General features: G+C 47.2%; 53 protein-coding genes and 1 pseudogene (2 of these 54 cut by a window edge). 34 read left to right on the forward strand and 20 right to left on the reverse strand.

Annotated elements, in window-relative coordinates:
* From ACED36_RS12720 to ACED36_RS12735, 4 genes are all read right to left on the reverse strand, one after another.
* Nucleotides 1-1,299 carry the 5' portion of a CBASS cGAMP synthase gene (locus ACED36_RS12720; RefSeq protein ID WP_371733367.1) on the reverse strand. Its footprint begins 15 nt before the window's first position, so only the first 1,299 of its 1,314 coding nucleotides appear in the window; its start codon is at nucleotides 1,297-1,299; its stop codon lies beyond the left edge, outside the window.
* Complete coding sequence (locus tag ACED36_RS12725; RefSeq protein WP_371733368.1) at nucleotides 1,283-2,362, reverse strand: CBASS cGAMP-activated phospholipase; 1,080 nt, start codon at nucleotides 2,360-2,362, stop codon at nucleotides 1,283-1,285. Before ACED36_RS12725 ends, ACED36_RS12720 begins: the two co-directional genes overlap by 17 nt.
* Before the next feature lie 385 nt (nucleotides 2,363-2,747).
* Complete coding sequence (gene ptsP, locus ACED36_RS12730; protein WP_371733369.1) at nucleotides 2,748-5,228, reverse strand: phosphoenolpyruvate--protein phosphotransferase; 2,481 nt, start codon at nucleotides 5,226-5,228, stop codon at nucleotides 2,748-2,750.
* Between the two features lie 5 nt (nucleotides 5,229-5,233).
* Complete coding sequence (locus ACED36_RS12735; protein ID WP_017003200.1) at nucleotides 5,234-5,530, reverse strand: PTS fructose transporter subunit IIB; 297 nt, start codon at nucleotides 5,528-5,530, stop codon at nucleotides 5,234-5,236.
* Nucleotides 5,531-6,021: 491 nt separating this feature from the next.
* Between ACED36_RS12735 and ACED36_RS12740 the strand changes: the two genes are divergently transcribed.
* From ACED36_RS12740 to ACED36_RS12805, 14 genes are all read left to right on the forward strand, one after another.
* On the forward strand, nucleotides 6,022-6,936 hold the full coding sequence (locus tag ACED36_RS12740; RefSeq protein ID WP_016962395.1) for a LysR family transcriptional regulator: 915 nt from the start codon (nucleotides 6,022-6,024) through the stop codon (nucleotides 6,934-6,936).
* 105 nt (nucleotides 6,937-7,041) lie between these two features.
* Nucleotides 7,042-7,869 (forward strand): putative hydro-lyase, encoded by an 828-nt coding sequence (locus ACED36_RS12745; protein ID WP_017005588.1) that lies wholly within the window; start codon nucleotides 7,042-7,044, stop codon nucleotides 7,867-7,869.
* A gap of 27 nt (nucleotides 7,870-7,896) precedes the next feature.
* Entirely contained in the window at nucleotides 7,897-8,877 is a 981-nt protein-coding gene (locus ACED36_RS12750) for a TRAP transporter substrate-binding protein (RefSeq protein ID WP_016962397.1), read from the forward strand.
* 133 nt (nucleotides 8,878-9,010) lie between these two features.
* The gene (locus ACED36_RS12755; protein WP_016962398.1) at nucleotides 9,011-9,547 is read left to right on the forward strand and encodes a TRAP transporter small permease; all 537 of its coding nucleotides are present in this window, start codon (nucleotides 9,011-9,013) and stop codon (nucleotides 9,545-9,547) included.
* On the forward strand, nucleotides 9,547-10,857 hold the full coding sequence (locus ACED36_RS12760; RefSeq protein ID WP_371733370.1) for a TRAP transporter large permease: 1,311 nt from the start codon (nucleotides 9,547-9,549) through the stop codon (nucleotides 10,855-10,857). The genes ACED36_RS12755 and ACED36_RS12760 overlap by 1 nt, the downstream gene beginning before the upstream one ends.
* Nucleotides 10,858-10,935: 78 nt before the next feature.
* Complete coding sequence (locus ACED36_RS12765) at nucleotides 10,936-11,676, forward strand: 5-oxoprolinase subunit PxpA (protein WP_017004532.1); 741 nt, start codon at nucleotides 10,936-10,938, stop codon at nucleotides 11,674-11,676.
* On the forward strand, nucleotides 11,663-12,358 hold the full coding sequence (gene pxpB / locus ACED36_RS12770) for a 5-oxoprolinase subunit PxpB (RefSeq protein WP_017004531.1): 696 nt from the start codon (nucleotides 11,663-11,665) through the stop codon (nucleotides 12,356-12,358). The genes ACED36_RS12765 and pxpB overlap by 14 nt, the downstream gene beginning before the upstream one ends.
* Entirely contained in the window at nucleotides 12,348-13,268 is a 921-nt protein-coding gene (locus ACED36_RS12775) for a biotin-dependent carboxyltransferase family protein (RefSeq protein ID WP_016962402.1), read from the forward strand. Before pxpB ends, ACED36_RS12775 begins: the two co-directional genes overlap by 11 nt.
* Nucleotides 13,269-13,342: 74 nt before the next feature.
* Complete coding sequence (locus tag ACED36_RS12780; protein ID WP_017004530.1) at nucleotides 13,343-13,843, forward strand: GNAT family N-acetyltransferase; 501 nt, start codon at nucleotides 13,343-13,345, stop codon at nucleotides 13,841-13,843.
* A 512-nt stretch (nucleotides 13,844-14,355) separates the two neighbouring features.
* On the forward strand, nucleotides 14,356-14,541 hold the full coding sequence (locus ACED36_RS12785; protein ID WP_371733371.1) for a Flp family type IVb pilin: 186 nt from the start codon (nucleotides 14,356-14,358) through the stop codon (nucleotides 14,539-14,541).
* Between the two features lie 204 nt (nucleotides 14,542-14,745).
* The gene (locus tag ACED36_RS12790) at nucleotides 14,746-16,125 is read left to right on the forward strand and encodes a PqiA/YebS family transporter subunit (RefSeq protein ID WP_371733372.1); all 1,380 of its coding nucleotides are present in this window, start codon (nucleotides 14,746-14,748) and stop codon (nucleotides 16,123-16,125) included.
* Nucleotides 16,118-17,788 (forward strand): intermembrane transport protein PqiB, encoded by a 1,671-nt coding sequence (gene pqiB / locus ACED36_RS12795; protein WP_371733373.1) that lies wholly within the window; start codon nucleotides 16,118-16,120, stop codon nucleotides 17,786-17,788. Before ACED36_RS12790 ends, pqiB begins: the two co-directional genes overlap by 8 nt.
* Complete coding sequence (locus tag ACED36_RS12800; RefSeq protein WP_017006862.1) at nucleotides 17,785-18,363, forward strand: membrane integrity-associated transporter subunit PqiC; 579 nt, start codon at nucleotides 17,785-17,787, stop codon at nucleotides 18,361-18,363. Before pqiB ends, ACED36_RS12800 begins: the two co-directional genes overlap by 4 nt.
* Before the next feature lie 9 nt (nucleotides 18,364-18,372).
* Nucleotides 18,373-18,756 (forward strand): DUF2541 family protein, encoded by a 384-nt coding sequence (locus tag ACED36_RS12805; protein ID WP_016962408.1) that lies wholly within the window; start codon nucleotides 18,373-18,375, stop codon nucleotides 18,754-18,756.
* 89 nt (nucleotides 18,757-18,845) lie between these two features.
* On the opposite strand, the gene ACED36_RS12810 is transcribed toward ACED36_RS12805, so the two are convergent.
* Nucleotides 18,846-20,903 carry a prolyl oligopeptidase family protein gene (locus tag ACED36_RS12810; protein ID WP_016962409.1) on the reverse strand — a complete coding sequence of 686 codons (2,058 nt, stop codon included), beginning with the start codon at nucleotides 20,901-20,903 and terminating at the stop codon, nucleotides 18,846-18,848.
* Nucleotides 20,904-21,331: 428 nt separating this feature from the next.
* Here ACED36_RS12810 and rsgA point away from each other — a divergent pair, with 428 nt between their 5' ends.
* Both rsgA and ACED36_RS12820 read left to right on the forward strand, forming a co-directional pair.
* Nucleotides 21,332-22,405 (forward strand): ribosome small subunit-dependent GTPase A, encoded by a 1,074-nt coding sequence (gene rsgA, locus ACED36_RS12815; RefSeq protein WP_016962410.1) that lies wholly within the window; start codon nucleotides 21,332-21,334, stop codon nucleotides 22,403-22,405.
* A 324-nt stretch (nucleotides 22,406-22,729) separates the two neighbouring features.
* Nucleotides 22,730-23,596 (forward strand): aldo/keto reductase, encoded by an 867-nt coding sequence (locus tag ACED36_RS12820; protein WP_371733374.1) that lies wholly within the window; start codon nucleotides 22,730-22,732, stop codon nucleotides 23,594-23,596.
* A gap of 160 nt (nucleotides 23,597-23,756) precedes the next feature.
* On the opposite strand, the gene ACED36_RS12825 is transcribed toward ACED36_RS12820, so the two are convergent.
* Nucleotides 23,757-25,205, reverse strand: a complete 1,449-nt coding sequence (locus ACED36_RS12825) for a glyceraldehyde-3-phosphate dehydrogenase (protein ID WP_017006865.1) — start codon at nucleotides 25,203-25,205, stop codon at nucleotides 23,757-23,759.
* Nucleotides 25,206-25,714: 509 nt separating this feature from the next.
* Here ACED36_RS12825 and ectA point away from each other — a divergent pair.
* The 4 genes from ectA to ACED36_RS12845 all read left to right on the forward strand — a co-directional run bounded on the left by ectA (nucleotide 25,715) and on the right by ACED36_RS12845 (nucleotide 29,423).
* Nucleotides 25,715-26,263, forward strand: a complete 549-nt coding sequence (gene ectA / locus ACED36_RS12830) for a diaminobutyrate acetyltransferase (RefSeq protein WP_371733375.1) — start codon at nucleotides 25,715-25,717, stop codon at nucleotides 26,261-26,263.
* A gap of 13 nt (nucleotides 26,264-26,276) precedes the next feature.
* Complete coding sequence (ectB, locus tag ACED36_RS12835) at nucleotides 26,277-27,542, forward strand: diaminobutyrate--2-oxoglutarate transaminase (protein ID WP_016962414.1); 1,266 nt, start codon at nucleotides 26,277-26,279, stop codon at nucleotides 27,540-27,542.
* A gap of 10 nt (nucleotides 27,543-27,552) precedes the next feature.
* Nucleotides 27,553-27,939, forward strand: a complete 387-nt coding sequence (locus ACED36_RS12840) for an ectoine synthase (RefSeq protein ID WP_016962415.1) — start codon at nucleotides 27,553-27,555, stop codon at nucleotides 27,937-27,939.
* Between the two features lie 71 nt (nucleotides 27,940-28,010).
* The gene (locus ACED36_RS12845) at nucleotides 28,011-29,423 is read left to right on the forward strand and encodes an aspartate kinase (RefSeq protein WP_016962416.1); all 1,413 of its coding nucleotides are present in this window, start codon (nucleotides 28,011-28,013) and stop codon (nucleotides 29,421-29,423) included.
* Between the two features lie 138 nt (nucleotides 29,424-29,561).
* On the opposite strand, the gene ACED36_RS12850 is transcribed toward ACED36_RS12845, so the two are convergent.
* Nucleotides 29,562-30,428: an NAD(P)-dependent oxidoreductase gene (locus ACED36_RS12850; RefSeq protein WP_371733376.1), complete on the reverse strand. Its 867-nt coding sequence runs from the start codon at nucleotides 30,426-30,428 to the stop codon at nucleotides 29,562-29,564.
* A gap of 185 nt (nucleotides 30,429-30,613) precedes the next feature.
* Between ACED36_RS12850 and ACED36_RS12855 the strand changes: the two genes are divergently transcribed.
* Nucleotides 30,614-30,967: a DUF2750 domain-containing protein gene (locus ACED36_RS12855; RefSeq protein WP_016962418.1), complete on the forward strand. Its 354-nt coding sequence runs from the start codon at nucleotides 30,614-30,616 to the stop codon at nucleotides 30,965-30,967.
* Nucleotides 30,968-31,135: 168 nt separating this feature from the next.
* Here ACED36_RS12855 and grxB read toward each other — a convergent pair whose 3' ends face one another.
* Together grxB and ACED36_RS12865 are read right to left on the reverse strand one after the other, a co-directional pair.
* A complete protein-coding gene (gene grxB, locus ACED36_RS12860; RefSeq protein WP_016962419.1) occupies nucleotides 31,136-31,786 on the reverse strand; it encodes a glutaredoxin 2 in 651 nt (216 codons plus the stop codon).
* A 163-nt stretch (nucleotides 31,787-31,949) separates the two neighbouring features.
* Entirely contained in the window at nucleotides 31,950-33,119 is a 1,170-nt protein-coding gene (locus tag ACED36_RS12865) for an MFS transporter (protein WP_017003192.1), read from the reverse strand.
* A 275-nt stretch (nucleotides 33,120-33,394) separates the two neighbouring features.
* Here ACED36_RS12865 and ACED36_RS12870 point away from each other — a divergent pair, with 275 nt between their 5' ends.
* The 5 genes from ACED36_RS12870 to ACED36_RS12890 all read left to right on the forward strand — a co-directional run bounded on the left by ACED36_RS12870 (nucleotide 33,395) and on the right by ACED36_RS12890 (nucleotide 38,563).
* Nucleotides 33,395-34,144 carry a calcium-binding protein gene (locus ACED36_RS12870; RefSeq protein ID WP_371733377.1) on the forward strand — a complete coding sequence of 250 codons (750 nt, stop codon included), beginning with the start codon at nucleotides 33,395-33,397 and terminating at the stop codon, nucleotides 34,142-34,144.
* Between the two features lie 399 nt (nucleotides 34,145-34,543).
* Nucleotides 34,544-35,539: an ROK family transcriptional regulator gene (locus ACED36_RS12875; RefSeq protein ID WP_241819110.1), complete on the forward strand. Its 996-nt coding sequence runs from the start codon at nucleotides 34,544-34,546 to the stop codon at nucleotides 35,537-35,539.
* 199 nt (nucleotides 35,540-35,738) lie between these two features.
* Nucleotides 35,739-37,358 (forward strand): beta-N-acetylhexosaminidase, encoded by a 1,620-nt coding sequence (locus ACED36_RS12880; protein WP_016962426.1) that lies wholly within the window; start codon nucleotides 35,739-35,741, stop codon nucleotides 37,356-37,358.
* Nucleotides 37,355-38,161 (forward strand): AAC(3) family N-acetyltransferase, encoded by an 807-nt coding sequence (locus ACED36_RS12885; RefSeq protein ID WP_016962427.1) that lies wholly within the window; start codon nucleotides 37,355-37,357, stop codon nucleotides 38,159-38,161. Before ACED36_RS12880 ends, ACED36_RS12885 begins: the two co-directional genes overlap by 4 nt.
* Before the next feature lie 159 nt (nucleotides 38,162-38,320).
* Nucleotides 38,321-38,563 carry a hypothetical protein gene (locus tag ACED36_RS12890; RefSeq protein WP_371733378.1) on the forward strand — a complete coding sequence of 81 codons (243 nt, stop codon included), beginning with the start codon at nucleotides 38,321-38,323 and terminating at the stop codon, nucleotides 38,561-38,563.
* A 74-nt stretch (nucleotides 38,564-38,637) separates the two neighbouring features.
* On the opposite strand, the gene ACED36_RS12895 is transcribed toward ACED36_RS12890, so the two are convergent.
* The 9 genes from ACED36_RS12895 to ACED36_RS12935 form a co-directional block, all read right to left on the reverse strand.
* Entirely contained in the window at nucleotides 38,638-39,036 is a 399-nt protein-coding gene (locus tag ACED36_RS12895; RefSeq protein ID WP_371733379.1) for a GFA family protein, read from the reverse strand.
* Nucleotides 39,037-39,227: 191 nt separating this feature from the next.
* Complete coding sequence (locus ACED36_RS12900) at nucleotides 39,228-39,776, reverse strand: hypothetical protein (protein ID WP_016962430.1); 549 nt, start codon at nucleotides 39,774-39,776, stop codon at nucleotides 39,228-39,230.
* A gap of 201 nt (nucleotides 39,777-39,977) precedes the next feature.
* Nucleotides 39,978-41,192 carry a tetratricopeptide repeat protein gene (locus ACED36_RS12905; protein ID WP_371733380.1) on the reverse strand — a complete coding sequence of 405 codons (1,215 nt, stop codon included), beginning with the start codon at nucleotides 41,190-41,192 and terminating at the stop codon, nucleotides 39,978-39,980.
* Nucleotides 41,189-41,869, reverse strand: a complete 681-nt coding sequence (locus ACED36_RS12910) for an energy transducer TonB (RefSeq protein ID WP_371733381.1) — start codon at nucleotides 41,867-41,869, stop codon at nucleotides 41,189-41,191. Before ACED36_RS12910 ends, ACED36_RS12905 begins: the two co-directional genes overlap by 4 nt.
* Complete coding sequence (locus ACED36_RS12915; RefSeq protein WP_371733382.1) at nucleotides 41,869-42,273, reverse strand: ExbD/TolR family protein; 405 nt, start codon at nucleotides 42,271-42,273, stop codon at nucleotides 41,869-41,871. The genes ACED36_RS12910 and ACED36_RS12915 overlap by 1 nt, the downstream gene beginning before the upstream one ends.
* Complete coding sequence (locus ACED36_RS12920; RefSeq protein WP_016962434.1) at nucleotides 42,270-42,821, reverse strand: MotA/TolQ/ExbB proton channel family protein; 552 nt, start codon at nucleotides 42,819-42,821, stop codon at nucleotides 42,270-42,272. The genes ACED36_RS12915 and ACED36_RS12920 overlap by 4 nt, the downstream gene beginning before the upstream one ends.
* Complete coding sequence (locus ACED36_RS12925) at nucleotides 42,818-44,182, reverse strand: MotA/TolQ/ExbB proton channel family protein (protein WP_017003181.1); 1,365 nt, start codon at nucleotides 44,180-44,182, stop codon at nucleotides 42,818-42,820. The genes ACED36_RS12920 and ACED36_RS12925 overlap by 4 nt, the downstream gene beginning before the upstream one ends.
* Nucleotides 44,179-44,967: a DUF3450 domain-containing protein gene (locus tag ACED36_RS12930; RefSeq protein ID WP_017003180.1), complete on the reverse strand. Its 789-nt coding sequence runs from the start codon at nucleotides 44,965-44,967 to the stop codon at nucleotides 44,179-44,181. Before ACED36_RS12930 ends, ACED36_RS12925 begins: the two co-directional genes overlap by 4 nt.
* 172 nt (nucleotides 44,968-45,139) lie before the next feature.
* The gene (locus ACED36_RS12935; protein WP_016962437.1) at nucleotides 45,140-45,499 is read right to left on the reverse strand and encodes a response regulator transcription factor; all 360 of its coding nucleotides are present in this window, start codon (nucleotides 45,497-45,499) and stop codon (nucleotides 45,140-45,142) included.
* A 268-nt stretch (nucleotides 45,500-45,767) separates the two neighbouring features.
* Between ACED36_RS12935 and ACED36_RS12940 the strand changes: the two genes are divergently transcribed.
* The 7 genes and pseudogenes from ACED36_RS12940 (at nucleotide 45,768) to ACED36_RS12970 (ending at nucleotide 53,707) form a co-directional block, all read left to right on the forward strand.
* Nucleotides 45,768-46,097, forward strand: coding sequence for a hypothetical protein (locus ACED36_RS12940; protein ID WP_241819106.1), 330 nt, complete (start codon nucleotides 45,768-45,770; stop codon nucleotides 46,095-46,097).
* Nucleotides 46,098-46,224: 127 nt separating this feature from the next.
* Nucleotides 46,225-46,434, forward strand: a pseudogene (locus ACED36_RS12945) (VF530 family DNA-binding protein); the annotation flags it as partial.
* Between the two features lie 194 nt (nucleotides 46,435-46,628).
* Complete coding sequence (locus ACED36_RS12950; protein ID WP_017003179.1) at nucleotides 46,629-47,507, forward strand: sterol desaturase family protein; 879 nt, start codon at nucleotides 46,629-46,631, stop codon at nucleotides 47,505-47,507.
* Nucleotides 47,508-47,761: 254 nt separating this feature from the next.
* Nucleotides 47,762-49,096: a molybdopterin-dependent oxidoreductase gene (locus ACED36_RS12955; RefSeq protein WP_017003178.1), complete on the forward strand. Its 1,335-nt coding sequence runs from the start codon at nucleotides 47,762-47,764 to the stop codon at nucleotides 49,094-49,096.
* A gap of 14 nt (nucleotides 49,097-49,110) precedes the next feature.
* Complete coding sequence (locus tag ACED36_RS12960) at nucleotides 49,111-49,767, forward strand: cytochrome c family protein (RefSeq protein ID WP_029486774.1); 657 nt, start codon at nucleotides 49,111-49,113, stop codon at nucleotides 49,765-49,767.
* Between the two features lie 307 nt (nucleotides 49,768-50,074).
* Nucleotides 50,075-52,825, forward strand: coding sequence for an alkaline phosphatase family protein (locus ACED36_RS12965; protein ID WP_016962443.1), 2,751 nt, complete (start codon nucleotides 50,075-50,077; stop codon nucleotides 52,823-52,825).
* 411 nt (nucleotides 52,826-53,236) lie between these two features.
* On the forward strand, nucleotides 53,237-53,707 hold the full coding sequence (locus ACED36_RS12970) for a DUF302 domain-containing protein (protein WP_016962444.1): 471 nt from the start codon (nucleotides 53,237-53,239) through the stop codon (nucleotides 53,705-53,707).
* 93 nt (nucleotides 53,708-53,800) lie between these two features.
* On the opposite strand, the gene fusA is transcribed toward ACED36_RS12970, so the two are convergent.
* A complete protein-coding gene (gene fusA / locus ACED36_RS12975; RefSeq protein WP_016962445.1) occupies nucleotides 53,801-55,885 on the reverse strand; it encodes an elongation factor G in 2,085 nt (694 codons plus the stop codon).
* Between the two features lie 399 nt (nucleotides 55,886-56,284).
* Here fusA and ACED36_RS12980 point away from each other — a divergent pair, with 399 nt between their 5' ends.
* Entirely contained in the window at nucleotides 56,285-57,352 is a 1,068-nt protein-coding gene (locus tag ACED36_RS12980) for an acyltransferase (RefSeq protein ID WP_016962446.1), read from the forward strand.
* 64 nt (nucleotides 57,353-57,416) lie between these two features.
* On the opposite strand, the gene ACED36_RS12985 is transcribed toward ACED36_RS12980, so the two are convergent.
* Nucleotides 57,417-57,671: the 3' portion of a DUF3081 family protein gene (locus ACED36_RS12985; protein WP_016962447.1), read on the reverse strand. Its footprint extends 21 nt past the window's final position; the window shows 255 of its 276 coding nt (coding positions 22-276); its start codon lies off the right edge, out of view — the gene reads right to left on this strand; it ends in the stop codon at nucleotides 57,417-57,419.

The following is a 57,671-nucleotide window of genomic DNA, read 5'->3' on the forward strand; positions in this document are numbered from 1 at the left end:
TGTTTTTTCGATTTCGGCAGGTATACTTTTGTCTGCTGGCGTTGCATAGACAGGAGCAGCAAAAGTAGAATTTAGCAGCGTAGTACTAATCCCGCGCTCTCCGAAGACGTGGCTCAAGTATCTAGACGCATCTTCTCGAGTTTGGGCTGTCATCGCGGCATGAAGAAACAATTCCAACTTTAATGCTGCTTCTACCATGTTGCGCTGTTTCTCGTTGTGTTGGCTACTATCTGGGAACAAAGGCCGCTCATCAGATGGATCAGGGCTTTCGACACCAGCGTTGAACTGTTTAGCAAGGTTACTTGCCACTGCATTGATCGCCAACCCAAGGTCTTTGCCGTCAAGAGGCGATTGACCAAGGGTATCTACGGCACACTTCATCAAAGCAATTGAAGATGGACCACCACCATTTTCCCACGTAACGTCGCGCCATCCTTTTAAAAACCGGCAAGACAAACGTAGGTGCTCACCAACGTCATTTACAGACTCCGTAAACCATTTTTGAACTACTTGTGGGTCTGACTTCTGCCACTTTTCACTATCTCGACGAGCTAAGTGAACAGAGTTAGGATCTAACCGAGTTTCATCTGATAACCAGAATTCGTTACTATCCGCAAATGATTCATTACTCCCCCGTGCATCCAAACTCTCTTTCATCAGGACGAACTTCTCTTCGGGAATAGCGTACATAGGTACATCTAAATGAACGTTTTGATCTGCAATATGAATTCGCGCACAAGTTGGTTTAGTATTGTCGAATACCCAACCGTCATTCTCAGCCGCCAGCGACTGCAGGGCGGTGTCAACAAGTGCAATCATTAGTTTATGCGCTAACGCTGGTGCATCTTCGAACATTTGCATAGGAAAATAGACGCCATCGTCGATATCCATTTCTTGCGGTGGCTTACGATACGGCACATTAAGTGTTTTGTATTGAAAGCTCCCTTGAGTCCAAAATTTCGGACGAATCTTTAAAAACGCACGACGCTGTTCGTCATCAAGATTAGAAGCCAGTTTTACCAGCGCTGCCAACATATCATCACTAACATGGTCAAAGCTTCGTTTTGCTTTAATTTGCTGGCGTAAATAGATTTGAGTGTGCTCATCAGGCGATAATTTCTTAGCATCGCGGAATATATCTTGCGCCTCCGAAAAAACATTGCGGATTTGAGTTCTAGCTTGCTTACGTAAACCCTTCAAGAATGAAATCTGACTATTTGACAGCTCTAACTTCGACAACAGTCCTTCGTGACCGTCACTTAGGTAACGGTGAATGCTCCATTTATGCTGGATTGGCATGATTTTTATCCTCCGGATGAACGAATTTGGGCGCTTTATTACTAAAGAATTTTTCTTGTAGATTCAAACTAACGTCGGCTATAGCTTCGGTCGCTTTTTGCTTACCGCGAGCGGCAAGGACATCTAAGGCTTCTGGTCGAGAATTATCTAGGGTAATGATACTGGCTTGCTGGTCTGGTACCACATCATCCAGCATTACATGGTTGTCTTTCGACAACGCTCTAGCGGTCATAAAGTGGTGCATCCACTGATTGCCATTCATAACGGTCTCTACGAGAGTGCTACCCAGCCCCCAAAGGCGAAAATATCCCGGTATCCAGCTTTTTATTAATTCTGGGTTTATGCAGAACTCACTGGCCATCGTTCCAACGTTAAGCACGTAAATTTGATCTTCCGATTGGATATTAAACTCTTCCTTAAGATCAGTAACTGCCTCATGGTAAGCAACATAGCTTGGGTTGTTGGCCACTAGTCCTCCGTCAACGAAATAGGCATTAAGCTCTTGTATATAATGGGGTTTAAAATAGGTTGGCGCGGCAGAAGTAGCACGCGCGACATCAACTAGATGAAGTCGATCATCTCGAGTAAATCTTGGGTTATGGCAGGTTTTCACAAAAAGAGGCTTACCAGTCGTAACATTGACCGTTGGGACCAAGATTCGGCGCTGCAAGTGGCGAATTTTACGATTTTCACCAACAATATCCGCTACGGCTTTACTGATATTTTCACCGTTATAACGATGCCCAAATACTGCTCGACAACCTTTCCATGCTTTCCATAGAAACTTCGGCAGATTTTCACGAGCTGGGAAAATCGTTGAAGCGTGTTCTCGCATCTTCGATTCAAGTTCACGAGCAGTCTTACCGTCGGCTAGACCTAACGCCAGCAAACCACCAATAGAAGTTCCCGCAATCAAGTCGAAGTGCTCAGCTATAGAGTAACTTTCGTCACCTTTAGCCAAAATACGCTCGAACTCAGCCAGAACAGAAATCGTATATAGGCCACGAACGCCTCCACCATTTAGTGACAGGATGCGTAACTTCAATTGTTGATCTTTTTTCATCTTTTCTCTTTATTTTAAGTTATTTACCGCTGTATATATTGGGGCAAATAACTGAAAAAAAAGAGGATTAAAAGAAATTATTTGTATTTAAAATTTGGCGACTATTTTTGCGATTTATCCACGAAAAACTATGGTTGCTGGTCTAATCTTGCCACTTTCACATGTTTTTTTTACTTAGCGCACATATAGCATTTTCAATATCTGAACTTATCCGAAAACTTACTATTAGAGCGAAAGATCTAACGCATTTCTGTCCAAAAACGTTTTATGGCGGTCATTCTAAACCTGTGATCACCAAGCGATTCTGCATCAAACGCATTCTCACAAAAAAGCCGCTCGTAGGAGCGGCAATAGACGTGAGTGACGCTTTTCTTATGGTGATGTCTTAAAGTGCTAATTCAGATTTTAGGAAGGTGATCATCTCGTCTTCTGTTGTCATTGTTTTGAGGGTGTCTCTGAATGTGGCATGAATCAGTTTGCGTGCTAGGCCAGAGAAAATACGCATGTGCTGGTCGCCTTGGTTTTTATTGAGCGTCAGCATGATGACAAATTCGACCGCGCCATCTTCGTCATCGCTCCAAATCACAGGCTTGTTCAAGCGAGCGATAGAGATAGACGAATGCGCAATGTTGTCTGATTTGGTGTGTGGAATCGCAAAACCATTGCCAAGGCCCGTGGTGAACACGGATTCACGTGCCCAGATATCGGCTTCTAGCTCGTTGACCAAGTGAGTACGACCACGTACACCTAGGTTGCCCACCAGCGTTTGAATCGCTTCTTCTTTGCTGTTGAAATCGCAATCTAGCAGCACACATTCCACATCAAGCAGTGGCTTGCCTTCTTGCGATTGGGCGAACGCTTCAAGCAGAGCTTCAACGTCTGCAATCGTCGCGCAATTACAGGCTTGCACGAACAGTTCGCGGCAAAGCTTGCTGTCTAGTTGACGAAGTTGTGCCTTCGTTGACGCAATGCTTGGTGCAGCCATGCTCAGTTCGTCCAACCCAGCACCGACCAGCAGTGGCAATACTTTTTTGTTTGCGCCCAATTCACCGCACAAGCCAACCCATTTACCGTGCTCATGTGCGCCTTTAACGACGGCCTCTAGCAAGCGTAAGAATGACGGTGCAAGGCTGTTATATAACTTGGCGACATTGTCGTTATCACGGTCAACCGCCAACAGGTATTGGGTCATGTCGTTTGAGCCAATGCTGAAGAAATCCACTTCTTTGCAGAACTGATCCATGATGAATGCCACGGATGGGATTTCGACCATGATGCCCAGCTCAAATTCGCCGTACACCACGTTTTCGGCATCAAGCTGCGCTTTCACAATGGCAATTTGTTCTTTCACCCAACGGATTTCTTCGATGCTTTGAATCATCGGGATCATTACTTTGGCGTGACCGTATTTCGCGGCATGCAAAATGGCGCGAATTTGGGTGTGGAACAACGCTAGGAATTGCGGATAAATACGCACCGCGCGGTAACCCAAGAATGGGTTGTGCTCGTGCGGCAGGTTCAAGTAATCCAGCGGCTTGTCACCACCGATATCCATGGTGCGGATAATCACCGCTTTGTCGCCAGCCGCTTCCAGCACTTGCTTATAGGCATCGAATTGTTCTTGCTCATCAGGGGCAGTGCTGCGGTCCATGAACAGCATTTCTGTGCGGAACAGACCAATACCTTCCGCGCCTTTCGCAAACGCCGATTCCGCTTCTACGGTACAGGCGATGTTTGCCGCGATTTCAATCTTGTGGCCGTCTTTGGTTTGCGCTTGCAGGTTTAGGTATTCGCTTTCAGACGCTTTGACTTGCTCAGCAATCCACATTGCACGCTCGAAGTAAGTTGAAACTGCTTCAGATGGGGTAAGTGCCACGATGCCTAGCCCGCCATCCACGAACAGCGTTTCGCCTTCGTGTTTCGTACACGCGTCGATTTCAACGCCAGATACTGCAGGAATGTTGAACGCACGCGCCAGAATGACGGTGTGTGAGGTAGAACCCGCTTGGGTGAGGATCAGCCCTTGCAAATAGTCACGATCTAGGCCGAGAAATTGGCTCGGGGTTAGATCGTTGGCGATCACGATTGACAGTTCAGTCAGCGTGAAATCGGTAGAGACTTGAACATGTGGATGTGCGGTCATCAGCAATTGCAACGCGATGTCTTTGATGTCTAGCACACGCTCTTTTAGGTATGCAGAAGACGATTGCATCAAGGTTTCAGTAATCGCAGCTACGGTCAGAAGAACTGCTTTCGCCAGCGACTCCCCGCTCGCCACAAAACCCGACACTTTTTCATTCAGGGTGTCATCGTTCAAGATCCCCAAATGCGCTTTGATGATTTCCTTTTCTTGGCCGCTCGCCAATTCGGCTTTATTAATCAGAGTTTCAGTGACTTGCTGCTTCGCTTGTTCAAAGTTGAGCGATGCGGTTTCTTGCTCGAACACGGACAGTTCGATGTCGTTGTAACGGATCAGTTTACCCTTTGCGATACCTGCAGACAGGCGCTTCGCGCGGATAAGGGTTGGGTTATGATTCATCAGCGATTGTGGCAGTGTCACGTCGCCCTCATCCATCACTACCAACTCTTCATCGCAATGTGGGAATTCGTTGTGAAGGTAAGCCGTCAGTGTGTCATGCGCTTGTTCAGCATCATCACCTTCGATGATAAGCAAACACGCATCATTAAGTAGCGTATCAGTACCAACCAACGACAATACGCTCTTCGCTGACGCTTGATTGTCATTGCGAAGATTGTGAAGTGTAATTTGACTGCTAAACGCGCGACAGGCCGCTTCGAGGTGGTTTGCAGGGCGGGCATGAATGCCATTTGGGAGTTCACAGGTAAACGCGAGTTCTAATTTCATTGGGTTCACTTAAATTTTTTCAATAAGGCAATGGAGTGATTGATAGCGTCTTGAACCGAGACCTGACAAACGGGTTTTCCGTGGTATCGGTCGCTTTCAGCAGGGCTAATTTCGGTCGCTAACACGATGTGATCCGCAGCATCAAACTCGCGTTTAGATATTTTGTTTTCGATACCCATCGCGCCCTGCGTTTCGACTTTTATTTGAATGTTCAGGATGCGCGCAGCGTCAACAAGACGGTCAGCCGCCATGTAACAGTGGGCAATGCCGGTGTGGCAGGCAGTAATCGCAACTACTTTCATGAGCACTACTTATCGTTTAATCCAGACAGCTTGATGCTATGCCTTAGCGTGCTGGACAAATAGATGAAATATCTATCATTTACTGGACAAAACGCGCATGAAAATCAATGTGTGAAATGGGTCACCGTCGTGATTAGAAAGGGGTGCAAGTCAGCGGCTAAAAATATGCACATCTCGAAAACGAGACGCTCTATTAAATCTCGTTCATCGCTAACTGCGTGAGCACAAAGTGAGCAAATATTTTCACGGGAAATTGGACGATAACCGACCAAAAAAGAAAATATTGCTTTCGATAGGATGAAAACCGGAATGACCATTTTGGAGGCGAAGTGTATCGCGAGACCCAGTTCACAGATTCAGGGCATTTAAGGACGCCAAAACCGCCTTAACAAGATTTCTCTGTGATGTATGCCATACGGTGTTACTTGTGATCAATGGGTTGGCAAATCAAAGTCTATCTTTTCAATAACTCACAGTAACCAGCAGTCACTATGAACCTGAAACGAATAGAAACCTTTGTTATTGTCGCCACTCTCCGTAGTTTCCGAAAAGCTGCCGACCAGCAGTTCACCACGCAACCTGCTATTTCTTCTCGTATCGCCAGTTTAGAAAAAGAGTTGGGCGTTACGCTGTTCGACCGTGATGCATCGCCCATTTCCCTCACGACAAAAGGACGCGAATTGTTGCCTTTTGCAGAGAAAATGCTGATGTCTGCAGAGCAATTCCAAAAGCGCGCCGAGAATACCTCACTGTTTACGGGAACGTTACGACTTGGCATTTCAGAAACCGTGGTTCACACCTGGCTTACGGAATTCTTGCGCAGCTTTAACGATCGATTTCCTCGATTGGATATTGATATCACGGTCGATGTCACCGCCAATCTTCGACACGATTTACTGGACAGAACTCTCGATCTGGCATTTTTAATGGGGCCACTTTCAGAGCCTTCTGTGACTAACTTGCCGCTGTGTCGTTACCCTCTGGTGTGGGTGGGTAGTCCGTCTCTCAATCTACCCGAACGAAAATTGACCATAGAAGAGCTAGCCCCTTGGCCCGTGATCACTTACGCCCGCAACACCCAACCATTTAGTGAGATCAAACAGCAATTCAACCAAGCTGATGCCGTCAATATGCGCTTTTTCACGTCGAGTTCTTTGTCAGCTTGTTTACGGATGACGGTAGATGGGCTAGGTATCGCCACCCTTCCAGCAAAGATTGCCGAACCAGAAATTGAAAATGGACGATTACGCACGGTGAACTGCGATTGGACACCTTCCCCGCTTGGCTTTACAGCGTCTTATCTTCGCGCCCCCTTCAATGGGGCAGCAGAAGAGGCGGCTAAATTGGCGATGGAAGTGGCGGCGGTTCATACACACTCACACGCTTATCCCATGGCCAGCGATTAATTTTATTTATCAGAAAAGGTAAAAAACTATAATTGGACGAAATGACATCAACCTGCAACATTTAGTTAACACGATTAACATGTAGGTATAAGGATGACAGCCTCAATGATCGCCGGACAGAATACGTCTATCGTGACTAATCATCACGAAGCAGCACTCACTCAAGCACGCGAATTACGCCAACTTGCAAGAGTCGGAAAGTTTAAAGGCCCCACCAGCGGGTTCGCACCCGGCCTAGCACAAGGCAATGTGGTAATACTGCCTAAGAGTTGGGCGGATGACTTTCTGCTGTTCTGTCAACAAAACCCTATTGCATGCCCCCTTCTTGCTGTCTCCGCACCCGGCAAACCTATTCTTGATGCCTTAGGCGAAGACATTGATATTCGCACTGACGTGCCTGAATACCGCGTGTTCCGTCACGGTGAATTGTCCGAAGAGACATCCGATATTACTGATTTGTGGCGCACTGACTTGGTGACTTTCGTATTGGGCTGTTCATTTTCATTTGAAGACTCGCTCATGCGTGCGGGACTGTCGCTACGCAACATAGATTGCAATGCCAATGTCTCTATGTACCGCACCAACATAGCCACCAACCCAAGCCAATACTTTAGTGGTGACATGGTGGTTTCCATGCGCCCGTTTAAGCCAGCAGATGCCATCCGCGCCGTGCAAATTACCACGCGCTATCCGAAATCCCATGGCGCACCCATTCACCTTGGTTATCCAGAGATGATTGGCATTAAAGACCTGTCCAAGCCAGATTTTGGCGATCCCGTGCCGATTAATGATGACGAGATCCCCGTATTTTGGGCGTGTGGTGTCACACCGCAATTGGCCATTGCCAACGCCTGTCCACCCATTGCTATCACACATTCACCAGGGAAGATGTTAGTGACCGATGTGAGCAATGATCAGCTTTCCATTCTTTAACGAACACAAGTGAAAAGGAGACTTCCAATGAAGTTATTGAAAACCCTGCTACCCGCTGCGGTGGTATCTTTCTCGGCATTAATGATGCCTTCAACATTTGCGGCTCAATGGCACATGCCAACTCCGTATGGCGACGCCAACTTGCCAACAAAAATTGCTTATGGCTTCGCCGAACAAATCAACGAAGCAACGGGCGGTGATCTGGACATCAAAGTTCACTCCGGCGCATCGTTAATGAAGCACCCTGAAATCCCTCGCGCAGTGCGTACGGGTCAGGTTCAGCTTGGCGAAGTGTTCATTGGCATCATGGGTAATACTCACCCCATTTTTAAACATGACAACATTCCTTTCCTCGCCACCGATTACGAACAAGCACAAGCCCTTTGGGAAGCGTCAAAGCCTGAGATTGAAAAACAGCTCAATAAAGAAGGCATGATGTTGCTATACACCGTCCCATGGCCTGCGCAAAGCTTGTATTCCAAGAAGCCGGTGAACTCGCTAGCAGATATTCAAGGCACCAAGATGCGCGCCTACAGCCCGTCGACATCTCGTTTGGCTGATCTGATGAACACCACCCCAACTACAGTGCAAGTGCCTGATATCCCTCAAGCATTCAGCACTGGCATCATTGATGCGATGATCACGTCGCCATCTACTGGCGCTAATGGTCAAGCTTGGGATTACCTGAGCCACTTCAATGAAATCAAGGCATGGATCCCGAAAAACGTCGTGGTCGTGAACAAACGTGCGTTCAAACGTTTGGACAAGAAAACCCAACAAGCAATGTTGGATGCTGCCGCAGCAGCTGAAGCACGTGGTTGGAGCGAAGTGACCGCTCAAGAAGCCAAAGACACCAAAACATTGGCTGACAACGGCATTGAGGTTTCACAACCTTCTGAGCAACTTCTCAACGAACTACAAGCTATTGGCGTCACCATGACCAGTGAATGGGAAGCTGAATCGCCAGAAACACTGACTCCCGTTCTAAAAGCTTATCGTGGTCAGTAACCACTCACTCTAGATAAGTCGATAAGTCACCCTCCCCGATCGGATTGGGGAGGGCGTTCAAACCAATCATGGCGAGAACTGCGCACTTGCGACAGTTAGGCCAATCAGGACGGTTTAAAAAAAGGTTAAGACTATGCGATTTAAGCAAGCCTTGTACATGCTGTCGGGCGGCTTGTCCGGTTTCTTCATTGTGTTGATCATGATGATCATCCTTGCCCAAATCATCGGTCGTCTGCTTGGCTTTATCGTGCCATCAGCAGAAGACTTTTCCGGTTACGCACTGGCAGCCTCCACCTTCTTTGGGTTGGCCTATACCTTTCACGAAGGCGGCCATATTCGCGTCAACCTAGCGATTCAACGCTTGCCTGACGCATGGCAGCGTCCACTCGAAACGCTGGTATTAGGTTTAGCGTTTCTACTGCTGTGCTTTGCCAGTTACTACTGCACCTACATGGTGTGGGAGTCACACGATTTCGAAGAAGTGACTCACGGCTATATTCCTATTCCATTGTGGATCCCTCAGGTTCCGCTTGCTGTTGGCATGATTGCGTTTAACCTCGCTGTGCTGGACAGCCTCATCGACAACATTCGTGGCATTACGCCCCATTACAAGGTGCTGGAAGGGGAAGACGTAACCCTAGACCTTGGCGACGACAAGGAGGGCGTGTAATGACCGACATGACACTAATATCGTTTATTTTGGCACTCAGCCTACTGTTATTTTTGGCGGCAGGGCTTTGGGTTTCTCTCGCTCTGATCGGCGTAGGCGTGATTGGCCTTTACATGACAGGCAACGAACAAATCGGGCTGCTGTTTGCGTCATCAAGTTGGGGGGCAAGCACCAGTTGGTCGCTCACGGCACTGCCCATGTTTATCTGGATGGGCGAACTGCTCTTTAGAACCAAATTATCTGAAGACTTATTCAAAGGCCTTGCCCCTTGGCTAAGCGGGCTTCCTGGCAAACTATTGCACGTGAACGTACTGAGTTGCGGCATTTTCGCGGCGGTATCCGGTTCATCGGCAGCCACCGCAGCGACCATTGGGCGCATGACACTGCCTGAGCTTAAAGCACAAGGCTATAGCGAGCGCATGGCAATTGGCACATTAGCCGGCTCAGGCACGTTGGGATTGCTTATCCCGCCTTCTATCATTTTGATTGTGTATGGCGTAGCGGCAGAAGTGTCGATTGGTCGTTTGTTTATCGCAGGCGCACTGCCCGGCATCATGTTGATGCTGTTGTTTGTCGGTTACACCACCATCTGGGCCATGTTTAACAAAGATGGGGTTCCGCAACACACCAGTGAAGATATTTCTTGGTCTGTTCGCTTTAAGTCGCTAAAGAAACTGCTACCGATTGTCATTTTGATCGGCTTTGTACTTGGCTCAATATACGGCGGTTTTACCACCCCAACCGAAGCGGCAGCACTGGGTGTATTTGGCGCCATGGTGTTAGCGGCATTAACCGGCTCCCTCACCAAAAAAAGCTTTATAGATAGCTTGCTAGGCGCAGTGAAAAGCGCATGTATGATCGGGTTTATCTTAGTTGGCGCACACTTTCTGACGCTGGCAATGGGCTTTTTAGGTATTCCACGCGCATTGGCTGAATGGATTGCGGCCATGTCGTTATCCCCGTTTGAGCTGCTGCTTTATCTCACCATTTTATTTGTGGTGCTGGGCTGCTTTTTAGATGGCATTTCCGTGGTGGTATTAACGGTCGCTGTTGTCATGCCGATGGTGCAACAAGCCGGTATCGATCTGCTTTGGTTTGGTATCTTTATCGTTCTGGTGGTGGAGCTGTCGCAAATCACCCCGCCCGTTGGTTTCAATTTGTTTGTTATTCAGGCACTCACCGGCAAAAACATACTGTATGTCGCACGGGCTGCTTTTCCGTTTTTTATGCTGATCTTATTAGGGTTAGTGTTGATTTCGGTGTTCCCGGAAATTGTGACCTATTTGCCTAACACCATGAGTCAACGGTAGCGGCTGACAAAAAGAAATGGCCTAAAAGGTAGGCCATTTCAATAAAAAAAAGCAGCGAACAACAAGGAGAGTTCATAAATGAAACTTAATTGCGACATGGGTGAAAGCTTTGGCGCATGGACAATGGGCAAAGACGCCGAAGTCATGCCTTGCATCGACATGGCGAGTATTGCTTGTGGCTTTCACGCGTCTGATCCCGTGATCATGCGCAATACTGTTGCCCTCGCACGCGAACATGGCGTGTCGATTGGTGCGCATCCGAGTTATCCCGATTTACTGGGATTTGGTCGCCGTAAGTTTGATTGCACCGACGAAGAGCTTTACGCATGGTTGGGCTACCAGCTAGGCGCACTCAAGGGTATTTGTCGCCAGCAATGTGCCATCGTGGATTACGTGAAACCCCATGGTGCGCTCTACAACACCATGATGAAAGACATGAAAGTACTACGCACGGTCATGCGCGCCGTGAAAGATACTGCGCCCGGTTGTCCCCTGGTCGTCATGGCCATTCCTCATCGTGACACCATCAATAATCTGGCAGAAGAGATTGGCATTGAACTGCTGTTCGAAGCCTTTTCAGACCGCGCCTATGACGATGAAGGCTTTCTCGTTGATCGTCGCATTGAAGGTGCGGTGCATGGCAGTGCAGAAGCGATTCTTCGACAAGTGCAACAAATCACCGAACAGGGCACTGTCACCACCTTAAGCGGCAAAACCCTCAAGGTCGATGCTGACACACTCTGTATTCATGGCGATGGCCCTCACGCGTCTGCGGTTGCTCAGGCATTGGGGCTATGGAGGGCAAATGGCAAGAATTGAGGCCGTCAATGAACAGACATTGATTGTGTATTTAGGCGATAAGATTGATGAAGCTGTGGCAGCAGAAGTGAACCATGCCATTTTTCAAATCCAACATGCGCTTGGCAATTTAATCACCGATATCATCCCCTCTTATCACTCGATATTGGTGAGCTTTGATCTCAGCCGAACGGACAGATTCGACATCATCAAACGCATCAAACAGGCCTTAGCCACCCATACGGAGGCCGTGAGTAATGACAGCGACAACGTGATTGTCGAAATCCCGGTCTATTACGGTGAAGACGTCGCATTAGACATGGCGGATGTGTGCAGCAAAACCGGATTAACTGCCGATGCAGTCGTCAAATTGCACAGTGAACGGGAATACCGCGTCTATGCCATTGGTTTTAGCCCCGGCTTTGCTTATCTCGGCAGTGTGGATGACGCCATTGTGATGCCACGAAAATCGACGCCACGGCTGAAAGTACCGACAGGAAGTGTGGGACTTGCCGACAACCAAACGGCTATTTACCCCAGTAGTACACCGGGCGGCTGGCAGATCATAGGACGAACGCCGCTAAACATGATCGACTGGGACAGTGAAACTCTCGCTCGCGTGAATGTGGGTAACCGCGTGAAATTTCACCCGATAGATAGAGATGCATTTATCCAACTTGGAGGGGTACTAGATGAGTTTTGACGTGGTCAATCCGGGTATACTGACCCTGCTTGAAGACAGCGGCCGTATAGGCTTTCAACACTTGGGGATCACCACGGGTGGTCCAATGGATGAACACGCTTTTTACTGGGCTAACCGTCTACTCAATAACCCGCCTGGCACTAACCAGTTGGAGATCACCTTCGGTCAGCTTCAGCTCAACGTAAATGCAGCGACCTGCATTGCGATCACAGGCGCAGACTTGTCAGCGCGTATTAACGACAAACCCGTTCGAAGTTGGTGTTCCTACGCCGTGAAAAAAGGCGACACCATCGAATTTGGTACACCCAAACAGGGACTACGTGCTTATTTGGCCGTGAAAGGCGGGTTTGAATGTGAAGAAAAGCTCGGCAGTGTCGCCACCGTAAAGCGCGAAAAAATCGGCGGTCTTAACGGCAATGGCGAACCACTCAAACAAGGCGATGTATTACGTTTCACACCGCACGTAAACGTGATCGATCAACGCGCGCCAAAGTGGACGATTCCCCATTACGATGCGCCATTAGAACTTGGGGTCATGCCCGCCTATCAAAACGCATCGTTTTCTCACGATGAACAGATGACTTTTTTCACCAGTGCGTATGAAGTGAGCCAGAACATCGACAGAATGGGATATCGCCTGTCGGGTGCGCCCATCAAAAGTCGCCTTGATGGCATCATTTCAGAGGGCATCGCGTTTGGCGCGATTCAGATACCCAATGATGGCCAACCTATTGTCTTGATGAAAGACAGACAGACCATCGGCGGCTACCCAAAAATTGGTTGTCTTAGCAGCTTGGGGGCAGGCCAGCTTTCGCAGCGCAGTCCGGGACAAAGCGTGAGCTTTTCACCCATGGACGTCGCTGATGCCGAAGTCGAACGGCGGTTATTTAATCGCGTGATTTTTGGGTAAAATTTCATTGGCGTAGCAAGTGTTGAATGCGCTACGCTTCCTTCCAATCCAAGCTCAATTAAAGCCTTTCAAACATGAATTTCATCATCAGAAACGTTCTATCTTCGGATGCAAAAGGCATCACCGAAATCATTAACCCTATCGTTGAAGGTGGTCAGTTCACTATCCTCGTCGCCACTTTTTCTGTGTCTGACCAAGGTTTTTTCATTCAGTATTTCCCCGTGAACGGGGTTTTTCTTGTCGCTGAAGATGAAACGTCGTCAACGCTCATTGGCTATCAAACGGTTGAGCCTTTCGCCAGTTACACTCGTGCACTCGACCATGTCGGCATCATCACGACTTATGTGGCAGAAAATTATCGTCAGCAAGGCGTGTCTTCAGCACTTTTCGCCGCGACATTAGAAACCGCAAAAGCCCGTGGTTTTGAAAAGCTGATCGCCCAAGTCCGTGGCGATAATGAACCTGCTTTAACAACCTACTTAAAGCAAGGATTTGAAGTCGCCGGAACAGCGAAGAAACATGCCAAGATTAATGGCCAATATATCGATGAAGTGATGCTGGAAAAGTTTCTCTAACATTAAGAGGGTAAACACACTTTGCCAGCTTAATATCCGATATGTGAATAATGCTTAACGAGTATTAGTGACTAGGCTGGTAACTCCGGCCTTTTATCCTCCAGCGACCTAAATTGAATGTGAGCGATTGCTTCAGAATCGTTCCACTTGAGGTTGCTTGGGTATCATTTTAAGTACCAGTGTGATGCTCATCATAATATCGCAACAACCTTCCAAAAATGTTTATTGGCAAAATATCAATCACATAGAAACAGAACACATATACAGATCTGCTGTGCTGCCTAAACTTTCAAGCAATAAATATCAATCAGCCGTTATTTTTATTACATATAAAACAAAAGACCTACATTTGAACCATTCCTGGCCAATGTTTAACCTCACCTTGCAAAAACTTAAAGCTGGAATATTCTCCCGCGGGGGTATACCTTTAAAAGCAATAAGTTACGTTAACTTTATCGCTTAAATACAAGGCGTCAAAGACGTCGAACCGATATACGAGAGAATGCAAATTGATGTTTAAAATTGCAAAGCAATATATCCAGAATGAATCTGGCGTCACCGCTGTCGAATACGCCATATTGGGTGTTGCGATGTCAATTATCGTGTTGGCAGCACTGAATCAAAATAGCGACTTGCACGAAGCACTCAAGACCGCATTTGTGACTATCCAAACCAATATCAATAACGCAGGTTCTTGATCACGGATTGATATCCCAAAAAACCGCTTCTTATCGTTAACATTCTTCATGAATAGCGAGAATGGCCTTGCTGGAAAACCAAAGGTTCGGCCTATCCTCAAAAAGCCCAACCTGTTTCAGAGTTTAGAAACAACGACTTTACTTAAATGACGCCGCCACTGGTCCCTATACTTCGTATCGAGTTGAGTTGCAGGGTAAGACCAAATGGCAGTGCGCGACAGTGCGTTGATTTCATGCAGAGAATGCGGCCTTGTTTGTGCCATTCCTAATTTGGAACATGGCCAAGGGGCGGCATGTCCTCGTTGTGGCCATACTCTGCTTACGCACGTAAAGAATACGCACACCAACGTTCTCGCTTACGGCTTATCTTGCGGCATCATGCTTGCACTTAGCTGCTTTTTCCCATTCATGTCTATTCGCGTTCAGGGCTTGTCGAACGACATCGTGCTATTGAACGCACTCAGCGTATTTCACTATTTCGACAACGATGTACTGGCTGCGATGCTGATCTTTACTGTGGTGGTGCTTCCCGTATTGACCATCACCGCCATGATGTATCTGTTCTTTAAAGCCAGCAGGGTTTTCTCATCCAGCCTACCGGACGGCTCCGTTACCCGTTCAAACGCCAATCGATGGACGCAGTTTCTCTGCCGCTTCGTACTTCGCGTTGAGCCTTGGCTGCTTGTCGATATCTTTTTTGTGGGCGTATTAGTCAGTATCGTGAAAATTGCTGCCATGACCGATGTGTCGTTAGGACCCGCATTTTGGACTTTTTTTCTTTACGCACATCTGGTTTTGAAATGTTCACGCGTGGCAGACAAGCAATGGCTTTGGGATCGACTGTTTCCGACCCAGTCGTACGCACATGTTCATGCTGGCGATACCCATCTCAGCCAAACGCATCTTGTTTGCCGATTGTGCAGCCAAATCAACCCAACACACGCATCAAACCAGCACGATCCCAAGACGTGCCAACGATGTGGCAGCGGCTTGCAGGCATTTAACCCGTCCAACATTCTGACAACGTCTGCCGCACTGGTGACCACCGCGATCATCCTTTATATCCCCGCGAATTTGTACCCCATGATGTACACCACCAGCTTTGGATCGTCGGCTGCTTCAACCATCATGGACGGCGTGATTTTGATTTGGCAGTTGGGCTCTTACCCCATTGCCCTGATTATTCTGACGGCCAGCATTATCGTGCCAATCACTAAAATGCTGATCTTGGTGCATTTACTCATCAAGGCGAAATCCTCCAGAAAACAAAGCGCCAGAGACGCCTTAATACGGCTGAAACAATATCGCTTTATTGAAATCATTGGTCGCTGGTCAATGATCGACATCTTCGTCGTCGCGATACTCACCGCGCTGGTTCAATTTCATCAATTAATGAGCATTACTCCCGGCCCCGCCGTGTTCTATTTCGCCTTGGTCGTCGTTTTCACTTTGCTCGCAACGCACACCTTTGACCCTCGTATTCTTTGGCAAACCGAAGCCGTTTCAGCAGATGACAATTGTGCTGTTTCACCGGCTCCCGCCTCAGGCCAACAGACACCGATAAAACAGGAAAAGCATGGATAAAGACCGTGACGTTACCGCGCACGTAAAACCCGCTAAACGCATGGCGGCGGTGTGGATCATTCCTATCGTGTCGCTTTTCGCGGGCATATGGATGATCTACCAATATGCCAGTGAACAAGGCCCAGAAATCACGCTCACCGTTCCCACCGCTGAAGGCATAGAAGCAGGAAAAACCTTGGTAAAAGCACGAAGCGTGAAAATTGGTATCGTCAACAACGTGGCATTGAGCAAAAACTACAACGAAATTTTGCTCACGGTGCGAATGGACAGTGGCACCGAAAGAATGCTGAGAGAAGATACATTATTTTGGGTGGTGAAACCCCGCATCGGAACCGAAGGCGTATCGGGATTAGAGACCTTATTGTCTGGCCCCTACCTTGAACTGAGGCCGGGTGAATCTGACGTCAAAAAGAGCAAGTTCACCGTGCTCGATTCCCCACCCGTGGCCCCCGCAGATACCAAAGGTTTGCGCGTTGTCCTCACTTCTGACGATGCAGGTAAACTCGCCATTGGCGATCCGGTGATGTACGAAGGATACACCGTCGGCCGGGTAGAAAAAGTCGGCTTCGACATCGACAAACGAAATGCCACCTATCAACTATTCATCTTCCAACCTTACGATGCTTTAGTCCGGAAACACACTCGCTTTTGGCTCAATTCAGGGCTAGATATCAAGCTCAACGCCGAAGGGTTTAGCGTGAATGTCGCTTCCCTCGAATCCCTCATGATTGGTGGTGTGAGTTTTGGTGTACCGGATGGAAATACGGATGGATCAGCGATTACCGAACAAATGCTGTCTTTCAAACTGTTTGATAATAAGAAAGAAATTCGCGAGAAAATGTATGAGCAATTCGTCGCTTACGCCATGCTATTTGGTGAATCGGTACGGGGGCTCAACCCCGGCGCCTCAGTAGAATATCGTGGCATTCGCATTGGCACGGTCAAGAAAGTGCCCCTTCATCTAAGCCAACAAGCAGAAATGGGATCAGAAAAGATCCCCGTTCTGGTGCATATCGAAATGGAGCGAATATATGATGCTTCGCTCACGCTGAGCGAATCACAGCTGTTGGCTGACTTTAAAAAAGCGTTTGGCCATGGGCTTCGTGCCTCGCTCAAAACGGGTAATTTACTGACGGGGGCATTGTACATCGACACCGACTTTTACCCTGATTCCCCCCTTGAAACCCATATGGCGCAATATTACGGCTTTAACGTATTCCCAACCATTGACGGCGAATTTGTTCAGTTCCAGCGCCAGATAGGTACCATTCTTACCAAGTTAAGTAAGCTGCCACTCGACACCACACTGTCGTCTCTGGACGACACGCTCAGTACCACGCAACAAACGTTAAAAACCTTTGAGGGCCTTGGACAGGATCTTTCTGTGACAGTCCGGCGTCTCGACGCCCTGCTAAAACAAAAAGACACACAGCAGCTACCAAAAGAGATTCAAAATAGCCTGACGCAACTTCAAAAAACCTTGAAAGGATTCAGTCCTGAATCAAGCTCCTACTCTGAACTTCAACAGGCGTTGTCACAGGTCAACGATGCATTAGGTCAACTCGAGCCGTTACTTAAAACCCTCAACGATTCCCCGGATGCGTTGATATTTGGCACAAGCGGACAAAACGACCCCGTGCCTGCGAAAGGAAAACGCCAATGAAAACTCTCCTCATGACGGCCTTGGCTTTGTTGATGCTCACAGCATGCAGTAGCACACCAAATATTGCGCAAAACACCTATTTGCTCACGTCCGACTCATTGGGCAGAACCTATACCTTTCAGAACAAGGTGCCCATTCTGGTCATTCCCAACGTTGCGGTGTCGGATATCCTTTCTGGCAGCGGCATTGTTTACCAAATCTCGAACACTGAAACGGTCGCGGCAAACAATAACCGATGGGCGGAGGGCTTATCCGAACAACTCACCCGACTCATCATCTCTGGGCTTCGCGAGAAACAAACACGCTACTGGCCTGTCGGCACTTCGCCTATTTCCAGCACCTCGCCAGTGCAAACGCTTTGGGTAAAGATGGCGCAATTTAATGGCAGTTATACTGGCGATGCCATGTTGGCAGGTGAATGGATGTTGTTTGATGACAGCGGCAACATCCTGTTGTCCGAAACCTTCCAAATAAGCGAGCCCTTGAAGCAGGAGGGCTATCCCGCTTTGGTCGATGCCCTTTCCGTAGCACTCGATAATCTCACCACCCAGCTGGCTAGCACGCTGAATCCTTGAGGTAGAACCATGAAAACGAACACGTTACTTTCCCTAATTTGCGTATACGCCACCCTGCTCGGCATACCAACTGCCGCGCAAGCAGATGACAGGATCACATTGGGCCGAACCATCGTGTTTAAGAACACCGATTACGGTGCAGATATTCCCTTGGTGATTTGCCGCCGCGTCAACGCCATTCAAGTAAAGGCTGACCGGGATATGTACCTTCAAAAAGTGAAAATCACCTTTAAAAATGGCGATACCAAAACCATTCGCTTTTACCGCGACGTCGGGAAAGACAAAACCACAGATTGGCGAAAGCTGGCTTACAAACGCTGTGTTAAGAAGCTGGAAGTGTTCGGCAAGTCAGAAAATTCATCTGCAGGCGTTCGGGTTTATGGCCGGCAGTAATCATGGACTGCCGCTAGAAGCTCAACACCGCACTCACTCAACAAAAAACGCGCCAGTCACGGCGCGTTTTTCCTTCGAAAATGCAGTAATCAGCACTGATTCTCAATGGGTATGACACCCATCTGATCAAAACAGAATGCGTAAACGTCGGCATTCAAATCCATCACTTTATGGGTCGGCATGCCCGCGCCGTGACCTGCATTAACATCTATGCGGATCAGCACTGGATTATCGCCGCCGTGTTTGGCTTGCAGCTCGGCAATGAATTTATAGGAATGAGCAGGCACAACGCGATCATCATGATCGGCAGTCGTCACCAATGTTGAAGGGTATGTCACCCCTGCCTTGACGTTATGCACGGGCGAGTAACCGAGCAAGTAGTTAAACATGGCCTCGCTTTGCGCCGACGTTCCGTAATCATACGCCCAACCTTCGCCCGAGGTGAAGGTGTGGTAACGCAGCATGTCTAACACACCCACTGCTGGAAGCGCGACTTTGAACAACTCAGGACGCTGTGTCATACAAGCGCCCACCAGCAAACCGCCATTTGAGCCACCACGAATGCCGAGTTTCTCAGAACATGTGTACTTCTCGTCAATCAGGTATTCAGCCGCCGCGATAAAGTCATCAAACACGTTTTGCTTTTGCTGCTGTGTCCCTGCGTCATGCCATGCTTTGCCGTATTCACCGCCGCCACGTAAATTGGCAACCGCATAAACGCCTCCCATTTCAATCCAACTTGCCACGTTTGGGTTAAATGAAGGCTCAAGGCTAATGTTGAAACCGCCATAACCGTACAGCAGGGTGGGATGAGAGCCATCAAGTGCAATACCCTTGCGGTAGCAAATCATCATCGGCACTTTCGTGCCATCTTTGGAGGTATAGAACACCTGCTTTGATTCAAGTTGCGTGCTATCAATGGCACACGCGCTGCGTCGATACAGCTTGGCCTCGCCCGTTTGCGGGTCAAAGCGGTAAGTATCGCTGGCAGTGGTGTAATTGGTGAAAGTGAAATACAGCGTTTTATCTTTTGCTCGCGCACCAAAACCGGACACACTGCCGACGCCTGGTAATGACACATCACGTACGAATGCGCCGTCAAATTGGTATTGTTTCACTTGCGTTTGTACATCAACCAAATAGCTCGCGAACAAGTAGCCTGCGCCTTTGTTCACGCTAAGCTCATGGCTTGTTTCAGGGATTAAATCTGTCCAATTTTTTTGATGAGGTGAAGCTGTGTCGACCGCCACCATGCGACCCATTGGCGCATCAAGGTTGGTGTAAATAATCAACTTGCCATCATGGTGTTCAAACACATCACTGTCTGCACTTTCATCTTCTGTTAGGCAAACCCGATCTGTGCCTTTGTCTAAATCCTGCACATAGAGCATATTGCCAGAGGTCGCATTCGCACCCGTGATCACCAGAAAACGATCGTCTTCTGTGGTGTAGCCACCCACGTAGCGATACTGAGGATCGCCTTCGCCACCAAACACTAATTCATCGTCTGCCTGCGACGTGCCCAATCGATGAAAATAGAGTTTATGAAGCTCGGTACGCGCAGACAATTCGCTACCTTCCGGTTTGTCATAAGTCGAGTAGTAAAAACCTTCACGACCCCGCCATTCAATACCTGAGAATTTCACGTTCTCGATTTTATCGCTGAGCAACACGCCCGAAACTGCGTCCATGACATAGATGGTGCGCCAATCGCTGCCTCCTTCAGATGTAGAATAAGCAATGAAGGTGTCATCAGCGGAAAAGCGCATTTGATCGAGAGAGGTAGTGCCTGCTTCACTCCAGCTATTGGGGTCGAGAAACACACCCGCATTTTCCATCACATCTTTGGTGCGAAAGACCACCGCTTGATCTTGCAGGCCATCGTTGCGGTAAAAATAGGTATATTCCCCGCGCGTGAACGGTGGAGATTCCTTGACGTAATTATTTGCCGTTTCAAGACGTGCCCGGATCGCATCGCGAAACGGTATCGCACGCAAATAACCGAATGTGACGTCATTTTGGGCATCAACCCAAGCAGCAGTTTCTTCACTCAGATCATTTTCAATCCAACGATATGGGTCTGCGACCACAGAAGAAAAGTAAGTGTCCACAGTCTCGTCTTGACGTGTGCTCGGATAGCGGAACATGGCGTACTCCGTGTTGATTTTATGCATGTCATCATAACGAAAGGCTCAGGCGTCTGCCGATGTTTCTGTCCACATCACAAACGATTAGCATATTGATGGCACCACCACACTGGGCACTTAATCAATACACTTTGCAGGGCGAATGGCTTCATGATAGATTCGCGATATTAGCGACATCTACCGTCTAAGCCGAAACAAAACAGCACAACCCAACTAGGAGGAACAACATGATTGTAGCAATGACCCACCCGGCAGGAATCGTACGCTAAGTAGCGCTTTTTAAACGATGGGTAAAACCACGTTTGCTCCACAGCTACCGCCCTTCTTTGCCCGGTGAATCTCGACCGGGGTCTTTCCGAATTGATTCGACCCTACAACACTCTGTTACTCAAACACACAGATATACGCTCTGTGCGTAGGGAAAAACAATGACACCTTTTAAAACACTAAGCCAACTTGGCTGGCAACCTGTATTTCAGCAACAACTGACACTGGAAGATTACGAAAATACCCGTATCGCCAGAATTGCAGAACATCATCGTAGTCACTACTTACTGATCAATGAAACAGGCACAGAATCTCTTGAGATCCACGCATCGTTTCCCAGCATGACAGTTGGCGATTGGATATTGATCGACGATGACGGCCATTTCATTCGTCAGTTAGACCGTCAATCCTTATTTGCACGCAAAGGCGCTGGCACAAAAGTGATTGAACAGTTGATCGCAGCGAACATCGACACCGCCTTTGTTGTGTGTGCACTGGACCACGACTTTAATCTCAACCGTATCGAGCGCTATCTAGCAATGTGTGCCGATGCATTTGTTGAACCGGTTGTGGTGCTGACTAAGCGTGACCTTGCAGAAAACAGCCTTGATGCCGACGGCAACGCGTTTGATCTTGATGAGACCATTCGTTCAGTCGAAGCCTTAGCGCCTTTTTTGGCTGTTGAAGCAGTTAACGCACTCGATGAGCATACAGCTAACGCCCTCAGCCCTTGGCTGAAAGCGGGAAAAACGCTGGTTGTGATGGGGTCATCAGGCGTAGGTAAATCCACCTTGGTGAACACCCTGCTGGGGGATTCGGTGCAAACAACAGGTGGGATCCGCGAAAGCGACAGCAAAGGCCGACACACAACAACAGCGCGAAGCCTACACTGTTTGCCGTCTGGTGCAGTATTGCTGGATACGCCAGGGATGCGAGAATTGAAGATCTTCGATAGCGAAGATGGTCTCAATACTCTGTTTGCCGAAATCAAAGAATTAGAATCACAATGTCGATTTAGCGATTGCCAGCATGGTAACGAACCGGGTTGCGCTATTCGTGCCGCGTTGGAAACTGGCAATATCGACGAGCGTCGTTTAAGTAACTATCTCAAGTTGCAAAACGAAGACGCGAGAAACTCTGCCACCATGGCGCAAAAACGCGCAAAGGATAAAACCTTTACTAAGATGGTGAACACGATCCAATCAAGCAACCGCCATAAGAAAAAAGGGTTTTAAACCCGACATAAACAGAGCGACCCCGTGTCGCTCTGTTTCCCTCACCACCTCAACAGAATTTGCCTCCAAAACACGTGGCCTCGCAGATCCTAAGTTAATGGGTGCCCTCTGTATCCATTCTCGCGGCTAAACGCACCATGTGAAAATGCATTAGCGCATAGCAGAGGCTTCGACATGATACAAAAACGGTATTTGCTCTTGTCTGATACAAGAATCGCGGTTCAGAAAGCGTAAACTAAGATTGTACTTTGCTGATCTATTCACCCTTCTCCAATTGTTTCACAGTACGCAGACTCATCACACCTCATCGACAAGGAACATTCTATGAAAGCAGGATTAGGCACCGCAGCCTTTGGCACCACCACATCGCCTTCTGATGCCTTCAAAGTGTTAAATGCTTATGTCGCTATGGGCGGAAGAATCATTGATACCGCCAACAACTATGCATTTTGGGCAGGCAGCGGCGGTGAAAGCGAACGCACGATTGGAGAATGGCTGAAAACGGTTGACCGCAACTCAGTCGAGATTCACACCAAAATGGGTGCATTTCCGCTGGATGGTCAGGATTTTCCCACGTCCGAAGGCTTGAGTCGCCAAGCTATCGACACAGCCATTGCAGCGTCACTCACTCGTCTTGGTACTGACTATATTGACGTGCTTTACGCCCATGTGGATGACTTGAACACGCCACTAGAAGAAACGTGGACAGTACTCACAGAATACGTAAGAAAAGGCGTGGTGAAGAAACTCGGTATCTCAAATTACACGCTTGCTCGTCTCAGCAACCTTTGTGTACTCATTGAACGCCAAGAATTAACCCCTATCAGTTATGCGCAATATCGCTATACCGTGATCCCACCGAAAGACGATGCGGATTTTGGCATACAAATTTGCCTGACTGATGACATTAAGTCTCTGCTTCAACAAGCCAACCCTGACATCATTTTAGTGGCCTATTCGCCTTTGCTAGAAGGCGCATTTGAACACAGAGGAAAATTGCCCGCAGAATACGACACAACAGCCAATGAACGCTATGTGTTGGAACTTCGCGCTGAATCAGACATGACATTACTCAGCCCTTCCGCACTCGTGCTACGAAAAATTGCGAATGAAGGTATTCTGCCGCTGTGTATGACGAGTAAAGTGAGCCGCTTGAAAGAGAATTTTTCGTTGGTCAAAAAACTGAAATAAATAAAAAGGCATTGATAGGCAATAAGGGCAAGGTTAATCGTGCGAACTCACCCATTGCTAGCAGCAAAATAAACAAAGCGGCCAATGGGAGCCGCTTTCAATTAGGGGGATTTATTGCCAATGCCAGTTGCTAGGGTTCGCAGCAACTGCTTTTAGCGAATTAGCGTTCGGCTTTCGGCGCAGGCACAACCGGATAGCGCATACCCGCCATGTGCTCAATGCAGTGGATCACCTGACAGCTGTAACCGAATTCATTGTCATACCAGATATAAAGCACACAACGATTGCCATCGGCAATGGTCGCTTGGCTATCAACAACACCCGCGTAACGTGAGCCGACAATATCCGAAGAGACTATTTCAGTTGATTGGGTGTAATCAATTTGTCCTGCCAACGGCGATACCAGCGCAGTTTCACGCAAAAATGCATTCAAAGACTCACGTTCCACGTCACTGCTTAGGTTCAGATTCGCAATCGCCATGGAAACATTTGGCGTTGGAACACGAATCGCATTACCTGTTAGCTTGCCTTTTAATGCTGGAAGAGCCTTCGCGACAGCCTTCGCCGCACCTGTCGACGTTATCACCATGTTCAATGATGCTGCTCGACCACGGCGTTCACCACTGTGGAAATTATCAATCAAGTTTTGATCGTTAGTGAAAGAGTGCACGGTTTCAATATGGCCCGATTCCACGCCATAGCGATCATTCATCGCTTTTAGCACAGGCGTAATGGCATTGGTGGTGCAGCTAGCCGCTGAAATAATAGTGTCGTTATCAGCAATATCATCATGGTTCACACCAAATACGATGTTTTTGATATCTCCTTTCCCCGGTGCAGTCAGCAACACTTTTTCAGCGCCTTTAGCGGTTAAATGTTGGCTGAGTCCTTCTACATCCCGCCACATTCCCGTGTTATCCACCACAACGGCATTTTTAATACCATGCGCTTCATAATCAACCTCAGAGGGATGATTCGCATAGATGAACTGAATGTAGTTGCCATTCACAATCAGCGCATTACGGGCTTCATCAACCAAAATAGAACCATTAAATGGTCCGTGTACTGAATCACGACGCAGCAAGCTGGCGCGCTTTTCCAAGTCGCCATCTTTGCCGCCACGTACAACAATCGCGCGTAAACGCAGGGGATACCCCGGTCCGCTTTTCTCGATCATCAGACGTGTCACTAAACGTCCAATGCGGCCAAAACCATACAGCACAACATCTTTGGGCTCCTTAAGAGGTGTGCTTTTCGGTAGGTCTGCGACTGTTGTCTTTAAAAACTCGTCCAATTGCGCGCAATCTTGATGATCGCGCCAGTAAAGACTTGCGAGACGGCCCAAATCAATGCGACACGCAGGTAAATCAAACCCAGCTAACGCTTCTAGAAGCGGCAAGGTATGCGAAGTCGTCACTTCCTGTCCGGTATACCAACGTGCAACACGATGAGATTTGAGAAGATCAATGGTGCTGGCATTAATCACTGCCCGACCGTAGATCTGAATTTCGACACCTTTTTCGCGGTAGAGTTTGCCGATAAGAGGAGACATAGTTTCGGCATCGGTTTGGCTTTGTTGCCATTGGGTAAGATATTGTTCAGGGCTCATCGTTACTTTCTTTGCCTTTTTGGGTGCTTCACGGTGAAAAGTAGGATTAGGACTGTTTTTATTATTTTGGCGCAGAGTCTAACGAGGGAATAATTATTAACCAAGAAAAAATAAGATCTAAATCTATTGCCTATTATTCAATACTTTAACGATATTTTCGTTAACTAATTACTGTCTAATCCCCCTTAGCTTTATCGCCAACTAAAATCTGACTGAAAGTTTACTACGTTATATCGACAGGAAATTGTGATCACCCCACTTAATATTCGTCGATAAGTAAGAACACAAGCGGCTTCCTCTCTTCATTGCTCATTTATTTCTGACAAATAAGTGACAACTTAATTACACCTCTAAATGTTTCACTTTTAAGCCATGCATTAGCCACCTATATAAAACAAGGCTTTACAAGCATCTATTCTCAAATCGGTGACTTACACTTGATAAATTATCCATTATTGGTATCATTTACAGGGTTGCAATGCTTAGAACACTAAAGGATTTGAATCACAATGAGTACTGAGACGATTTACCAGAACGCGGCATTAACGCGTTTGAGGACGGACGAAGACGAGTGGGTGTTTCGTGTTCCCAGAACGGATGATGGCATCAATATCCATAGCCTCATCGCTAACTGCCCCCCGCTTGATGAAAACTCCTCGTACTGCAACTTCCTCCAGTCTTCCCATTTTAGTAAAACCTGCATTGTCGCTGAGCATGATGGCGAGATAGCTGGATTTATTTCTGCCTATCTAAAACCTGATTCCCCTCGTGATCTGTTTGTTTGGCAAGTCGCTGTGTCTCCAAACATGCGTGGTAAAGGGTTGGCTTATCACATGCTGCAAGAGCTTTTGATGCGAGAGCATTTACAACATGTTGAGGCGATCGAAACCACGATCACTAAATCGAATGAAGGGTCTTGGCATTTGTTTAAAAAACTTGATGCCGCAAACGGCAGAAAAGGTGAAGTCTCCGTGTTTCTTGATGAAGCACAGCATTTTAAGGGACGTCATGACACTGAGTTTCTTTTCCGCATCCCTTTGAATAAAAACACTCAATAATAACGGAACCCTCATGGACATTTTTAACAAGCAAGAATCAAACGTTAAGTCTTACTGCAACAGCTTCCCGGTGCTATTTACCGCAGCCAAAGGCTGCTGGCTGAAAACAGATAATGGCGATCGATACATTGATTTTCTCGCTGGTGCAGGCTCGCTCAATTACGGCCATAACAACGCAATATTGAAGAAAGCCTTGATCGACTATATCGACAAAGACGGTATTACCCATGGCCTAGACATGCATACTGAGGCCAAAGCCGCGTTTCTAACCGCACTCCGTAATCACATCTTCGAACCTAGAAATCTTGATTACAAAGTGCAGTTTACTGGCCCAACAGGCACCAATGCTGTTGAAGCGGCGATGAAACTGGCACGTAAAGTCACTGGGCGTACCAACATCGTCACCTTCACCAATGGTTTCCATGGCTGTACCATGGGTGCGTTAGCAGCAACGGGTAACCAACATCATCGTGGTGGTTCAGGTATGCCACTTGCTGGTACGTCTCGTCTTCCTTATGAAGGGTATGCCGGTGTCGACGGATTGGCACTACTTGAAACGATGCTGAACGACAATTCAAGCGGCCTCGACAAGCCAGCTGCAGTTTTGTTGGAAGTGGTTCAAGGTGAAGGCGGCCTGAACGTGGCGTCTGATGCTTGGCTGCAAAAACTCTGCAAAATCTGTAAAGCCCATGGCATTTTGACGATTGTGGATGATATCCAAGCAGGTTGTGGCCGAACGGGGACTTTCTTTAGCTTTGAGCCGTCAGGCATCAAACCGGACATGATCACATTATCAAAATCCATCGGTGGTTACGGCCTGCCTATGGCAGTAGTACTGCTGAAGCCTGAATTGGATAAGTGGTCACCAGGCGAGCACAACGGTACATTCCGTGGTAACAATCACGCCTTTATCACTGCCACCAGTGCCATTGAAACTTACTGGCAGAATGATGACTTCGAGAATCACATTGCAGACCGAAGCCAACAAGTAAAGAAAACCATCGACCGTGTTCTGAAACGATTCCCAAGTTTATTTGTGCGCACCAAAGGTCGCGGCATGATGCAAGGTATTGAGTGTCAGCGACCTGAGTTTGCATCTTCTATCACGCGCCACTGCTTTGAAAACGGTATGGTGATTGAAACTGCAGGCCCGAATGATGAAGTGGTCAAATTTTTCTCACCACTTACTATCAGTGAGTCGGAACTAGAGCAAGGCCTACATATCTTCGAAAAAGCGGCCGAGCATGTTGCTACTGTTTCCACCCGTAAAGCGTCGTAAGGAATAAAAGATGATTGTAAGAACTCTTGAAGAGTGCCAAAACAGCGAGCGTCGCGTGGTATCAGAAACGTGGGAAAGCGTTCGCATGCTGCTCAAAGACGACAAGATGGGATTTTCTTTCCACATCACGACGATTTACGAAGGCACCGAAACGCACATCCACTACAAAAATCACTTAGAGTCAGTGTACTGCATGTCCGGCGAAGGTGAGATCGAAGTGGTCGGCGGTGAAACCTATCCAATTAAGCCGGGTACGCTTTATATTCTCGACAAGAACGATGAACACTATCTGCGTGCCTACACAAATAAAGAAATGGTGATGGCCTGTGTCTTCAACCCGCCCATCACAGGCAATGAAGTCCACGACGAAAATGGCGTTTACCCGCTAGTCGACTGATTTACCCCCACCGCTTTAGGGAGCAATTTGCTCCCTTTCATTTATCGTCTTGGCAAGCAAAGGATTCATCCATGACTTATACCGTAGAAAAGATCGGTGGCACATCTATGTCGGCATTTGATGCCGTTTTGGACAACATTTTCCTCCGCCCCGCTTCCCCCTATAATCGCGTTTTTGTCGTTTCTGCTTACGGCGGGATTACCGATGCGCTATTGGAATGTAAACGCACCGGAGAGCCTGGTATTTATCAGCTTGTCGCAAAGCGCGATGACAGTTGGATTGAAGCCTTCCATGCACTCAAACAGCGTTTGCAGCTCATTAATGGCAACATGTTTGCCGACCCATTGAGCCGCACTCGCGCTGACAACTTCATTTGTTCACGTGTTGATGAGGCACAAAACTGCATCACCAACATTTTAGCGACTTGCCAGTACGGTCAGTTCACACTGCGTCAGTACCTTCCTCAAATCCGAGAGTTTTTATCTTCAATCGGCGAAGCGCACAGTGCGTTTAACACGGCCCTGAAGCTAAGAACTCTTGATATCAACGCACGTTTTGTTGATTTGTCAGGCTGGGATAACACACTGCAAGGTAACCTTGATTCCGTCATCTCTAGCGCGTTTAAAGACATCGATGTCAGCACCGAGTTACCCATTGTGACAGGCTATGCGTATTGCGATGAAGGACTAATGAAAACCTATGATCGTGGCTACAGCGAAATCACCTTTAGTCGCATTGCCTGCAATACATCGGCTGATCTTGCCATCATCCACAAAGAGTACCATTTGAGTAGCGCAGACCCACGTATTGTCGGCCCTGAAAACGTGCTGCCAATCGGTCAATCCAATTTCGATGTGGCCGACCAACTGGCCAATTTAGGGATGGAAGCCATTCACCCAAATGCCGCCTCAGGCCTTCGTCAGAACAATATTCCGCTTCAAATTAAGAATACCTTCGAGCCAGAACATAAAGGCACATTGATTTCGAAAGCGTATCAACCAGAAGCGCAAAAAATCGAAATCATCGCGGGAAAAAATAAGGTGTTTGCACTCCACATCTTTGATCAGGCGATGGTGGGCAAGATCGATAATGTAAGCTACGAGTTAATGGAAATCATCGCGGATGAGCGTGTGAATTTGGTTGGTAAAGAGATGAACGCCAACTCCATTACTTACTATTTGAGCGGCGCGTCAAAAAGCCTCAATCAAATGCTTTATCGCGCAGAAAAGCGTTTTCCTCATTCCACCATCACGGGCCATATGGTGGCACTGATCTCCGCAATCGGATCAGAAATCAATACCAACACAACGCTGAGTAAAGGTGTATTGGCCTTGATGAGTCACGACATTTCACCCATCGCCGTTCACTCATCGATGCGTAATGTGAACGTGCAGTTCGTCGTCAAAGATAATGTCTATGAAAACGCGATTCGCGCGCTGCATCAGGAGTTTTTTTCCAAGCAAGCTCGTAAGCAAGTCGCGTAGCGATTCGGCAAACTTAAAGAAATCCCGATCGGATTAAGTAAGCGGTCAGACAGTACTAAAAAAACAGGGCCAGCGATCATGCATCGCTGGCCCTGTTTTTTTAAGATAAATATCAGCTAAAAACCTAAAGCAAGAAGATTAACGCGCTTTAATCAATACCGATGTGTCCATGCGCCCCAAGCCTTGGGTTTGAAGTTCGGCATACTTTTCATCAACGGCTTTGGTAAGAGGCAGTGCTAAGCCTTTGGATTTAGCTTCATCAAGACAAATCCCTAAATCCTTCCGCATCCAATCAATGGCGAAGCCAAAGTCAAACTTATCCTGCGCCATTGTTATTGCACGGTTTTCCATTTGCCATGAACCCGCCGCCCCGTGCTTGAGAACATTCACCATTTGTTCAACGTCTAAGCCAGATGCTTGCGCTAAGGTCATACCTTCACTCAATCCCTGCAAAATACCGGCAATGCATATCTGATTAACCATTTTACAGCGCTGACCTTGACCGTTTTCGCCCATCAATACCGCTTGCTTAGAATACGCATCAATCACGGTCTTTACGTCAGCGAATACGTCGGCATCTCCGCCACACATCACCGTCAATGCACCGTTTTCTGCGCCCGCTTGTCCGCCTGATACAGGCGCATCAATAAAGTGAACACCCTTTTCGCGACACGCACTCGCTAGTTCCATTGCCAATTCAGCCGATGTGGTGGTGTGATCCACCAGCACGCTGTCAGGTTTCATACTGGCAAGAACGCCAGTCTCGCCATATACCACGCTACGAACATCGTCATCATTGCCCACGCACACAAACACCATATCGCAGTTTTCAGCCGCATCACGAGGGGTTAACTCAACCGAGCCTTGATAAGCTTCTGCCCACTTCTCAGCGCGTGCTGTTGTGCGATTAAATACGCGAGTCGCATGGCCTGCCTTGGCCAGATACCCTGCCATGGGATACCCCATCACACCCAACCCAATGAATGAAACCTTCTTGTGTGTCATCTCCGCTTCCCTAGCCTCTACAGTAAAGGAACGTTGTAACGTGACGATAGATAGGAAACAAGCAAAAGTTCCTTTTGATCTTGGCGTTATAGACAGAAACCTCGTTGCTATTAATCGAAAGCATACGCGCACATTAACCAATAAAGTGCTACCCTAACGCGGACTTATCTTAAGAGATGCTAAAAATGAGCAAACTGACTGCAGATACCCAAGCGAACCTGATGCTTTTCGTTGAAGAAACCCAACGCACCCAAGTGGTGTGGGGCTTGAAAAACGAAGAAGATGGTTGGCTGGCTTGCGACTCTTCTGAATTCGAAAACAGCGAAGTAATGCCTTTCTGGTCTGCAAAAGAAGATGCAGAACATCATAATGTCGAAGAATGGGCTGATTTCGATGTCGTTGAAATCCCGTTGGATGTGTTCGTTGAAGATTGGTTAGTCACGCTCAGCGAAGATGGCGTACTGGTTGGTACCAACTGGAATGCAGAGCTAGAAGGCAAAGAACTTGAGCCTGCGGAACTCGCGAAACTATACCTGTAGTCAAACGACTCTGACAGATGCAAAAAAGGGGCTAGCGGTGTTATCCGCCAGCCCCTTTTTTATATCAGTCGATACACAATCGTTCACTTAGAAACTAGAAACTAGAAACTAGAAACTAGAAACTAGAAACTAGAAACTAGAAAAGATTAGAGCATTCGCCGCTATGTATTACACCGCGACCGAATCATACAACGCGATTCCAGTCAGTACCGACATTTCATCAAGATACTGGCGAACATGACCCGGATAACGCAGCCCTTTTATCACGGTATAATTGCGTAGGAACGGAAAGAGATTTACGTCGTCATATGTCAGTTGATTATGACGCTGTGAAGGCGGCACCAGCCAATCAAGCTTGAACAGTTCCACGTTCAATTTGGCAAGATATTCTTCACTGTTAGCAAAGGCTTCATCAAACGTCATTCCGATCATGGCGGATTTGTTTTTGATAAACCATGCATTCGCCTCTTCACTTTGAAATTCCGGTAAATCGATCATCATCCAACGCGGATAAATCAGGTGAGAACCGAAATATCCAGCCACTTCCATCCACGATGAAATGCGATCACTCTGACGGCCAGCGGCCACAATAGGTTGCCCATCCACGTTGTCAAAGTACGCCGCGATATCAAGACTTTCAGCCATATAAGAACCATCAGGCGTTTCTAGAATCGGTACCAAGTTAGCACCCACTTTCTCGACACGTGCCTCAACATCATGGTTCTGAAGATAGACAAGCTCCACATCCACCTTTTTCAAGCCGGCGACCATCATAGCCTTGATACAGAATGGGCAATGATCGAACACGAACAGTTTCATACAACATCCTTTTTTGAAACACGGCATGTGCCCACGTTTTGTTGTGGCACAGAATTGGAATCGCGATTGTAATGAGTTTTATCAACAAGCGATATGACGCCCTCCGCAATCTGCATAAAGGGCAAAAATCCATGCCACATTCCAAAGCAGGAGAAGACGAAAACTAGACCGCGGCTTTTTTGGGTGTTCGCGTAAACAAAAGATAAACCAGAGGCACAATGCAGACAAAAGGCAACATGGCTAAGTTAAGCGTTTGCCACCCTAAGGTGACTTCGAGATTCCCCGCCAACAATGCTGTAATAGTGACACTACCAAACACCGCAAACTCATTGAATGCCTGTGCGCGCGATTTATCCTGAGGCAAATATGTCTGGGTGAGTTTACTGGTCGCACCAATAAACATGAAATTCCACCCTACTCCAAGCAGGACCAAAGCCACACGGAAATGCCACTCCGACACCCCATTCATGTTCACTAAAATACAGGCGATAAAGAACAAGCTCCCCAGCATGATGGTCATGCGAGTCCCGATTTTACCAATAATCGACCCGGTGAAAAATGACGGAGCAAACATCCCTAATACGTGCCACTCAATCACCAGCGCCGCCTGCTCGAACTCAAATCCGTGCTTGTGCATAGCAATGGGCGTGACTGTCATCAACAAATTCATCACCGCATACGCGACAACGGCTGCGAACACTGCAACCAAATATCCTGGAGCGCGAATAATGCGAAACACCGAGCGTGGTGGGTTGTTTTTATCAATCGCCGGAGCTGGCGGTAAGCCGATAAATTGCAGAACAATGAGAGAGATAATATAAAGCACAGTGATGCCAACGAAAGCACCGCTAAAATGCGTACCGGGTAGCCAGTGCTGACTGGCAATTGCGAGGTTTGGGCCAAGCACTGCCGCCAGCACGCCTCCGACCATGGATAATGAAATGGCCTTATCGCGGCTTTCAGGGGCGCTCACTTCCAACGCAGCAAAGCGATACAAGGTGCCAAATCCAATCCCGACGCCCAGCAGCAAAGTACTGAAGCAAAATAGCCAGAAAGCCGCTTCACTCAAGGCATAAACACACAATAACGCGCCAAAAATGCCAATAATATTGCCAAGCATGAACCCATTTTTTCGACCGACTTTCGCCATAATGAGAGAGGCAGGGATAGTGGCTAGCATCAAACCAACAAACTGAGTAGAAACAGGCAAGGTGACCCAACTGTCACTCGGGGAGAGTTGTTGACCTATCAGGCCATTAACCGAAATGAGCACGATATTTCCACTCATAAGAAGGGCTTGGCAAAGCGCCAACAACCAAACATTTCTATTCATTCCGTGAATATCCAGAGCAAAGGAAAGCAATCATCCGAGTATCCCGCAGCGAGGTAGTGACAGCAACCTTTGAAAGGGTTTTCAATTCATCAACATTTCAAACCTTCGAACAAACAGCCGCCAGTTTACATGCTGGATCACATCTTAAGCCTGTGTAAGGCATTCTAATATTCCTGTCTCGATATTAAGCCACACAGAATCAACAGAGTGTGCAAACCTTTAAATGTTAACAAGCCAGCTCGTATCACTATTTATACTCAAGGAAGGTGTTAGCTATGTCCGTGGTTTCAAATCAGGCAATAGAAATACTTGGGGAATCAGACGTCGATTTTCTCTATGGCTCAACGCAAGATGACTACTTTGATTTGCAACGCGACAACGATGATCTCACCATTGTTGGGTTCAGCGGTCATGACACTATGTATGCGGGTCGCGGTGATGACATATTGGTCGGTGGTGCAGGTAACGATTTTCTCTTTGCAAGTTTCGGCAGTAACTCGTTGCGCGGCGGTACGGGTGACGATTATATTCTGAGTAAAATCGACCCAGACCAAGATCGCGGCAACTATCGCGATGTGATGCAAGGCGGTATCGGCGACGATACTCTCTCTTCTGAAAGCTCGCAAAACTGCACGATGTATGGCGGAAAAGGCGATGACTTTTTCTCATTTAGAGATCTCGGCGCAGCCGAGTCTGGCGTGAGTTTCTGCATTGGCGGACAAGGAGCAGATTCATTTAATTTCTTTGAGTTTGAGGAAAGCGATGATGTCGACCCAAGCAATACCGTAGTGCGTATTACTGATTTTGAAGTCGGCGTTGATAAGCTCGCGTTCCACTTTTATGGCAATGAATACCTCACCAATCAAGACACTTCATTTATCGTGACGCAACAAGGCGCAAACATGCTGATAAACTTTCAGGACAAGGTAACCATTGTCTTGCATAGTATTGATAGCACCAATGTCACCACGAGCGACCTGTTTCGCAATGATGATTTAGAGCCTATAAACCCGATTCTTTTCTAACGTTTAGTTTCACCGTTAAAACCTTACCGGTGCACCGAACTGAGGTTTTGGTTGGGCATTGCCGCCCTATCTTTAAGAATAGTTGCCAATAGCAACCTATATACTCGAGCCACCTCAATAACTCAATGCATAACGGCTCGGGGATATTGTCCATACGATCACAGTAACCCCCTTTCTCTTTCATCATAATTTCGATGCACTTCAATCTATAAGGCATAACTCGTGAACTGCGCTGTGAAATACCGCTAGCGTGTTGTTTTTTTTAACACCATCAATACCATGCTCATAGTTAAGTTGTTTTTGGAAACTAATGTTTTGTCAATAAAACTCAGCCGCACAACCAACACTGCTGGAATCATCAATTCTTTGTGGCAGTCACCTGGCGTGTCTCGGATTGATATGGCCATGAAATTAGGGCTAGATAAGTCTACCGTAACAAAGACTGTTAACCATCTCATTGATATCGGCATGATCGTCGAGCAGCCTCAGGCTGTGTCCGGAAAGGGGGGCCGCCCCAAAGTCTCATTGTTATTCAACGCTGAGTTTGGCGTAATAATTGGTGTCGATGTCAATTCTGATGCCATCAAAGTTTCCGTCATCAACTTGCTCGGGCAGGTGATCTATCACGACATGATCGCCATCGATACCCAAGCCCTCATAGATAAAGCCGTTGCTGATGCTTTGCTACCTTGCATTGAAACCATTCAATCATTGTTCCCCCGTATTTTGGCAATTGGTATTGGTATGCCGGGGCTGATTGATCCAGACAAGGGTCAACTACACGTTTCTCATTCCCTAAACGCTAGGTCGACCATCAACTTTACCTCTCGATTTAAGCGATATTTCCCCTATCCAGTTTTCATCGACAACGATGCAAACTGCGGCGCTTGGGGTGAGCTCATGCAGCAACGAAGCCTGCCCTTTGATCACTTCCTCTATGTGCTGCTTTCAACGCACCATGCGAGAGAGCTTTATCACCGACTAGGGATTGGCGTAGGCGTGGTGCTCAATCGCCAACTGTTTTATGGCGAGCAATTTATGGCGGGGCAATTTAACAGCCAGGCGCTGATGCAAGGCGCTGAACCGACGCCTAGCGTCATCATCGAAGAATTCTCATCACTTGCCGTAAACGTTTGTAGTTTAATGAGTATTCGCCGGATCGTCATCGGTGGTAATGGCATGTCTTTCGGTTCTGAACTCGCGGCTTCACTGCGAAAGCACAGTGACAATCTGGCGGGGTCATTAATCGTCAAACCCAACATCGAGTTTTCATTGTTAGGTCCACAAGCCGCTGCGATGGGTGCAGCCTGTATGGCTTGGCAAAAATTGCTCACACCCGAACTCAAGCTTGCTGAAAGTCTCGGCCTGTCTGAAAACGGAAATCTTTCCATTTAATGGCGAATGACAAGGACGTCTGATGACAATGATATTCCCCGCACCAAAGCGCTACTTAGCAGGATATTCGACAAAACATGTCAATGTCTCTGCGTTAGTATCTTCTTGTCCGATACGCTTTGGGGCTAAAGTATTAATCGCTACCCTCAACTATCGCCACGATCCCGCTCTAGCAAAGCAAGGTTTTCGCATTCGGTTTATGGGGGGATGCCTCGTCGTTGACTATGCCGACCTTCATGGTATTCGCTACGCACATCTCGCCATTAATCAGTTGATTCAAAAGAATGCTGTGATTCGAGAGGACATCGTCATCGAAGATTGGCCAGACTTTCCAACACGGTCTGTTTTGCTGGATATTAGCCGTGATCGTGTGCCGACCATGGCATCACTCAAACGATTGATCGATTATTTCTCTTCACTGCGATTCAACCAATTGCAGCTTTATACCGAACATACCTTCGCTTACCGCAATCATGAGAAAGTATGGGCCAATTATTCGCCAATAACAGCGCAAGAAATCAAAGAAATCGATGCGTATTGTCGTCAACTGGGTATCGAGTTGGTCGCCAACCAAGCTTGCTTTGGCCATATGGAAAAGTGGCTTAATCATGCCGATTATCAACATCTTGCCGAGCAGACGTCGGGCTTTCTCGATCAAAGGGGAGACTTTCGCCCTGGTGCTTTTGGACTGAATCCAATCAGCCCACAAACAGAAACGTTTATTGACGAGTTACTCCAAGAGCTATTGCCGAATTTTTCGAGTGACACCATTAACATTAATTTTGATGAAACCATGGACCTCGGCGCTGGGGCAAGCAAATCTGCCTGCGAGATTTTCGGTAAAGGAAAGGTCTATCTCACTTACCTAAATAAAGTGATCTCTCTTGCCAAATCAAAAGGGAAACAGTGCCAAATGTTTAGCGACATGCTGTTTCGCTACCCCAACCTGATTGACCAACTCCCCGACGATCTCATCTTATTAAATTGGGGGTACGAACCCGATCACCCCTTTGATGCTGAGCACAAACAGCTTTCCTTGTTTGGATATCCGTTTCATGTCGTGGTATCGACAAATTGTTTTGCCTCTGTTTCAGGCCGTTGGCATGCGGCCGTTTCGCATATGCGTAGAGCGGCTAAATCCGCCAAGCGCTTTGGCGCTGAAGGGTACATGGTGACCGAGTGGGGTGACATGGGACATGGGCAGCAGTACGCTATGCCTATCCCGGCTTATGCGTTTGGTGCCGCCATGGCGTGGGGACAAGAGCAGCAACTCGACAGTAATGTCATCGACGCAGTGAAAGGGTTCTACCCTGATGCCACTCATACCGAGGCAGAAGCGCTTATTGCACTACAAGATATCTACCTCTCAACAGGAGTCAAAACCCCTAACTGTGCATTTTTTGGCCCCGTCCTGTTTGATCAAAAATCACGTCGGCACATCAAACATGCCACTGGCGTACCATCCCACACTCTGGATATTGCGCGCAAAGAATTGACTATGTGGAAGCAAAAACTGGCGCTCCTTGATGCCAGTGAAATGATGCCAGATTTACTGTGGACGATCGATGCGCTCGATATTGCTTGTCGCATCGTGCAAGGATATGCCGAAGAAGGCCACCGTCAGGTAGAGCGTTTTTCATCTTCACGAAAAGATACCCTTCGTCATGATGTACAACAGCTTTTGAACACTTATCGAAAGCTTTGGGCGGAATACTATCGACCAGGCGGTTTAACGCAAAGTAGCGAACGATTGGAGTATTTATTGACCTTGCTCGAAGACATCCCCGTTCAGATCGACGCACAAGAGGCTGTCTTATGACGAACACATTTTTCGAGGTCAAATCGGCGATTCAAACACTTTCGCTGAATAATAAAGTCCTTTTTGTTCATGCTTCTATACGCTCACTGGGCAAACTTGATGGCGGAGCGATAGCGCTAGTCAATACCTTTCTTGACGCAGGGTGCACCGTTATCGTACCGGCATTTAACTACGATACACTTTGTCTCCCACCTAAAGGAGTGGATTACCAACAAAATGGGCATCGCGGTCAATGGCATTTCGAACACACCGAGCCCTTTGATGTCAGCTCAAATCACATCGAACCCTCTATGGGCGCGTTTGCCGCTGCGGTTGTCAACCACCCTAAACGGTTAAGAACCGATCATCCGATCAACAGCTTTGCCGGTGTGGGCCCTAAAGCAGGTGCAATATTGGCACAACAAACTGATGCTGATGTCTATGGTCACTATCAAGGTTCGGAGGTCAAAGACGCTATCGTGTTATCAATAGGCGTCACACCAAAAAGTCTTACCCCTATTCATTGCGCAGAACAACAGGCTGGACGCCGCTTATTCCGCAGATGGGCACTCACCGCCTCAAGGGGAGAAGTTGAGGTTTGCATCGGTAGTTGCTCGAATGGGTTTAATCAGCTCCAGGATGCTTTGCAACCTGCGGCGACAAAAATCAAAGTGGGATTAAGTGACTGGACAAGCTACTCGCTTGAATCGCTATTGGAAAACTGCACGCGTGCCATCATTGAAAACCCATCTATTACCCAATGCGACATTGATTGCCCGCGTTGCCAAGATATGGTCAGCGGTGGATTGATCATTAACAATTGAATACCACATCGAAAAGTGACACTGTCACTCATGAATGCCATCACCATCACGACTGCACCGCATTTACCGTCATTAATTCGGTTATATTTTTGACCAACTCCATTTTAATGCCTACTTTTTAACACACATGTAACATTAAAGAGTAAAGGAATGAAAGAAATGAAGGGAACTCATAATAATATCAATTACCTAGTAAAAGTAAGCAAGCAAGAAGATCTGGGCGGTTATTCAGCATCATTCTCGTTTACAACCAAATCCAATGACACCGACGTAGAGCAAAAAGCGTATGAATTGATGAATTCAGATAAATCTGTGTCAATTTTCAAAAGCAAAGAAGACGCAGAGATTGCCGCAGAAAAATGTGTACTGGTCTGCATTGATGATGGATTTATTAACTATTGATTCCCCCATGTTTATTCACAAAAAGCACCTCTCGGTGCTTTTTTCGTTAATACGCTGCACCAGATAGATCGTCTTTATCGACCAGGCTGCCATTCTTCATACTGTGGCATATCATGCTCATAATTCATCCAGCTGACTTCGTGCGATTTCCAGATACGAAGTGCGGGCGTTTGCTGGGGATCATCATCTAAACAAGCTACACGCAGTACATGAAATGGCATCCCTTCTTTGGTAGAGATAAGTTGGCTGCCGCACACTGAGCAAAATTTTCTCAACTTACCCGGTGAAGACTCAAACTGAGACAATTTTTCCTCCCCCTTTAACCAGCGAAAATCCTCTGGCTTCACCGCCGCACACGTATTGAAAGCCGCTGCATGCGCTTTACGGCATGTGTTACACGAACAATGCATGATCGGTGAACTTAATGCTTCCACCTCATATTGAACAGCACCACAAAGACAACTTCCTTTCATCTTGTTCTCCTTTCTTATACTTAATGATCACATGATCTTTAGTCTCGCTCTACATCGATTAAACCCTGTTATGCTCAAAAAGTATACGGCAGAGGCAACGTCAAAAATCGCGTTTAAACAGATAGATACAAAAAAGGCACCTTTATAAGGTGCCTTTAGCAGTATGCGAAGATCGAGGACATCTAACGGGCCTAAGCCACTTCAGCAGCTTCCGTCTTCTGTGATTTATCAAACAAAAGCTTGTAACTCATAATGCCAATCACCAGCACTTTGATGATCATCATTTGTGTGTTGCCGTAGTATGCGGCCATACCAACAAAACCCGAGAGCAGCATAAGCTTGCGGTAGTTGGTCAAGGTGGTCATATACAGTGCCAGCAAAATCACACCCAAATCCGCAAACTGCAAGGCAACGGATAACGTAGGCTCTGCAATAAACGCTGAAACTGCCACGTAAACGATGTACATAATACCTGCCGCCATCACTCCGCCCAGGCCAAGGATCACGGCCTTTGACGCATTGGTGAAGTCTTTTGCGTAGCGGTAAGTATTCAGTGATGCCACTGACAGGTTAAGAATGACTTTCGGCCACCATCCCATCAAAAACGCCCACAACGTATCGTTCGCTGCAGAGCCAAACGCGGCAAATCGCGTAAATTTCATGGTATTGAAAATAGTAATACCGATGTAGAAAGCAACGGATGTCCATCCAAGGATTTCTGTGAAAAAGTCTAACGTCATTCAGGGTATATCTCTTACAGAGGAGCATGAAAAGCTCAAATTTGCGTTTTTCTTAACCGACAGAAAGGACGTAGCCAACTTGCCGAATATTTAACCATTACGCCCGCACAAGTAAGGGGGAAAATAAGGTCTGGAGCGATAATAAGGCGAGAATGACGCGATTATCAACATCTAATGCAGATATATATTATTTTACTTCTTTCATCGAATGTCAGAGACAGCAGAAGCGGCATCCCGTTTGTGGCTAAGGTATTGAATCCAGCTTTCAGTTTGCGTTGTCGGCTCGATTTCATTGGCTCGCTTCGCATGCTCAAGGGCTTTATCTAGATTATCGAGTTTGTCATAAGCGATTGCCTGACCAAGTTCAGCTTGCGCTTGTTGGTTTGTTTCCGTGATCAAATCCAGACTGGTTAACGCCTCTTGATACAAACCACGTTGAAGTTGTGACTGTGCCAGCGACCAACGATACTGATTGTCTTGCTCCGCTGCTCGCTGCCAAGCCGCAATCGCATTATCCCACTCTTTCGCCAACTGCCAGTAACTGGCTTCCATCGCCAAAGATGAGGCTTTAGCATTTTTCGTATTCAACTCGAGCATCAAAGCGGCAGCTTTTTCAGGAACACCCTGTTGACCATAAAGTTGTGCCATCATCCTTTTCTCTGAAGGTGACAGTGCGATTCCTTTACGCACCGCCAAAACAAGGGTTTTCAACATGTCAGTTGGCTTATTGAGATGCTGATAACTCGCCGTTAACTGAAGCCACCAAGCCTTATTCTCAGGATCAATTGCGATAAGCTGTTTAAGCGAGGCAATCGTCCCCTTCCATTGCTTCAGCGTGATCTGAGCGCCCAATTTTAGAGACAAAGAAGACACCTTGGCCGCCACCAGTGAAAGGTGACGATTAATCGCGGACAGCGCTTGTTTTGCTTGCTGATTTTGATAGTGAGCCTGCGCAATACGTAGCCAAATATCAGCCAATTCTTTTTCGGTTGGCGCATGACCGGCGGTAAGTGGAAGCTTGTCACTGGTCAGTGAATAATAACGCCTAAGGGCTTCGGCGTAGCGCGATTGCGAAAGCAAGATATCAGCGAGCATACGTTGCGCTGAGCGCTGTGCATCAGGTTCAAGCTTGTTGCTGTCTACTGCAGCTTCTAATGACCTTATCGCTTTGTTGGGTACACCTAATTGCCAATACAAGCCGCCTAACATGCGTTGCACAAAAGCAACGTCATACGTGCTAGCCGTGGATGTACTTTCCAGTACTGTGGTTGCCTCTTTCCATTTTTCTTGCTGTTGCAAGTTTATCGCGCGTTGTACCTTATTGGCAGTACTCGCCGAAAGCGTTGCTGCACCAACAGGCTGCAACATAAAACAAACAGTAAAAATAGATGTCAAAATCAAACGAAGCGTTCTCATTTGGCGACCGTAAAATCAAACTTAACGGTTTGACCCTGCTGCGCAATGACTTGACCGTCAATGCGTTGAGGGGCGTATTTCCACTTTTTCAGCGCGCGTAGTGCTTCGCGATCAAACATGCGTTTTGGTTTTGAATCCACCACTTTCAAATCTGTCGGGCGTCCTTTTTCATTTATCGTAAAGCTAATCACCACATATCCTTCAATACCGCGTTTTAATGCTTTGGCAGGATATCTTGCTTCCACGCGTAAAGTCGGCGTTGCTGCCTGTGCCGTTCCCACCTCCATAGATGGCAAAGCACTCGCAGGCGTCGCAGCGAGCTTCGACACAACAGGCAACGATGTTTCAAAACCCGTGACGCTAATATCCATCGCAATATCTGGCAGTAATTCACTGATGCTGGGTTGCGCGGTCGTATTCGCGGTACTGGTAACTTGCGGATTCAAAACAGGCGTTAACGGTGTTGCAGATTGTGGAGGCGGCTCGGGTTTCGGAGGCAACAAACGCTCTCGGCGTGTTAACTCAGATTCGGGTTCAACCATCACAAGATCGAAAGCCAGTGAGTTGCTTGCACGCCTATCGCTTGGGCGTGAAGGCTCAACCATCGCAGCCATCAGTGCAAACAGTGCAAGCACACAAAACCCAGCAACGGGGACTGCCAATATCCAACGCAGCATTAACCTTGCTCCGCTGCCAATGCAATGTTATCAATACCCGCTCCTTTAGCGGCATCGATAACCGTCACTACCGTGCCGTTGTATGCGAGCTTGTCTGCTTGGATGACCAATGAAGCGCCTGGCTGTTCAACCATGAGCCTTATTAGCGTCGCTTCAAGACGTTCTTCATCCACTCGTTGCTTATCGATATAGATATCATTGCTAGCGGTAATCGCAACGATTATCCCAACGCCTTTTTGTACTGAAGCATGGCTAGCTGCAGGGCGGTTAACATCAACGCCGGACTCTCGAACGAATGAACTAGTGACGATAAAAAAGATCAGCATGATGAATACAATATCCAGCATGGAGGTCAAATCAATCTGGGCATCATCTCTGGGTTTTTGTTGTCGTTGGAATCTCACTGCTGACTCCTTAACGCTTTGGACAAAGAGGCTTCACGGCGCTCGCATGCTTTGAAAAGTCGCGCATGTGCAAACATTCCCGTGAGTGCGATCACCATCCCAGCCAAAGTGGGAAGCGTTGCCATCGAAATACCAGCAGCCATCGAACGTGGCTCGCTGGTCCCATCCATAGCAATAACATCAAATACCGTAATCATGCCTGTGACAGTGCCAAGTAATCCGAGCATAGGGCAAATCACCACCAGCCCTTTAATCAGATTGAGATGACGAAACAACAGAACATGCGCGTCAAAAAGCCAGCCGTCACGAATCACTCGAGATGCCCATGACGCAGGGTTATCGCGAGTCTGCCAGCGTGACACCAAGGATTGGTGAGTATTGGGGAAGATCAGCGCTAAAAAGAGTATCCGCTCTGCCACCAACAACCAACACACCCCTGCGACAATCGCTAACCCCCATAGAATTGGACCACCTTGCGTCATAAAGCCTAACAGTGACTGCCACCACTGTTCAGCAAGGTTTGCCTGATAAACGGTTATCTCTGTCATGCTCGCAACTCGACAACACTCGTGGGGATGGACACTTCAGACTGCTGCGCAACCAAGCTCACACCAATTTTTTCCAGCGTTCCCCTCAGCATTTCAGCCTGCGTCGTCAACATATTGTGTGCTAAGAGTAAGGGCATGGCCGCGACTAAACCCATCACAGTGGTAACCAACGCCATTGAGATACCTCCAGCCATGACCGTGGGATCACTGTTGCCAAATTGGGTGATGACCTGAAAGGTTTCTATCATACCCGTCACCGTGCCCAACAACCCAAGCATCGGTGCTATTGCTGCCAACAGTTTGAGCATCGACAAACCTTTTTCAAAGCCTTGCTGCTCATCCATAATGGTTTCCATCAATCTCAGCTCAAGAGAATCCAAACTTCGGTTAGGTTCTGAGTGATAAACCGTCAATACTCGCCCTAAGGGATTATTACCCGCTGTTTCAGGGTGTTTAATTTGCGCACGAATCATTAAGCGCGTTCTTAACAGCACGACCCCTCGCACTAGGGCAATACCCAAGCCCACCGTCAATAAACCAGCGATGATCTTACCGACAACACCAGCTTGCTGAAATCGTTGCGACAATGTCGGCATGTTTGACAATTGGTTAAGCACCTCGCCGCGAGTAGGATCAATGGTGACAAATTCTCCCGCCTTGGTTTGACGCAAAGTCGCATTCGTCAAGCCCCCGTTGGGTTGATACGGCAGCAGGTTCGCTTGTTGGCGTACGCCATCCCATTCGAGGTAACCGTCTTGACCCACCAAGCCGATATTTCCCAAGCGCTGCACTGATTTTTCATGGATCGCTCCACTCACATCACGCACATTGACCTGCACTGGCGCTATTTCACCACTGGCCACGAGATCGTTCGACATGCCGACAAACAAGGCGTTAAGTTTAGATAGAGAAGGCAACACTTTCGCGTCAGCGATGTCATCAAGTGTACGATTATATTCACGAGCTAGATCGGACTGAGACGCCGACACTGGCGAATCTACACGCCCTTGTTGAAGCTCTCTGCCAACTTGCCTCACCACACCAAAGACTTCCCCTAAACTGCCTGTTTCCAGATGCAGGGTTTGTTCAAGATCAGACAATGTCTTTTCGTTGGTGGTGAAGTTATCACTCAGTGTTTCAGTCTCGCGTTCAAGCGTCTCTTGTTGTGTTTGAAGTGCGGTTAGCTGGTTTTTCAGCGCAGCCTCTTGCTCTTGAAATGCTGACTCACGCTCCCTGTTATGTGCCTTGCCTTCAATGTGTGCAGCTTGAGATTTATCCACCAAATCACTCAGCACGGGCAAAGAAACACCACTCATTAGCAGTGCCAGTAGCAAGTTTGGGAGCAGATTTTTCATCTTCATTTTTGCGCCGCCGGTTGAGAAGGCTCAGTCAAAGATAGCGGCAAACTCAATAGTGTTGGCGCAGCATTTTTGTTGGCAACTTGGTAGGCCAAATGCAATTTATCCCTATCAATGTCGCGACCTTCAGCCGACACTGGCACCCACGCAGAGTGAGGACGGTCGAAATACCAAAATGCACTGCCATCTAGACTTTTAGCGACAAGAGAAAGGCGACCAAGATGGAGAACATCGACATCTCGTATAACCCCATCCAACGTCATTTTTTCCTGATATACGCCCAGCTTAGCGCCATAGTCTAGCTCTATTTGATAAGCTTCGAGGATGCGGCGAAACTTCTCTGCATCACTGACGTCCGCCAGAGACATCATGCTTAAGAGCCCAGCAACACGCTGCTGACGGCGGTCGTGCTTGATCGGTAGATCGGATTCTACCCAGCTATCCAGCGCATCGATCATGAGATACATCAAAGGCACAATGCCTTGTCGTGTTTGTTTGATGTCTTCCAATTGTTGATGAAGGCGATCTTTCTCTTGGTCTTGATCAATAACCAAGTTTTGGAGGTGGTGACGATAAACCTTCAGGTTTTCAATTTCCTGTTGAAGGCGTTCAATCTCAGCTTTCATCTGTTGAGTATTTTCGTCACTCGCATCAATGCGTTTTTGGGAGACGGTTGCAGCGCGGAGTGTGTCAGCCTCAATGGAAGCGGCCCTATCCAATTCAGTCGCACCCACTAAGAGAGGTGTGCTAACTAAGGTGATAACAAAGATGCGTTTGAAGAGTTTCATGAAATAGTGTGTCTCTGGATACTTGGTCAATATTTACACTGTAAAACAATCATGCCAATCAGCCTGATCATACCTGTAAATATACTTTTTAAAACAATCGGTTATTTCTGTAAAATGCATCTCTACTGACGCAATAGCTTCATCCATGTAGCAAGATTGCGTTCATGGCTCATTAGCACTTTCGATTTAACAAATTTTCGACCTGAGGCCAAAGTGCTTCTCTCGCTATATTGTCGCAGATTAATTGATCCACTCCAGCACGGAAAAGGTCAGTTTGATTCGCCTTAGTCGCATTTGGCATCAGAACAAGCAAAGGTAACGCCGTGCTTTCTCTTAAACGTCTAACATCTGTCATACAAGGCAGTACGCCTTCAGAAGCAATCAGCACCAAATCGAAATTGTATTGCTGGAGTGCGCGCTCTGCTTGTTTGACATGAAGAACACGTGTCACTTTGCAACCGTGTTGACTAAATGTCGTTTTCACCCAACCGCATAGGGATAACCTGCTTTCAATAAGAAGTAACTCCGGCATGCCTACACCCTCAAATGATATTAATTCTCATTATACTCTCATGTCTATCCTGAAAGGTCTACTTTTGCAACCTGTACGACGAAACAGGAAAGACTGTACAGCAACTAATTTGTAATCCTGTGAAAATAAAACCAATAAATTAGATGTCACTCCCATATTACCGTCAATATAACGCATTGAAACTCTTGCCTAAACAATGTCCAGAAGAGTAGACTTCCCCTTCTAAAATAAGAGCTTCCATTTACATTGATGGTATCAATTAAAATTTATGTCTACGAATAAACCTCTACTTGTTGTCTCTCTCGCTTTGTTTTTTACGATGCTAGCAATGATGCTCACCTCACTGACCTATTCAAGTCAGATATATGTGATTCAAATTCAAAAGCAACACGAGAAACTATTGAAAGATCCAGAAGACGCTAAAGTGTCTGATTTAGTAGGGTTAGCCGACATTTGCGAAGATATCCGTTTTAGTGGCACTTTGTCACTTCATCTGTCAGCGGAAGAAACCTTTAGTGTTCAACGCGCATGCGAAGACATCAAAACCCGTTTACGTCTTAATCAGTTCACGGAACAACGCCTGTCAATGCGCCGTTAACCGCGCATTGGACATTGCAAGCATTCGAGCGGGAGCCTAGGCTCCCTTTCTTTTTGCTCGATAGATTGAAGCGCAGCGCACATTGTGGCAAAGTCGCAGCCGAATTCACTCATCCACGGGCTTTAACATGAACGTCCAACCAAATAACCCACTTCATGGGCTTAAACTTGAGCAAATCGTCAATGCGTTAGTTGACCATTATGGCTGGCCATATTTAGGTCAACAGATCGCCATTAACTGCTTTAGAAGCGATCCTTCCGTGAAGTCTAGCCTCAAGTTTCTTCGTAAAACGCCTTGGGCACGAGAAAAAACTGAAGCGCTATATATTGACACTTTCTGTACTCAGGATGAGACCGCAGATCCGTGGGCAGCGGCATTAAACAAACTAGAAAAGTAATCATATTTTCAATCGGTTAGATGAAGTCGTCACCATTGTGCTCGTGGTTATACCCAAGCAACCTCAAGATGTTTGTTCAGTGAGAATTTGCTAGGGTGTAGATTGAATAAGCCAAGATCACATATGGAAATGACATGGAATCAGGCTGGGAATCACTAACACTGGTTTTTCTTGCACCGCTGTTTTTAATCTGCATGGTGCTTGAATACCGACTGCTGCGCAGGCAAGGCACCAACGACTATTCGTTGAAAGAGCTAGTGTGTAACTTTAGCCTTGCCGGTCTTCATCAAGGCGCAGATATTATCGCCACCGTTCTACTCATGCCTTTCTTCTTATGGCTGTATCAGTTTCGCCTGTTCGATATCACCATGACGCCATTGGCGGTATTTTCCGCATTTATTCTTCAAGATTTCTTTTATTATTGGTTTCATCGAACATCGCATAACGTGCATTGGCTATGGGCCTCACACGTTGCCCATCATAGCTCCGAGAAGATGAACTTCACGACGGCGTTTCGCCAAAGCCTGACCTACCCCATTTCAGGCATGTGGTTGTTCTGGACCCCGCTCATGTTACTTGGTTACCCACCGACTTTCGTTGTGGTGGTGGTTGCACTTAACCTTGGCTTCCAATTCTTTGTTCATACCTGCACAGTGGAAAAATTGGGTTGGATTGAACACATTTTCAATACGCCCTCTCATCACCGCGTGCATCACGCTCGAAACCCAGAATACATCGACAAAAATTTTGCAGGCGTCTTGATCATATGGGACAAACTGTTTGGTACTTTTGTTGAAGAAAGAAGCGACATCCACATTCATTACGGTATTCCACATGCCATAAACAGTTGGAATCCCTTTGTGGTGACCTTTCACCAATGGAAAACACTCGTCACGCTGGCCTTTTCGCCTGCCAAGACGCCCATAAGTGTTCGTCTAACCTATTTGTTTGGCGCTCCCAAGATCAGTGATAGCACCATTCGAAATAAGCCTCCCAAAAGTTCGACAAACTAAAATTAAGCTGACTCACCACATGTCAGCCTAAGTTGTTGGAAAAAGTGACTAGAAATCTTTTGCGAAAAAGCCAGCACACATCGCAATTTTCAACGCATTACTGCGCATCCATGTCCCGCTACTAAGAAAGCCCTACAAGTCGCACTAAAGCCCAATCAAAGCTGTGCCTATACTTTATTATTAAAAATGTAACCGCTTACATTTTTAATATAACTATTCAAACAGCTCAGTTGGCTCATTAAGTAGGAGGCACTATGTCGGATAAGAAAGGACATTCATCAGACACGGACGCGCAACAAACGGAAGGCATTTACGACCTCTATGACAAACACCCAGAAACCGCAGACGAAAAGGTGTTTGGTCGAAAAAGCCACTCTGACAGACGTGGATTTCTAAAAGGCGCAGGCTTGGCCACCATGGCTGCCGTGCTTGGCGGCGCGATCCCTTTTCATCGCAATATGCCTGCAGGCATGGTTCCCGCCGCATTTGCTGAAGGGCTCGATGATGTCACCATTGCAGGGAAAGATGGCCTGATCGTGCTTAACGACAGACCATTAAACGCTGAAACGCCCCCTCACCTGCTTAATGACGATGTCACGCCAACAGCACGACATTTCATTCGTAACAACGGTATTCCACCAATTGCTGTCGATGCTGACACGTGGACACTGACCATTGATGGTTTAGTCGATAAACCCATGACACTCACCATCGAAGATCTCAAGAAGAACTTCGACGTGGTTGAGCAACAATTGGTCGTGGAATGTGGTGGTAATGGCCGCGCGTATTTTGAACCGAAAGCCAAAGGCAACCAATGGACCTTGGGTGCTGTTGCGTGTTCATCTTGGACGGGCGTTCGCTTGGCTGACGTATTGAAAGCAGCCGGCGTACAAGAAGGCGCGGTGTATACCGCCCACTACAGTGCCGATAAACACCTTTCGGGCAAGGAAGGCAAACTGCCCATTTCTCGTGGGGTACCGATAGAGAAAGCCTTGGGCGGTGAAAACCTGATTGCCTTTGCACAAAATGGCGAAGCATTGCACGACATGAACGGTGCGCCGCTTCGTTTGGTTGTGCCAGGTTGGCCGGGTTCGTGTTCACAGAAATGGCTCACCAAAATCACGGTGCGAGATCAAGTGCATGATGGGCCGAAGATGACAGGCAAAGCCTATCGCGTGCCTAATCGCCCCGTTGCACCGGGAGAGAAAGTCGATAAAGACGATTTTGTGATCATAGAAAGAATGCCTGTGAAGTCTCTGATCACCTCGCCGCAAACGAACAGTGAAGTCGCAGGTAAAGAAGTCTTAGTACGCGGCCATACGTGGTCTGGGGATCGTAAAGTCTCCAAGGTTCAACTGTCGAACGATTTCGGCGCAACATGGATCGATGCCGATCTTTCCGATCCCGCGAATGACGGCGCATGGCAAACCTTTGAATCAAAAGTCACTTTCCCGCAAGCCGGTTATTACGAAGTGTGGGCAAAAGCCACCGATGACCAAGGCGTTAGCCAACCGTTCGCGATTGCATGGAACCCGAAAGGCTACCTCAACAACAGCTTTCACCGCATCGCACTTGTAGTGAAAGGGTAGGTGAAATGGCTTTGATGAAATCTACTATTGCGTCGTTATTCGGCGCTGCTTTCTTGTTTTCTTCCCTAGCTGCCAACGCTGCTGTTGATGCCTTGGTTGCTGCTGGGGAACAACAAGCTGCCGTGTGTAAAGCGTGTCACCAAGTAGAACCCAACGGTATCACGATTGTTGGCCCGCCTCTTTACGGAATAGCTGATCGAGAAATCGCCGCTTTTTCGGGTTTCAATTACAGTGAGGGGCTTTCCGCTAATCGTATTGAAGGTAAAACATGGGATGAAGAATCCCTAGATGCCTTTTTAGCCTCACCCGCTGAATTCGCACCGGGCACGAACATGGTGTATCCCGGCGTGAAAGATCCTGGTGCACGCGCGGCTATCATTGCATGGCTCGCCACGAAAAACCCGACGCCGCCAAATTGGCAAAGCAGCGACGACGTTGTTCCTGTGAAAGCCTTGGGGGAGGGCATTCTTACCTCGGATGAAAACATGGCATTGGTTGCGTCTACCTGTTCCGTGTGCCACTCATTACACCTTGTTGTGCAGCAGGGGCTCAGCCGTGATAGTTGGGACGAAACGTTGGAATGGATGGTTGATGAACAAGGCATGGATGAGCTAGACCATGAGGCTCATGAGCGCGTCCTCGATTACCTCGCCACCTACTATGGCGAATAGCTGACGGGGAATAGCGAGATCTGAGTTTTGTTCTCAATTGTGGGCGGAGCAACTGCGCAAAACTGCACCGCTTCCCTTTCTAACAATCTGATATCTCTAGTAAGCTCTACGTCATACCCAATGACAATGTATTAGGCTAATGACACGCATCCAATCGATACGACGCTGTGCAGTAACGGTCTCTTTATCCCTGACCGTTACTTCTTTCTGTACTTCAGCTAACTCCGAGCCTGATCTTGGAAGTACTCCTCTCGTTGGTGCCATTTATAACAGCAGTCAGCTGGTTTATTCTAATATCTACGAATCTATGAATATCAGTGCAGCCACCAGCCGTGACATCGCGCTGTTTATGGTTGGTGGTGTCGCGCTCGATGCATTGGTATTGACCTTACCTCTCGATGCGAGCGTTAAGGCCAGAGTCATTTCTCAGTTATCCAATCCGAAATACGCGATTCAGCTCGGGCACTTGCTCTATAGCTTTTACGATCGCTACACCGGCGAAGTGGTTAACCAAGACATCTTCAAACAGTATTTGCTGGACACTTTCACTGAGGCTGAACTCGCGCAATGGCAGCATTCATTGTTCTCACTCGACGGCAAAAAAGAGGTGTCCAAATCAAGCAGCCATGGCCCTAAAACCGAAGAACAAGCCCTGCTGAATCGACAGTTCATCGCCGCACTTGTGACGCTTTATGATGCCCTTTTTGGCAAAGATAAACTGCTTTATGGCGATGACCTGCCCGATCAATATCAATACCTCACGGACAGCAAAGCAGACAGGGAAACGGTCGCCACCGTGCAGCAAGTGCTGGTAAACATGCTCACTAAGTACAGTGAAAGCCTTGAAGAAGGCGACATGAAAGCGGCCATTCTCAGCATTATTGATGACGCCAAACCTGAAAACCAGACCAAAAAGAACAATCGCGCCCAAGCCATTACCATCAGCTTGGTCGATTTTGTGCGATTAAATGTGTTGAAAGGCTATCGTCAATACCTGCTTGAAGGCGCGAAAGTCGACGCATTAAACGCGTGGATGCAAGACGCACTGAACGATGAGCCCAATGCATTACTTGCCTATTTAGCGCATCAAAACACACGTCCCTTTGCCGTTCAAATGACAGTTGATGGTCTGCAACAAGGCCTGATTCAAGGCTTGGTGAGCAAGCAACCTTCACCTTTCTTGCAGCAAGTGAAGCGCGATGAACAAAACATCGAAGGCTTTGCACCGAAAGGCGTCGAAATCACTCAGACAAACCACTTGCCAGATAACACTTTCTTGTTTGAGATTGCGGACACACCTTATACCGACCCACGCTACCTGCCTTTCTTCAGCAGACTTTATCAAGAAGGCGCGAAGGGCGTTGTGGAATATGGTGTGTCGACCACACCCACCATCAGCGTACGCAATTTGCCGATCATCAAAACCGGTGCAAACGTGGCAGGCGACGGTGGCACGGGTATCCCGAATTTTCACTTTGTCGATCGCGAACAAGATCGCGCCTATTACTTCTTTGGTAACGACGCCATTCAGCTCGATCCACTATTTAGTGGTAACGGTGCAAAGACGCAATTTGAGCGGTTGGTTCCACTGGTCACGCTTAACTGCAATGCACAATATGATTGGTATGCGCAATCCAGTTACGACCCTCTGATTAACCTTGGCCTCGGGGAGGCGATACGTGATTTTGGTGAGCAGCGCTGCTTGAAAGATCTACGCAAGCGCGGCGAGATAGAAGTCTCCCTTCACTCGATGCGCGAAAGCTTAATAAAAGACATCCACGCCTATCAAGACATCACATGGTGGACGCCGCTAACGCGCTCGACCAAGCGATTAACCATAAAAGACAAGCTGGGAGATTACGCCAAGCTTTCTCAAAAAGGCCTACCTGACTTTGTGTTGGCCTATAACCCTTGGGCAGACCATTTCGCCCATTTCACGGGCCCCTTTGCAAATGAAATTCTCGCGCCAACGGGCGAGCTCAATCGTTTAGATTTTTGGCTCGGAGAAATGGAAACGGTTTACCGCAAAGCAGGCGTTTACGATCAGGTGCTTTGGGGCATAGCCGGCGATCATGGTTTGTCACCTATCTACCATATCGTTAGCCCAGAGAAAGAAGTGTTTGAGGGCATCCAATCGGATTACGACATGTCTTTGCGTATTCGCAAGATTTCATCTGATGAAGGAGAAGGGCCTAAAATCACCCACACCTTCGATTACCCAAGTAATAAAGGGATTGATGTCATTGTGGCATCCACCGCGGGTGGTAACTACATGATGGATCTATTCAATAGCCAACGAGGCTGGGAAACACAGCCTCTCTATAGCGAACTCACTTTCTGGAAGCCGTTATCCGCGAAGAAGGATGATCCTGCGATAGACATGGTGCACGAAACCGTTTCACGCCTTGGCGATAGCTTGGATTACCTTGCGGTTCGCGAACAAGACTGCAGCTTATCGGCCTGTACGTTGCGTTTGGTCGCGGTGAAAGATGGCGTTCGACATGATGAATTTATTACTCGCAACGGCAACCGCACTTTGTATCACGCTAAAAACGGCCAAACACCTGTGCTGTTGAATCTTTATGAGACCAACCCTTACGCAGCAGCGTTGAGCGAAACAGAACAGCAGGAGAAATCTGCGTTAATTGACCAGTGCATGAACAAAGTAGACGCAACCAGTCCGCAGACCTGGTGTGATAAAAGCACATGGCAACAGCTAACAAGACTCACCCCTAGACCGGACAGCGTCAATCAGCTTGCCCACCTTTATGATGAAAGCCGAGCAGGCACCATCAACCTTTTCCCCGCACAAGGCGTTGGCTACAACACCAAGGTACCCGGACGTCATGCTGGAGAGCATTTTCATGAGAAAGATGCCTTCATTGGGTTTTGGGGGACACCGGTTACCGCTCACCAACGCGTGACAACTGCAATCAATGGCTCTTTGTCACCCACCCTCTATGAGTATTTGTCCGGCAATTCTGTAGAAGTTGGCGAAGACGGTTGGGGTTTTCCATCACTATTGCCCAATCTTATTGGTACGCAACCATTGGAATAACACTCGCGAACACATGAAGGTCTCCTGATCTCCTACTGGAGACCTTTACGCAGTAGCTCACGATTAACCAATTGAAATACGAATATAAATCACAATTCATGCCGACTACTTAATGCTTTGTTCGCATTTTTTGCTGTCTCCGCGTACATCGTTCAAACGCTGAATCTGTCTATTTTCGACTGTACATATGCCATACAAACCCTATCTGATTAATAAGAAATCGTAATGCATTCATCACAAACGCTCTAAATCCCACCTAAGTTGATTATTCTTTTATGTATTTCAGTGACACTTTGCACAATTTGCTAGTCTTTATGTGTCGGCATGCAGTTCTACTCAACTCATCAACGGGTGAGTAGCGCCTTAATTTATTCGCTTTATCGTTAAGGTATTCGCATTAAGGATTCGACCATGAAATTGAATTTCGGACTTTTAGCACTTTTGGCTGCTTTCATCGCTTTTCCTTCTTTAGCTCATGCTCAAGAAGGAATGGTTCAGATTCAAAGCCAATACAGTGTCCCCATTACGACAGAACGACTAATCGTCGCCGCCAAAGCCCGTGGTCTCAATGTTATCGGACGCGTGAATCACGCAGAAGGAGCAAAAAATGCAGGTATGTCATTACGCCCAACGGAGTTAGTCATCTTTGGTAACCCTAAAGTTGGCACACCGATGATGGTGTGTAGTCAAACAGCGGGTATCGATCTTCCGCAAAAAGCACTGATTTGGGAAGATGCTAAAGGAGAAGTGTGGTTAGGCTACAACAACCCTACCTATGTAGCAGAGCGGCATCGTATTGAAGACTGTGGAATGTCTGTTAAAAAGGTAGAAAAAGCGTTGCTCTCTTTAGCAAAATTGGCCACTCAACCTTCACCTCAATAGCGATGGATTGATCGACTCTTTTTCAAAAACGAAAAACAAAAAACCCGCAGGCTTTCGCGTGCGGGTTTTTTAGTATTACTGACTTAGTAAGAATTACTTCTTAGCGTTAAGCGCTTTAACGTCAGCAATAACTTTTTCAGCAACGTTCGCAGGACAAGGTGCGTAATGTGCAAATTCCATAGAGAATTGGCCGCGACCTGAAGTCATTGTACGTAGGGTACCGATGTAACCAAACATTTCTGACAATGGTACGTCCGCTTTAACACGAACACCCGTTACGCCAGCCATTTGGTCTTTGATCATGCCACGACGACGGTTAAGGTCACCGATTACATCACCAACATGGTCATCTGGAGTGAACACGTCTACAGCCATGATTGGCTCTAGAAGTTGAGCACCAGCTTTAGGCATAGATTGACGGAATGCACCTTTCGCTGCGATTTCAAATGCTACTGCAGATGAATCGACTGCGTGGAAGCCACCGTCAAGTAGCTCGATTTCAACATCAAGTACAGGGAAACCAGCAAGAACACCAGTATCCATCATGCCTTTGAAGCCTTTCTCGATTGCAGGCCAGAATTCTTTAGGAACGTTACCGCCCACTACAGAAGACTTGAACGAGAAACCTGAACCAACTTCGCCTGGCTTCATGATGTAGTCGATCTTACCGAACTGACCAGAACCACCAGACTGTTTCTTATGCGTGTAGCTATCTTCAACAGCTTTAGTGATAGTTTCACGGTAAGCAACTTGTGGTTGACCAACAGTGAGGTCTACGCCGTAAGTACGCTTCAAGATATCAACTTTGATGTCTAGGTGAAGTTCGCCCATACCTTTCAGGATGGTTTCACCAGTTTCTTCATCAGTTTCAACTTGGAACGTTGGATCTTCTGCAACCATTTTACCGATTGCGATACCCATTTTCTCAGAACCGCCTTTGTCTTTAGGAGCAACTGCGATTGAGATTACTGGCACTGGGAAGATCATTGGCTCAAGCGTAACTTGGTGCTTAGGATCACACAGAGTGTGACCAGTCTGCACATTTTTCATACCAACGATAGCGATGATATCACCAGCTTGAGCGCTAGTTAGTTCGTTACGGTCATCTGCTTGCATCTCAACCATACGGCCAACACGCTCAGTTTTACCAGTAAACGAGTTAAGGATGGTGTCACCCTTATTCAGTTTGCCTGAGTAAATACGTACGAATGTTAGTGCACCAAAGCGGTCATCCATGATTTTGAATGCTAGCGCTTTGAAGGTTTCGTCAGCAGAAACAATAGCGTGCTCGCCATTTTCTTCGCCGTTTTCGTCCATCAGTGGTTGTGGATCAACTTCAGTCGGAGAAGGAAGGTAATCAACAACAGCATCAAGAATAAGTTGCATACCTTTGTTCTTGAAAGCAGAACCACAGTAAGCTGGGAAGAAGTCCATTGTGCGAGTACCCTTACGGATACATGATTTAAGCTGCTCAATAGATGGCTCTTCGCCTTCCATGTATGCTTCCATCAGCTCGTCGTCTTGCTCAACAGCAGTTTCGACTAGCATCTCACGGTATTCTTCTACTTGATCAAGCATGTTCTCAGGAACATCTGTGATCTCGTAGTTTTCAGGAAGACCTGAGTCATCCCAAACGTATGCTTTACGAGTCAGAAGGTCTACAACACCGCAGAATTCGTCTTCGATACCGATTGGCAGAACCATAACCAATGGGTTAGCAGCTAGCACGTCTTTAGTTTGCTTAACAACTCGGAAGAAGTCTGCACCCATACGGTCTAGTTTGTTAACGAAGATGATACGTGCAACTTCTGATTCGTTCGCGTAGCGCCAGTTAGTTTCTGACTGAGGCTCAACACCACCAGAACCACAGAAAACACCGATACCACCATCAAGTACTTTCAGTGAGCGATAAACTTCTACAGTGAAGTCAACGTGTCCCGGAGTATCGATAACGTTAAAACGGTGGTCTTTCCAGAAACAGCTAACTGCTGCTGACTGGATGGTAATACCACGCTCAGCTTCCTGTTCCATAAAGTCGGTAGTAGATTCACCATCGTGAACCTCACCAGTTTTGTGGATTTGACCGGTAAGCTTAAGGATACGCTCGGTAGTAGTGGTTTTACCCGCATCAACGTGCGCGAAAATACCAATGTTTCTGTATTTACTTAGATCTGTCATTGTTCGTCTCTATAAACAATTACTGGCTTATATAAGGGCGGAGATTATAGCAGGCGTTGTCGCGTAAAGAAACATGTAGTACACAGCGAGATAATTTAAGTTTATGTTGCTGTATTTGTAACCACATTTCTGGCTCGATCGTGCTTATCTTCGCCGTTCTTTTCAGCTTGCGCGTTTATGCAGGTGGCATTAATCCCAATCCTGATTCCATTAAAAGTGACGACTATGTTTGTGGATACAGATTGGCTTTTTTTCAACCATACGCACCCAGTTACTCGAACTTTGCCTTACCTCTTCGCAAAATCGAGAGGAACAACTCAGTTTTGCTTCAACAAATCCTTATAGTCGGTGCACTTTTTTTGCGCGAGTCGCGCTTAGTTTTGCGTCTAAGGAATTTGTATGTCTTCCGCCCGTATTTCATCGTTAGAGATGGGACGCCTATTGGCAATTCTTGCCGTGATCATTATCCATGCTGGGCCTTTGCGTGGTGACGCCTACAGCCAAAACATCAATATACTCTCTGATGTCATCAATCAACTGTCTCGTTTTGCGGTTCCTTTCTTCTTTTTGCTGACGGGGTATTTTAGCCAGCCCAAACTGACTCAGGCACCGTCTAAGACATTCTCACATTATGCCAAGCCTCTGGTGGCTATCTGGTTAGCGTGGAGTGCTATCTATCTGTTGATCCCTTTTCGTTTCGATGTGGCGATGACAGAAGGCTATCTAGCTGCTCGTATTGGATACTGGAACTTTCTATTAGACTCACCCCTGAATACGTTATTTGAAGGTGGCATGGTTCATCTTTGGTACATTCCAGGGTTACTTTGTGCCCTTGGCATCATTGCATTACTCATCAGATTCAAACAGCAATCCTTAATGGTGCCATTGGCCCTCGGTCTCTATATGTGGGGCCTAGGTGCAGGAAGCTATCAACCCATCATGGAAGGTGAGGCGCCAATTTTCACCCGCAATGGTCCCTTCTTTAGCTTGCTGATGGTTGTCGCGGGCTTCGAATTACGTCGTCGAAACATAACATTTTCAACAAAGGTATCAGTAGCAATGTTCTTGGGTGGGTTGTCATTATGTTTGGCAGAAGGGGCATTGCTCAGTCAATACGATATTTGGATGGCAACACATGACTTCTTGCTAGGTACGCCAATCATGGCCATCGGTATTTTTAGTCTGCTACTCAATCACCCAACGTGGGGGAATTCACCCGTGACGTTTGCTTTGAGTCAGCGTGTTCTGGGCGTTTATGTGGCGCACTTTGTTGTGATGATTGTGTTGTTTAACGTCCTTGGCGCTTTCGCCATCGAAGGACCTGTTAAAGATATGTTGCTCGCGCCATTGACTGTTTTACTCTCATTTGGATTGGTTTTCTTGTTGGAAAAGCTGCCTTTCACACGCTTTCTAGTCCAAATGAATAACAGTAAACCTCACCAGATCCCGCGCACCAAAGCAGCCTAGTTAATAAAACTCGCCGTCTGCTAAAGATAAAAAGTCCGGAGAGTGAAGTGAGTCCGGACTTTTTTTACCGATGATCACCCGCGGGCGTATCCTGAAGCAGACTATCGATTTTCTTCAAAAAGCTGTCCTTGAGATGAGCCTGGTCATACTTAAGATCATAAATGTTGTGAAATCCAATATGCAATTCAACACCATTGCCCTTCAAATACACGTTATATCCATCATAGTCAGTTGATGCTTCAACCCCTTGATAGCGTTTACCAAATTCAGTCGTTTCGCCTTTTTCCATAATCACTTCGAACGCCGCCAACAACTTGGC

Source organism: Enterovibrio sp. FF113, from assembly GCF_041439165.1.
GTDB lineage: Bacteria > Pseudomonadota > Gammaproteobacteria > Enterobacterales > Vibrionaceae > Enterovibrio > Enterovibrio norvegicus_A.

Excerpts from the sequence above, each read along its gene's own strand:
- ACED36_RS12740 (WP_016962395.1), top strand. The coding sequence starts at position 6,022 with ATGAACCTGAAACGAATAGAAACCTTTGTTATTGTCGCCACTCTCCGT.
- ACED36_RS12845 (WP_016962416.1), top strand. The coding sequence starts at position 28,011 with ATGACTTATACCGTAGAAAAGATCGGTGGCACATCTATGTCGGCATTT.
- ACED36_RS12925 (WP_017003181.1), bottom strand. The coding sequence starts at position 44,182 with ATGAAGATGAAAAATCTGCTCCCAAACTTGCTACTGGCACTGCTAATG.
- ACED36_RS12775 (WP_016962402.1), top strand. The coding sequence starts at position 12,348 with ATGAGTTTTGACGTGGTCAATCCGGGTATACTGACCCTGCTTGAAGAC.
- rsgA (WP_016962410.1), top strand. The coding sequence starts at position 21,332 with ATGACACCTTTTAAAACACTAAGCCAACTTGGCTGGCAACCTGTATTT.
- ACED36_RS12880 (WP_016962426.1), top strand. The coding sequence starts at position 35,739 with ATGGGGGGATGCCTCGTCGTTGACTATGCCGACCTTCATGGTATTCGC.
- ACED36_RS12865 (WP_017003192.1), bottom strand. The coding sequence starts at position 33,119 with ATGAATAGAAATGTTTGGTTGTTGGCGCTTTGCCAAGCCCTTCTTATG.
- ACED36_RS12970 (WP_016962444.1), top strand. The coding sequence starts at position 53,237 with ATGAAATTGAATTTCGGACTTTTAGCACTTTTGGCTGCTTTCATCGCT.
- ACED36_RS12895 (WP_371733379.1), bottom strand. The coding sequence starts at position 39,036 with ATGAAAGGAAGTTGTCTTTGTGGTGCTGTTCAATATGAGGTGGAAGCA.
- ACED36_RS12940 (WP_241819106.1), top strand. The coding sequence starts at position 45,768 with ATGTCTACGAATAAACCTCTACTTGTTGTCTCTCTCGCTTTGTTTTTT.
- ACED36_RS12965 (WP_016962443.1), top strand. The coding sequence starts at position 50,075 with ATGAATATCAGTGCAGCCACCAGCCGTGACATCGCGCTGTTTATGGTT.
- ACED36_RS12790 (WP_371733372.1), top strand. The coding sequence starts at position 14,746 with ATGGCAGTGCGCGACAGTGCGTTGATTTCATGCAGAGAATGCGGCCTT.
- ACED36_RS12960 (WP_029486774.1), top strand. The coding sequence starts at position 49,111 with ATGAAATCTACTATTGCGTCGTTATTCGGCGCTGCTTTCTTGTTTTCT.
- ACED36_RS12725 (WP_371733368.1), bottom strand. The coding sequence starts at position 2,362 with ATGAAAAAAGATCAACAATTGAAGTTACGCATCCTGTCACTAAATGGT.
- fusA (WP_016962445.1), bottom strand. The coding sequence starts at position 55,885 with ATGACAGATCTAAGTAAATACAGAAACATTGGTATTTTCGCGCACGTT.
- ACED36_RS12900 (WP_016962430.1), bottom strand. The coding sequence starts at position 39,776 with ATGACGTTAGACTTTTTCACAGAAATCCTTGGATGGACATCCGTTGCT.
- grxB (WP_016962419.1), bottom strand. The coding sequence starts at position 31,786 with ATGAAACTGTTCGTGTTCGATCATTGCCCATTCTGTATCAAGGCTATG.
- ectA (WP_371733375.1), top strand. The coding sequence starts at position 25,715 with ATGAGTACTGAGACGATTTACCAGAACGCGGCATTAACGCGTTTGAGG.
- ACED36_RS12745 (WP_017005588.1), top strand. The coding sequence starts at position 7,042 with ATGATCGCCGGACAGAATACGTCTATCGTGACTAATCATCACGAAGCA.
- ACED36_RS12980 (WP_016962446.1), top strand. The coding sequence starts at position 56,285 with ATGTCTTCCGCCCGTATTTCATCGTTAGAGATGGGACGCCTATTGGCA.
- ACED36_RS12850 (WP_371733376.1), bottom strand. The coding sequence starts at position 30,428 with ATGACACACAAGAAGGTTTCATTCATTGGGTTGGGTGTGATGGGGTAT.
- ACED36_RS12750 (WP_016962397.1), top strand. The coding sequence starts at position 7,897 with ATGAAGTTATTGAAAACCCTGCTACCCGCTGCGGTGGTATCTTTCTCG.
- ACED36_RS12800 (WP_017006862.1), top strand. The coding sequence starts at position 17,785 with ATGAAAACTCTCCTCATGACGGCCTTGGCTTTGTTGATGCTCACAGCA.
- ACED36_RS12765 (WP_017004532.1), top strand. The coding sequence starts at position 10,936 with ATGAAACTTAATTGCGACATGGGTGAAAGCTTTGGCGCATGGACAATG.
- ACED36_RS12735 (WP_017003200.1), bottom strand. The coding sequence starts at position 5,530 with ATGAAAGTAGTTGCGATTACTGCCTGCCACACCGGCATTGCCCACTGT.
- ACED36_RS12780 (WP_017004530.1), top strand. The coding sequence starts at position 13,343 with ATGAATTTCATCATCAGAAACGTTCTATCTTCGGATGCAAAAGGCATC.
- ectB (WP_016962414.1), top strand. The coding sequence starts at position 26,277 with ATGGACATTTTTAACAAGCAAGAATCAAACGTTAAGTCTTACTGCAAC.
- ACED36_RS12935 (WP_016962437.1), bottom strand. The coding sequence starts at position 45,499 with ATGCCGGAGTTACTTCTTATTGAAAGCAGGTTATCCCTATGCGGTTGG.
- pxpB (WP_017004531.1), top strand. The coding sequence starts at position 11,663 with ATGGCAAGAATTGAGGCCGTCAATGAACAGACATTGATTGTGTATTTA.
- pqiB (WP_371733373.1), top strand. The coding sequence starts at position 16,118 with ATGGATAAAGACCGTGACGTTACCGCGCACGTAAAACCCGCTAAACGC.
- ACED36_RS12805 (WP_016962408.1), top strand. The coding sequence starts at position 18,373 with ATGAAAACGAACACGTTACTTTCCCTAATTTGCGTATACGCCACCCTG.
- ACED36_RS12810 (WP_016962409.1), bottom strand. The coding sequence starts at position 20,903 with ATGTTCCGCTATCCGAGCACACGTCAAGACGAGACTGTGGACACTTAC.
- ACED36_RS12910 (WP_371733381.1), bottom strand. The coding sequence starts at position 41,869 with ATGCTGCGTTGGATATTGGCAGTCCCCGTTGCTGGGTTTTGTGTGCTT.
- ACED36_RS12840 (WP_016962415.1), top strand. The coding sequence starts at position 27,553 with ATGATTGTAAGAACTCTTGAAGAGTGCCAAAACAGCGAGCGTCGCGTG.
- ACED36_RS12755 (WP_016962398.1), top strand. The coding sequence starts at position 9,011 with ATGCGATTTAAGCAAGCCTTGTACATGCTGTCGGGCGGCTTGTCCGGT.
- ACED36_RS12920 (WP_016962434.1), bottom strand. The coding sequence starts at position 42,821 with ATGACAGAGATAACCGTTTATCAGGCAAACCTTGCTGAACAGTGGTGG.
- ACED36_RS12760 (WP_371733370.1), top strand. The coding sequence starts at position 9,547 with ATGACCGACATGACACTAATATCGTTTATTTTGGCACTCAGCCTACTG.
- ACED36_RS12820 (WP_371733374.1), top strand. The coding sequence starts at position 22,730 with ATGAAAGCAGGATTAGGCACCGCAGCCTTTGGCACCACCACATCGCCT.
- ACED36_RS12870 (WP_371733377.1), top strand. The coding sequence starts at position 33,395 with ATGTCCGTGGTTTCAAATCAGGCAATAGAAATACTTGGGGAATCAGAC.
- ptsP (WP_371733369.1), bottom strand. The coding sequence starts at position 5,228 with ATGAAATTAGAACTCGCGTTTACCTGTGAACTCCCAAATGGCATTCAT.
- ACED36_RS12785 (WP_371733371.1), top strand. The coding sequence starts at position 14,356 with ATGTTTAAAATTGCAAAGCAATATATCCAGAATGAATCTGGCGTCACC.
- ACED36_RS12885 (WP_016962427.1), top strand. The coding sequence starts at position 37,355 with ATGACGAACACATTTTTCGAGGTCAAATCGGCGATTCAAACACTTTCG.
- ACED36_RS12875 (WP_241819110.1), top strand. The coding sequence starts at position 34,544 with ATGGCCATGAAATTAGGGCTAGATAAGTCTACCGTAACAAAGACTGTT.
- ACED36_RS12890 (WP_371733378.1), top strand. The coding sequence starts at position 38,321 with ATGAAGGGAACTCATAATAATATCAATTACCTAGTAAAAGTAAGCAAG.
- ACED36_RS12825 (WP_017006865.1), bottom strand. The coding sequence starts at position 25,205 with ATGAGCCCTGAACAATATCTTACCCAATGGCAACAAAGCCAAACCGAT.
- ACED36_RS12950 (WP_017003179.1), top strand. The coding sequence starts at position 46,629 with ATGGAATCAGGCTGGGAATCACTAACACTGGTTTTTCTTGCACCGCTG.
- ACED36_RS12855 (WP_016962418.1), top strand. The coding sequence starts at position 30,614 with ATGAGCAAACTGACTGCAGATACCCAAGCGAACCTGATGCTTTTCGTT.
- ACED36_RS12905 (WP_371733380.1), bottom strand. The coding sequence starts at position 41,192 with ATGAGAACGCTTCGTTTGATTTTGACATCTATTTTTACTGTTTGTTTT.
- ACED36_RS12930 (WP_017003180.1), bottom strand. The coding sequence starts at position 44,967 with ATGAAACTCTTCAAACGCATCTTTGTTATCACCTTAGTTAGCACACCT.
- ACED36_RS12955 (WP_017003178.1), top strand. The coding sequence starts at position 47,762 with ATGTCGGATAAGAAAGGACATTCATCAGACACGGACGCGCAACAAACG.